This window comes from Bacillus aerolatus (assembly GCF_009183655.1).
Taxonomy (GTDB): domain Bacteria; phylum Bacillota; class Bacilli; order Bacillales; family Domibacillaceae; genus Pseudobacillus; species Pseudobacillus aerolatus.
Map to the genome: position 1 here is coordinate 173,014 of NZ_WEIO01000005.1, position 57,671 is coordinate 230,684.

Below are 57,671 nucleotides of genomic sequence, written 5' to 3' on the forward strand. Positions count from 1 at the left end.
ATTCAGAAAAAACACGCTTTTTATTCACGATTTAGACAGAATTCTTTTTCCCGCTTCACTCCTTTCTTTCGACAAAAACAGATGAAAAACCTTTCTTGATCTTGCAGTTTTGCAAGTTAACTTGCAAAACTGCAATTCACTTTAGCGGAGTGGGGGACTGACCCCCACCGCTTTAAAGCGGTGAAGATCAGTCCCCCTTTTTCATCGTTTATCATTTTTTATTTTTGTAGTGCGTAAAGCCGGAGCAGTTGTTCGGTTGTTTGCCGGGCTTGACGGGCGGCCGTGTTCGGGTGCATTGCTTGTTTTATTGTTAGGCAGTCGGTCTGGATGGAGAAGATCCCGTCAAAATATGGGTGAAGAGCTTCAATGTCTTCGCCGAGCCGGCCGGCGATGGCGACAACTGGTTTACGATGCTGCTTCGCGAGTTTCGCTACGCCGACCGGCACCTTCCCGAGCAAGCTTTGTCCGTCGAGGCTTCCTTCTCCGGTGATAACTAAATCTGCCCACTCAATGTCTGTTTCCAAGCCTGTTAACTGAATGACCGTATCAATTCCAGAAACGATTTCGCCGCCGAGCGCAGCTGCAATGGCACCACCGAGGCCGCCAGCCGCTCCGCTTCCTTTCACCTTCTGCACGTCCACGCCGTACACTCTCTGAAACAAGCAGGCCGCTTTTTGCAGCGCCTGATCGAGCAGTACCACTTCTTCTTCGGCCGCTCCTTTTTGCGGCGCGAACACAAACGCTGCTCCATCGCTGCCGTAAAATGGATTCATCACGTCGCTCGCGGCAAGAAAGCGCGTCTCGCGGATAGCCGGATAGATCTCTTCATCCGAAAAAGAAGCAATTTCAAGCAGCGGGTTGCCGGCACAATTTATTTCATTTCTGCAATTGTCGAACAGTTTCCAGCCGAGCGCCTGCAGCATGCCAAATCCGCCGTCATTTGTGGCACTGCCGCCAAGCGATATAATAATCTGGCGAAAACCTTCATCGAGCGCCGCTTTCACTTGTTCACCAAGCCCGAATGTATTGGTTGTCATCGGCGAACGCTCCTCATCCGATAACAATGTCAGCCCGCTGCTTTCAGCGCATTCAATCAAAGCGGCCGGTTCTCCTTCATACTCCATGGCGAGATAGGAAGCTGTCATTTGGCGCATGAGCGGGTCATGAACAGTTAACGGCCGGAGCGTGCCGTTTAAAGCGGCTATTGTCCCTTCGCCGCCGTCCGCCATCGGTACTACTTTTACTTGTGCATCCGGCACCGCCTTTTTTATCCCTTCAGCCATCGCTTGTCCTACTTTTTCCGCTGAAAGCGATCCTTTAAATGAATCAGGTGCAATTAAAATATTCACACTCATCCCTCTTTTGTCATTTTCTTTATTTTACTTGATTAGGCTCGTATTTTCCCGATTGCGGCTAGTAACCGAAAAAACGCTTGAGGACTTTCCTCAAGCGTTCACTAAAGTGCTCGTTAGTACATCTATAGCTTAATCCTCTTTACATGAAAAAGACCAATTAAATCCAAAGAGATCCTTTTCAACACTTGGATTTCCATTCATGTCGTAACAAGCATTTGTTGCTTCCACAATTGTTAAGTGACTCGTTACTGAAGTATAACCAATGATTAAGAATAATACGGATACAACCGCAGCCACAATGGATGCATACGCTTTAGCGTTATACTTCATTGCTTCTTGCCCCCTACTCTTAAACTTTAACTATTAATAGGCGAATTAATTTCTGCAATCCAGCGGCGCTTTTTTTGTTACTTTCCTCTAATGGCGCTTGTGACGAGGGCGAATGCGGTAATGATGTGCATAAACATGCCGACGAACGGAATCCAGCCGATAACGGATGTGATGATGCCGAGTATGCTGCCGGTGAGACTTCTTCCGGCACTTAATGCAAGCAATAAGGTGATAATGTGCATGACGGCCATAAAACCGAGCGGCGCCCATAAATTGCCAACGATAATTGAAGCACCGATAATCGGCACGCCGAGTACGGCTTCCATGCCTCCGGTAATCCATTTCATTGCAGTGACCATTATGATTCTCTCCTTTTTATTATCCGTTTCTTATAGAGGTTGTTCAAAAATTATAGGAAGACCAGCTGGCAAATGTCTCGGTTTTTTATCTTCCTTTTTGAACACTCACTTATACTCTCTTTTACGGAGTAAGAGAGAAAAAAGTTTCAATTTCTTATTACTTTCTCCTGAAAGGCCGACCCAAATGACGGATGGAATGGCCATAAATGTAAGCAAAGCTACACCGGTCCAACCTGCCGATTCCCATAGAAAAGCAGTCAATGTCGTACCTGCGGCGGCGCCAAGATAATAACTGAATAAGTACAGGCTGGAGGCGCCGCCTTTATGGTGAGTCGCTCGTTCGTTCACAATAGCGGTCATAAGCGAATGGGAAACGAAAAAGCCGAGACAATTGAGCGCCAGTCCCAAAATGATAAGTCCGCCGGAGTGAGAAATCGTCAGCAGCGAACCGCTAGTGAAAAAGAAAGCGCCAGCCATCAGCATATTTGTTTTTGAAAAACGTTCTGACAGCTTTCCGGCGATGACGGAACCGGCCACACCGGCAGAATAAGCAAAGTAAAGAAAAGAAATGGTTTTTAGCGACCATTCAAACGGCTCGCCGTGCAAATAAAAAGGCAAGTACGTCCAAAGCCCGGTGAATGCTCCCTGCATCATAATGCCCGATAAAAACAGCGGGATAAGCATGGTGTTCTTTGTGTGATGAGCCATTCCTCTAATATCTTCCATAAAGGGACGTTTACTCGGTTTAAAGAAGCGGGAAGACGGTATCCACCATAAATAAAGAAGAAACAGCACAACGTCAGCAGCAATAAGGGCATAAAGAGCAGCTTCATAACTGGCGGCATCTGCGACATAGCCGAAGCTGGCGCGGCCGAACATGCCCCCCATGCTGTTAGAAGCAATGTAGAGCATAATGCCGAGCCCGATGCTTTTTACAGCTACTTCTTCTGAAACATAAGCAATAGCGGCAGCCGGGATACCAGCCAAGAAAAATCCCTGAATGATCCTCAAGAAGAGCAGCGCCTCAAACGAAGGCAAAAAAGGCATCACAATAAGCGGCAAAATGGAAAAAGCAAGGCCAATATCCATGATTCTCCGCCGGCCAAAACGGTCCGATAAAAAACCAAAAACGAGCAAGCCGGCCATTAAAGCGATAATCGTAAGCGACATCGATAAGCTGGCTTCAGCAGAGGAAATCTCGAACTTTTTTACAAACAGCGGCATGACGGGCTGTGTAAAATACATATTAGCAAACGTAATGAGCGAGGCGCAGACGAGCGCTCCCATCATTCGCCAAAATTCTTTATCTTTCGTTGTATACTTTCTCACCTGCGGCTGGTCATTCATTAGCAAAGCTCCTTTATTAAGTGAAAGCATTTGTACGTTTATGTATAAATGTACCTCTTTTGCCGTATGAACTCAATGACAATGCCAGTTTCTTCCGATATAATAGTAGCTTGTGAAAATAAAAATTGTGAGGTTTTCAGCTATGTATAAAGCGCAAACGTGGTTATCGCTTAACTTCTTCGCTTTTTTCTTTACGTGGGGCGTGTTTCTGCCGTACTGGACTGCCTGGCTCATATCGAGCAAAGGCTTGACAGTCGAATCTGCCAGCACCATTATTGCGGCCGGTTTGTTTATTCGTTCTTTTTCAACTTTCTTTGTCTTTCCCGCGCTGAGTACAAAGTTTCCAATCGGCACACTCGTAAAAGCTTTCACTGTACTGAGTACGCTGTCGCTTTATTTGTTTATTCCTTTTGATTCGTTTCGCGCCATGATGATTGCTATGGCCTTATTCAGTTTCATCTATCCGCTCATGCTGCCGCTGACAGAAAGCATCGGGGCGATTATGATGCAAAGTGAACGCATTCATTATGGAAAAAGCCGCTCATGGGGTTCAATTGGCTATGCGATTGCCTTGCTCATCGTCGGGGCTGTAACTGCTTATTTCGGGGAAAATTCTATTATATATGTTATGATTTTTGGCTGTTTGCTCATGTTGGCGGCCGCTTTTTATTACACACCTGCTTCCTTAAAAACAAAAGCAAATGACCATTCTGTTCCTTTCCGCTCGCTTTTTCAATCAAAGCGCTTCGTGACAGCGATGATCATTTGCATAGTCATACAAGGAGCGCATGCTTCTTATTATAGTTACGGTTTTATTTACTTGCAGGATTTAGGCGTGAACAATACGTGGAGCGGCGTCATTTTAAACATTGCCGTCGTTTCAGAAATTCTTTTTTTTGCTATCGCTGACCGACTGCTCAAGCGAACGAGAATTTCATCTATGTTTTTCGCTTCCGCTGTCGCATCCATTATCCGCTGGACACTTTTATTTTTGTTCCCGAGCGTGACAGTCTATGCAGCCACTCAAATTTTGCACTCCATGACGTTCGCTCTTGCCCATTTTGCATTTATCCGGCTTCTTTATGAAGAGTTCGACAGCCGTGAAATTCCAGCGGCTCAAGGTATATATGCTTCTCTCGGCATGGGGCTGAGCACATCCCTGCTCACTGTCGCCGGCGGCTATTTATATAAAGAAGAACCAGGCCTCGCTTTTTTAGGAATGGCGCTCGTTCTTATTCCAGCCGTTTTGTTAAGTATATATATGAAGAAAAAATTTGAAGCCAATCCGCTATAAATAAATAAGTTATTCAACTATTCACCCTTTTAATTGCACTTTTTTCACTTATACTAAAGAGATACATACGCCAAAGGAGATGACAAACATGAAAATTGTTAAAGCGGAACTTTTCGGCATTCATTTGCCGCTGAAAACACCGTTCATTATTTCTTATGCTACGTTTCATCATATGCCGTCTGTCATTGTTAAATTGGAAACAGATAACGGCCTCATCGGCTGGGGAGAAGCAGTGCCGGATGAGCATGTAACAGGCGAAAGCTTTTTCGGCTGTATCGAAATATTGCGGCACATACTTTTACCAACAGTTCTGGGGGAATACCCCTTTCAAATTGAAAAGATCCATCATAAAATGAATGAAGCGATTATTGCCAATCCAGCGGCAAAAGCAGCGATTGATATCGCCTGCTACGACTTGATGGGCAAAGCGTCCGGACTGCCAGTGTACGATTTAATCGGCGGAAAAAGCCATGCCGAGCTGACTTATCCGAAAGTGCTGAGCATTGAAGAACCGGCAGTAATGGCGGAAAAAGCCCGAGCAGCCATCGCTTCCGGTTTCCACTCGCTGAAGCTGAAAGTCGGCACCGATACTCAAATGGACGTGAAACGAATTCAAGCAGTTCGGGAGGCGGTCGGTTTTAATGTACCGATTCGGGTCGATGTCAACCAGGGCTGGCAAACATACGCCGCGGCTATTGGAGCAATGAAACAGCTCGAGCCGCTTCAGCTTGCTTGGATTGAACAGCCGATCCGCATTGGTGATATCGATGGACTGGCCAAAATTAAACAGCAATGTACGGTCCCGCTCATGGCGGATGAATCCATTCAGCACGGCGAACATTTAATCGAAATGGTAAAAAAAGAAGCTGTCGATAAAATTAATATTAAGCTAATGAAATGCGGTGGTATCTTCCCGGCAATTTCTATCGCCAAAGCGGCGGAATATGCCGGCATCGACTGTCAGATCGGCTCAATGGTCGAGTCTTCCATCGGTTCAGCAGCCGGCTATCATGCCGCCATTTCCCGCAAAAATATTACGAGCACAGAATTGACCGGGCCGCTGTTGTTCAGCAAAGATATTGGCGATTTAACGTATGACGTGCCTTTTGTCCACCTTAATGACAAGCCGGGACTCGGCCTTACGATAAATGAATCGGCGTTAAAAGAATTAACCGTCGCACAAGTGTCAGTAAAATAAGAAAGGAGGATGAACCGTGAAAACAACAGATAGCCGGCTAATAGACATTTTCAATCATTTGCATACCCACCCAGAAATCAGCTGGAAAGAAACTGAAACAACTGCTTATATTGCCGGGCTGCTGAAAAAAGAAGGATTGTTCGTAACTACCTTTGACGACTGCACGGGCCTGATCGCCGAAATCGGCAGCGGCAAACCGGTCATTGCCATCCGCGCGGATATTGATGCCCTCTGGCAGGAAGTGGATGGCACGTTTCAAGCAAATCATTCATGCGGACATGATGCTCATATGTCCATCGTCATTGGCGCCATTCTGCAATTGAAAGATCAAATACAAGATGGTACAGTCCGGTTTATTTTCCAACCGGCAGAAGAAACCGGCAGCGGCGCATTGAAAATGGTGGAAAAAGGTGTTGTCGATGATGCCGACTATTTATTCGGCATTCACTTGCGTCCTGTAGAAGAGCTGCCATTCGGAAAAATGACACCTGCGGTTCATCACGGAGCGGTTGCTTTTTTAACCGGGAAAATCATCGGCGATGACGCTCACGGCGCCCGCCCTCATCAAGGAACGAATGCGATTGATATCATTGCTGCGTTAAATGAACAGCTAAAACTGATTCACTTTTCTCCATTTGAACCGTACTCGGTGAAAATGACGCACGTAGAAGCCGGCGGACAAAGTTTGAATATTATTCCCGGATCGGCAAAGTTCGGTCTCGATGTCCGCGCTCAAAAAAATTCCGTCTTATTGGATATGCAAAAGATCATCGAAGAAAAAATCAATGGGCTCAGCCGCTTATTCAATGTCACGATTGAGATGGATTGGCTTGACTTTACTCCGGGAGCGGAAGTCAATGCTGAAGCGGAAGAACTGCTGCGCCAAGGCATTCTCGAATACGGCGGCAAAGACATGCTTGCCGGACCGCTTATCACATCAGGCAGTGACGATTTTCACTTTTACACAATTAAACGACCGAACTTAAAAGCTTCCATGATGGGCATCGGCGCGGATTTAAAACCGGGTCTGCACCATCCGAAAATGACCTTTGATCCGCGCGCCATTCAAATCGGCGCCGATGTGCTTACCCGTTCCGTCTTAAATGCATTAAAAAAATAAAAAACGCCTCTTACTAAAAAGCTTCTCTATGCTTTTTAGTAAGAGGCATTTATATTTCGGCGGGCTTTGTCCAGCGCTTTGGCGACTTTGTTCACGACTTCCAAGCTTTGTCCACCAATTCAGACGCTTTCTTCACGATTTATTGAACATGTAAAAAAGCTGTCCAAAAGTCAGTAAGTTACTGACTTTTAGAACAGCTCTTTTTTTGTTCATTAGTTTAAAATTGTCACGTTCACTGTGCGGCGTCCCCAGTCGAGAGCCTGGTCCTTCGTTGGTACGTGCAGGTCAATTTTGTTTCCTTTAATTGCTCCGCCTGTATCACCAGCAACGGCTGTTCCATACCCTTCTACGTATACTTTAGAACCTAAAGGAATAACGTTAGGGTCGACAGCGATTACTTTCGCATTGCGGTCATTATTTAAGTTAATACCTGTTGCCGTAATGCCTGAGCAGCCGGCACATTGTGCTGTGTAGGCAGTAGCGGACACAGAAATCGTTTTACCTTGCGGCGCTTGCTGTGCTGGTGCAGGATTGTTCGATGCTGCTTTAGCAGGGGCAGCCGCCGGTTTTGCAGCAGATACGCCTTTTACTTGTCCTGAAAGAGCAAGCTTGTCGCCAGCGTAGATTCTGTCAGAAGACAAACCGTTAATAGCTTTTAATGATTGGACAGAAAGACCGTTTTTAGAAGCGATTTTAAATAATGTATCTCCAGGTTGAATAGTATATGTACCATTTCCTTTGGATGCTGCAGAAGCATTTGTAGTTGTGCCGCCATTCACTTCTATTTTTTGATTAGGGAAAATTAAATCAGATGAAAGGTTGTTCCATCCTTTAAGTTGTTGAACAGTCGTATTATTTTTTTGAGAGATGCTCCAAAGCGTATCTCCACTTTGTATTGTATATGTTTGTGCGGATGCAGCAGTTCCGAAAAGGCCTCCGCCGATCACCGTAGTAGCTGCAAGTGCGATAATTTGTTTTTTCATGATAGAAAAACCTCCTGTGTTCTGACACGCGGTAACTTCCCAGTTTAGTATTCCAATTAAAAGGGAAAATAAGAAACAACCGCCTGCAAGAAGCATTTTTAAAAAATTGAGTGTCCAGTGGCACTATTGAATAGAAACAAAGAAACTATATATAAACAGCTGCGGTCAATCGCTCGATTACCTGCTGACGAAATTTATTGTATCATGCCTCGGCGTGTAATGTTTTTAAGAAGCCGTTACGCTTTTGCGCCTTTATATAACGATCTTGTTACAAAAAGATGTATTTTATATACTTGTAATCTAAATGAAATAAATAAGACAATTCCCGCATGTTAAGAGAAAAAAAAGAAACCCGCCGCAGCGGATTTCTTTTTTTCTTTCAGTCTATTTATTTCAAAATCTGTACTTTTACTGTACGTACACCCCAGCGGTATGCCTGCTGTTTGTTTGGTACGTGAACGTCAATTTTATTTCCTTTAATAGCGCCGCCTTTATCTCCGGCAATCGCTTCGCCGTATCCTTCAACGTATACTTTCGTTCCGAGCGGAATCACTTTCGGATCTACGGCAATCACTTTTGCATTTGGATTTTTCTTTAAGTTAATGCCAGTTGCCGTAATGCCTGAACAGCCTTTACATGAAGCAGTATAAGCAGTTGATTTAACAGTAAGTACTTTTGCAGCTTTGACTGCAACAGGCTTGCTTGCTGCAGGCTTAGCTGGCTGTGCAGCAGCAGTTGTATTTTGAAAGACCAGCTTTTGGCCGACTCTGATGTTGTCTGATTTTAAATTGTTCCATTGTTTTAATTGGTTTACAGTCGTCTTATACTCTCGTGCAATGCTCCATAATGTATCTCCTCGTTGTACTGTGTGACTCGCTGATGCTGCCTCCACGGCAGAAGTGCTGAATAGTACGCAAGCAACAACTAAAGACATAATAGCTTTTCTCACGGATTAGAGACCCCCTTCATTTGTAACACGAGACCTATTCTACCATGCAAATATAACGGCATCATTACACCAAGATGTTTGTTTCTTTACACAAATATTTCACGTGTTGTAATATTCAGACAAAAAAACCTCTACTAAAATCCGTCATAAACCCTTAAAGAACAAGGGTTTGTCGTTATTTGTTTGAAGAAAAAAAGGGAGACTCCTTCCATATGTAATGCCTGTGCTGCTCTTTTGCCATATAAATCTTTCATTTTTATACATTAATAAAGGCAATTTTTGCTTTAAAAGATACTCACTTTTTATCAAATTCTGTTAGATTATAATGGTATGGAAAGATAGAGTTGTATATAATAAGGAAAGATGTCAATTCACATTATTTTATTGGAGGATTTTAAATGATTTATCAAGTGCAGCTAGTCAAGGGGCTGTTTCGTCCAGACGATCGCTTTTATCAGCTGGACCACGCAGAGGAAATCAGGGGCTTGTGGAGCCGCATCTCTTTATTAATTATAGTAAGTACAGCCTTATACTTTTTAAGCGGCCTGTTAGGAATTCAATCTGAATCAGTTTCTGCCTATTTGGCTGATGTCGGCAATACAGAGTTTGAAGGGCAAAAGATGCTGTTTGCGATCGGAAGCGCGACCTGGGGCCTTCTTTATCCGTTACTCATTTTGTTTCTTCCGGCTCTTTTATTTTGGACATTTTTAGAAGTAGACTTTCGAAAACTGCTCGTGCTGCAATCGTTTGTTTTCGTTATTTATTTAATTGAAGTTTGCTTATTAATTCTTTTAAATGTAACGCTCGCTATCCCGAGAGACTCTTCCCCATTTTCCCTTGGTGTTCTTGCTCAATACGTAACAGAAAATGAACTCATCACTAGTTTTTTTAGTTTTATTACCCTATTCCATATTTGGGCGATGACCCTGCAATATAAATTTTTAAAACGGAGCTCAGAAAAAAGCCCGCGCTTTGTTCTTCTGCTCATTTTAGCCATTACAATTGCTCTTTGGCTATTTTCTGCTTTATTTACATCCATTCACGTTGACCGCTTATTTTAACAGAGAAGGAGGTGGCGAAAATAAATGAAACGAGTAAAGAAAAAGGTGTGGCTGACAGCAGGTGCGCTGCTTATTGCCGGAAACCTTTATTTAACTTTTAAAGAAGATAGTAAAACCGATCGATCTCAATGGATAACAGAGTGGAAGCCGTCAGCGAAAGATGATGTCGTGGAAACGTTCCAAACGACCGGCGTCATTACCCCGGCAGATGAAAAGCCTATTTATTTCGATAAAGATGAGGGAACATTCTTAAGGTTTCTAGTGGAAAAAGGACAGGAAATTGGTGCGGGCACGCCACTGTTTGAGTACTCTTCTGCCAACCTCGAACGGGAAGTAGAAAGATTGCAAGCAGAAAAAACACAAATAGAAAAGCAAATCCAGCTCGTTGATGGACAAATTTCCAAATTAAATTCAATCCTGTCAAAGATTGAAAAAGAAGAAAAAGAAGCGAATGATGATGACAATGACAGTAAAGATACTAAAAAGGAAACGAGCAGCGCAGCGAAAGTAACCGTGGAAAATGAAATCATTGACCAGGAAACAGAAAAGCTGAAGCTCGAAGAAGAAATCCGCAAATATGATACATTAATTTCTCAGGCTGAATCCAAGAAAAACAACTTAATCGTTAAAAGTGAAACAGAGGGAATTGTGAAAGAGCTCAATACGAAGCTGAGCAACCCGATCATGACGATCCGCTCACCAGAAGCTGCCGTGCAAGGTGTATTTAATGAACAGCAGCTGAATAAGGTAACAGATGGCTTAACCATATACGCTTCCGTTGATCCACTGCCAGTGACATTCAAAGGAGAAATTTCAAGCGTTGAAAAATTCCCGGAACAAGAACCTTCCGTGAAAAGAAAGAGCTTGTATCCGTTTATTGCTCAGCTCGATAAAAACAACATGGAAGATGCGGCCGATCAGCTGCTGCCAGGCATGAAAGCCAATGTCACGGTTGTAACGCGAGAAGCGCTGCAAGCGGTGACCATCCCCGCTTCTACTTTGATGAAGTCCGGTAAAAAATCGTATGTTTTCGTATTAAACACGAAAGGACAAATTGAAAAAAGAGCGGTGAAGAAAGGCCTTCTCGTTGACGGCATCCAAGAAATTAAAAGCGGTTTAAAAGCCGGCGAAAAAGTCGTGGCTGAACCAGCGAAGCTAATCATTCATCAAGGAGAATTTGTGTCTCCTGCTGACTATAAAGCTGTCACAAAAAAACAGCTGCAGCAAATGACAAAGAAAGAACGGGCAAAATTTATTTTAATGGGCCTATTATCCTAACACAAGAAAATCCCGGAGCCGCCTCCGGGATTTTCTTTATTTTATGTTCAGTTTGTACGCTTCTGCTGAAGCGCGGCCTTCCGTTTCGCTAATTTCGATAAAGTATTTGCCTTTTTTCAAATGGATAACCGCCAGTTCTTCGTCGCCGCTGCCATAATGGTCAAAGCTTTGAACGAGTGCCCCTTTCGCATTGTAAATCTCGATTTTGCCATCGAGGCCACTTTCCATTTCAAGTGTCAGTGAGAGTTGTTTGTCTTTCGTGACGTTTAAAGCAAAGTGATCGACATCACCAAAAGGAACGCCGGCATTCATGTAGCCTCTTGCTCCAAGCTGCCCGTCTATTTTTTTCAAGCTGATCGGCTTTTGGGGCACATGGTTAACGACTTTGCCATCGCCGTCTTTTAACGAATCTTTCATATCAGATACTTTTACTTCGTACGGCTGAAGGCTCGGTTTCAGTGAAAGAAACGGGCTGACGGCCAGGAAGTAGCCGGTCTCTTCTTTCGCCACGAAAGAAAGATTCACTTTCGTTTCAAATGACAGCTCCAGTAAATTCGGTCCAAACGGAATCGCTTTTACTATTTCGTCCTCATCCAACACTTTATCGCCGTTCGTGTCTTCAATGAGCGAGCCGCTAAAAATCGCCGGCTGGCGCAGGTCAAATGGAATCGCTGCTTTATCAGCTGCCGTCATTTTTCCTTGGTTGATGCTTAAACGGTGAATCGTCTCTTTTCCGGTATGTTTAAAATAATAAAAATCAGTATCTCCCGGATAAATAAAATAGTTTTTATAAGCGGTTCCCTGCTTAATCAGCATGGCTTTTTCAGGATTGTTCTCATCTTGATCCGCTTCCGCAGGTGTATTAGCCGCCTTTTTCGAACTAATCGTATATGGGTCTGCCGAAATGTTGTACATTTCATTCGTTAAACTTAGGACGTACGTTTCTCCTTTTTTCAACGCCACACTCATCGTGTTGTTTTGTGTACCGCCAAGCAGACTCATGATCAGGCTGAGCAAGTCATCCCCGCCGCCTGATATCGGGTTCAGCGTTCCGGTTTCTTTATCGTATTCAGATATGACAGCGACAGGAAGCTGGCTTGATCCTTTTTTAATGTCAAAGTCATAAATGCCATTTTCAGCCGGGACAAAAGAGTAATAATCTTCATCACCTTCCAGCTGGAAAAAGCCGGATGCTTCTTTCCCGAGCGCATACGGAATCGCATTAGCCAAAATGGCTTTCGTCATTTCATCTTCCATCTCTTCTGCCGGATCTTCATCCAGCGTGCTGTCGATCGAGTCTGCTGCTTTCGCTTCTGCATATTCTTCAAGAGTCATGTCGCCATTTTCAAGCGTTTCTTCTAAATCTTCTTTGAATGGCAAACCATCTTCGTCTTCAGGAAGCTGTTTTTCTTCCACTTTTAACTCATACGGATTAGCGGATGCCGTATAAGCATCGAACTCGAACGCTCCCGGGTTCATCATGAGCAGATCAAGGATTGAGCCGATGCTGCCTGTGCCGCCAAACGATTCATTTGTTACCGCCAAACGGTACTTCACACCAGGCACAGCTTTAAAAGAAAGTGATTCGCCTTTACTGATTCCATGATCGTCCGCTTCAGCAATTTCTTCTTCTCCCTCTATTCCTTCTTCTTCAAATGGGAGAGATAACTTTAAAGCGGAGTTCACACCAGGCAAGGCAGAGAGCGAAACCGAAAGCACTTTCGCTTCATCGACAGTGATTGTGAAATAATCATAATCAGCCGCTCCCTGTTCTTCTGGAAATAAAGTGAAATCTTTTTTCACGTAAGGTAATGACTTAACTTCTATAGGCGTTTCAGGATCGGCTTTCAGCGCGCTGAATTTTTCAGCTGTAAATGTGTAGCCCGACAAGCCGGACGCATTGTAGCTGCCGTTCATATCTTTAACTCCGACAATGAGCGTTCCTTTTTCTTCCGCAGTAAATAAGTATCCTTCCTTTTCTCCGGCGCGGCCTTTGTTATGTTCGATGAGGAAGCCTTCTTCTGCTTCCGCTCCTTCAGGGATAAAATAAAAATCCATCCCATAATCATAATCGCTGCTCGCTTCCAAAGCGGTTTGCACATGCTCATTTTCATTTAACGCCACTTTGTACCAGTGCGTTTCACGAGGCGTTTTCAGCTGCCCTTTCAATACGTTTTTCCCTGCTTGCAGTGCCTTTGCTGATTTAATGAGCGTCTTGCCTGTTAAAACAGGCTGTTTCGGCAGCTTTTTCACATCGTACGAAAGGGCCGCGAGCGGATTAACGAGACCGTTGGCGTAAGCCGTGTCGTAGCCTTTTGCTCCGAGGTCAGTCGCCGTTTTTTCTAAAATGTTTTCAATGTCATACGAAGTTAATCCTGGGTGCTTCGACTTTAACAAGGAAACCACACCGGCCACCATCGGGGAAGCCATCGATGTTCCTGTTAACGAAGCGAAGCTTGACCCTTTCCCATTTTCATAAGCCGTGCTGTAAATATCTTCTCCCGGGGCGACAACATCAACAGACGGGCCAAAGTTAGAGCTGTCGGACAGCTTTTTCTGGCGGTCGATGTTGCCGACGCTAATGACGCCAGGGTAAGCGGCCGGGTAAGAATACATATCGGACGATTCATTTCCAGCGGCTGCAACAACAATTGCTCCGCTGTCAATCGCCTGACGGACGGCTTCTTCCACAAGCGGCGAAGAAGCATAACCGCCGAGGCTTAGGTTAATGACATCCGCCCCTTTAGATACAGCATATAAAATGCCTTCAGCGATCGTAAAATCATTCGCGGTCATTTTTCCATTAAACACATCAACCGGCAAAATTTTGGCATTCGGGTTGACGCCGTGGCCGCCAATGCCGTTATTCGCTTTTGAAGCAATGATGCCTGCGACATGTGTGCCATGAAGGTCACGGACGGGATTTTTTGCTGGATCTGCCGCATTGTAAGGTGGCAGCAGCTGGTCTTTTAAGTCTGGATGCTTGAAATCGACACCGCCATCAACGACCGCGACGGTCACTTTATGCTTGCCGGAAAGTTTTAGCGCTTTGTCGATGTTCAGCATCGGCAAATGGTGCATTTTTGCTTTTTTCGGGTCTCCCTGCACCGCGGCAAACTGCTTGTACTTCACGCTCGGTGTAATGGAAGACACTCCTTTTTGATTCCGATAGACGCGCAGCACATCGCTCACTTTTTTGGACTTCGGCACATGGACAACGTCATATCCTAATTTCGGCAACGACCGAACAAGCGTCGTTCCTGCTTTTTTATGGACACTTTTCGTGAGCGGCTTGCTGTATTTAATAACAAGGGTGTTCGAATCAACAAGTTCGTTTATTTCTTTTGCCGCTTTATATGCTTCTATATTTTTCACATTGGCTGCGGCGGTCACAGGAGCCTGTTCTGCTGCCTGCTTAAAAATTTTCACTTCTTCATTATGTACGCCAGCTCCTGTTGCTGTCGGAAAAATCATGACAGCGGACAGGCCGATGGCGAGCGCTTTTTTCCAGCTTTTCATTTTATGATATCCCCCTGCGATTTTTGTCTACTTATTTTTATAATAACGTAAAAAAAAGAAAAATAGTTTCCCTTTTTACATATTTTTAGGAATAAGTGTAATTTTTTTCTAACCTCGTGTAAAAAAAGCTGCAGCCACTGTTTATGCGGCTGCAGCTTTTTGATCTTTTAAATAATACGAGTCATTACGACGCCTGTAATTTGGCTAATTTTTTCGTTCAGGCCGGGAATCACGTCACCGTTTACTTTATTGTCAATATCGATCATCGTGTAAGCAAAGTCGCCTCTGCTTCTGTTCACCATGTCTGCGATGTTCAAGCTGTAATCTGACAAGGCGGAAGTAATTTGCCCGACCATGTTCGGGATGTTTTGGTGATAAACAGTAACACGGCGCTTTCCTGTATAAGGAAGAGAAGCGTTTGGCATGTTCACTGAGTTTTTAATGTTTCCTGTTTCTAGATAATCTTTTACTTGGCGGGCGGCCATGATCGCACAGTTTTCTTCTGATTCTTTCGTAGAAGCGCCAAGATGCGGAATCGGAACCGCATTTTTCATTTTCAATACATTTTCGTTCGGGAAGTCCGTAATATATTTGCCGACTTTTCCGCTTTCAAGCGCAGCTGCCATGTCTCGTTCGTTAACGAGTTCGCCGCGGGAGAAGTTCAAAATGTGGACGCCTTCTTTCATAATGTCGAACGTAGTTTCATTGAACATTCCTTCTGTTTTATCTGTTAATGGCACGTGAACCGTAATATAATCAGATTTTGCATATAGTTGTTCAATCGTCATTGCACGCTGAACATTACGGGACAAGTTCCAAGCAGTATCGACTGAAATGAATGGATCAAAACCGATAACGTCCATATCCAAATCAAGCGCATCGTTGGCAACAAGCGCTCCGACTGCACCGAGCCCGATGACGCCGAGTGTTTTTCCTTTAATTTCTTTTCCGACAAATTGCTTCTTGCCTGCTTCCACAAGCTTCGGAATTTGGTCTCCCTGTCCTTCAAGCCCTTTCGTCCAAGTGACACCGGCAAATAAGTTGCGGGAAGAAGCCATTAAAGAAGTTAAAACAAGTTCTTTTACCGCATTGGCATTTGCTCCTGGTGTGTTAAAAACGACAATGCCGCGCTCTGTATACGCGCTGACTGGGATATTATTGACTCCTGCGCCGGCCCGGGCAACAGCTTTTACATTTTTGTCGATTTCCATGTCATGCATATTATAGCTGCGCAAGACGATACCATCGGGACTTTCACTGTCATTATCAATCGTGAAATTTTCTTTATTGAACACATTCAAGCCGCAATCGGCAATATTATTTAACGTTTTAATTGTAAACAATTGCTCGTTCTCCCCTTTTTTATGCATGATTTTCTTCGAATTGTTTCATAAAATCGATGAGGGCTTCTACACCTTCAACTGGCATCGCATTATATATGCTGGCGCGCATGCCTCCGACTGACCGATGGCCTTTTAACGTTTCTAAGCCCGCTGCCTTTGCTTCTTTTACAAATGCTGCATCGAGCTCTTCAGACGGTGACACGAAAGGTATGTTCATGATGGAACGGCTGTCTTTTCTGACTGGAGATTGGAACATCGCTGATTTCTCAAGGAAATCATACAGCATGCCCGCTTTCTTGCGATTGATTTTCTCCATTTCCTTCAAGCCGCCAAGCTCTTGCAGCCATTCAAACACGAGCTTCGCCATATAAATTCCGTATGTCGGCGGCGTGTTGTACAAGGAGCCGCTCTCACTGTGCGTCTTGTAGTCCAGCATCACCGGGCAGTTTTCCGATGCACGGCCAATTAAATCTTCACGGATAATGACGACTGTGAGTCCTGCTGGGCCGATATTCTTCTGTGCGCCGGCGTAAATTAAGCCGAACTTCGACACATCTACTTCTTCCGATAAAATATTGGAAGACATGTCCGCAACAATCGGCACGCCGCCTGTGTCAGGAACACTTGTAAAAGCTGTTCCTTCTATAGTATTGTTCGTTGTAATATGTACGTAATCTGCTTCCGGATCAATCATACTGCTGTTCACTTCAGGAATATAGCTGAAGTTTTCATCTTCTGACGAAGCGATAACACGGATCTGACCATATTTTTTCGCTTCTTTAATCGCCTTTTTCGACCAGGAGCCTGTATTCACATAGTCCGCTTTTTTGCTGTTTGCAAGCAAGTTTAGCGGCACCATCGCAAATTGCTGGGACGCCCCTCCTTGAATAAACAAAACTTTATAATTGTCCGGAATGTTCATCAAGTCTCTCAGAAGCTGTTCAGCTCCGGTAATAATTTCTGTAAACAAACCCGAACGATGGCTTAATTCCATAACGGACATGCCGGAGTCCGCATAATTGACTAATTCTTTCTGGGCTTTTTCCAATACGGGCAGCGGCAGCATAGAAGGTCCTGCCGAAAAATTATACACTCTCTCCACGTGAACTCCCTCATTCGTTTTTTATTTTGAAATCTGAAAATTAATACTTTAATAATATCCATGAATTATAAATTATTCCGAATCACTTATCAAGAGGACTTCAGGCAACTTTCTCTCACTTTTTTTGTTGGTACCGCTTTCATTCCCTACTTAATAGCGATTGTCAATTTACGAACATTTTTTGTTTTTTTTTATCATTCGTTCGCTTTCTTCGCTGTTTAATTTTTCAGCCGAATTTTAAAATTCTTGCAAATTATTATTTTCTTCATAACTTTTTACTTTCGTTTTCAATTAACATTTTCCCCTTACTAAAACCTACAATCCCAGTTATAGCTTCATATAAACGTAGTCAGATTCTTTTTAATTTTACAACATTTATATTGTTTGTGACAGATTTTTAACATCTTGCTATAATAAAAAAGCTTCAACTAGAATTTTTAACAATACGCCCCTTTTTCGTTTTTGTTTTTATCAATTGTCAAGCTTACCGTAACTAGTCGTATGTTTTTCGCCACATTTGAAAGCGGTTGCATTTTATCCGCAGGCTGGTGGAGTTTTTTTCATTTAGCTGCTCTTCCCAATTTTTTGATGAAAAAGGACGACCATCTCATAAGGAGGATCTATTATGTTAGAAGTTTTGCAGAAAATCAACGGCGTACTTTGGGGGACACCAAGTCTTATTCTTCTTGCTGGTACTGGTTTTTTTCTTACTTTTCTATTAAAAGGGTTACAGTTTCATCGGCTTATCTACGCGTTTAAACTCGCATTCACGAAAGAAGATGAAAACGATGCGCAGGCAGAAGGTGATGTTAGTAACTTTAAAGCTTTAATGACAGCGCTCGCAGCAACAATTGGAAACGGTAACATTGCCGGTGTCGCCACAGCTATTACACTCGGCGGGCCGGGCGCTATTTTCTGGATGTGGATCGTCGGCTTGCTCGGCATGGCAACGAAATATGCAGAAGCGCTGCTTGCGATGAAATACCGTGTAAAAAATGCCAACGGCGAATATTCCGGCGGGCCGATGTACTATATTGAACGTGGCCTTGGCCGCAAATGGAAATGGCTCGCTGTCGCTTTTGCTTTATTTGGGGCCTTTGCTGCACTCGGTATCGGGAACAGCGTGCAATCCAATACGATTGCTGATGTGATGAGAGGTTTCCATATTGATGGCTGGGTAACTGGAATCGTTCTCGTTATTTTGACAGCACTAATTATCTTTGGGGGGTTACAAAGAATCAGCACAGTAGCCGGATTCTTCGTGCCGATCATGGCGGTTCTTTACATTGGCGGTTCTTTGCTCATTATCGGAATTAATCATGATCAGATCATTCCATCTTTCCAATTGATTTTCCATTACGCATTTAACCCTATTTCGGCAGTAGGCGGGTTTGCCGGCGTCGTTGTAGCTGAAGCTGTCCGCAACGGGGTATCCCGCGGAATCTTCTCAAACGAAGCGGGCCTCGGTACAGCCGCTCTAATTGCTGGAAACGCCCGTGCTGACCACCCAGTGAAACAAGCACTCGTTGCGATGACAGGTACATTTATCGTTACAATCATCGTTTGTACAATGACTGGTCTCGTTCTATTAATGACTGGCTTCTGGGATCCGACCGGCGGCACAATTTCAGGTGTAGCCCACGATGCGACACTTGAAGGCGGAGCTTTGACGACAGCAGCTTTCGGATCCGTCCTCGGTACATTCGGTGAGTGGATCGTTTCTTTATCCGTTATTTTCTTCGGATTCTCCACAATCGTCGGCTGGTACATGTACGGGGAAAAATGTTTCGAGTACATTGCAGGCTTGAAATACATTAACGCGTATCGTATCGTTTACGTATCTGCTACGGGCATCGGCGCCGTCGCCAGCCTGACAACAGTCTGGGCATTTGCCGACATGGCCAACGCCTTAATGATGATTCCGAACTTAATCGGTATCCTGCTTCTATACAAAGTTATCAAAAACGAAACAGACGACTTTTTCAAAAGCAAAGCGTTTAAACAGCCTACGAAGAAAGTAAGCTAATAGTAGGAAGCTGCCGGGAGATGATCTCCGGCAGCTTTTTTTGTAAGTATGTTTGCTGCAGAGGTAGCAGTTGTGCACACAATATCAAGCTTTACGCACGGGACGGCGAGATTTGTACCCCCTTTTGTCGACTCTGAATCGACTTTCACTTTCTGATCCGAGTTAAGCGGTTTGTGCACCAAGTGGAGGAGATTGTACACGGACTTTCGGGATTTGCGCACGGACTTTTGTCGTTTCTGCACCTGTACATTAACACTTCCACAGCCAATAGCCTCCCTACAGACAATTCAGTATTGTAAATTAGTAGATACGTACAGTATGATAGTAATAAAATATTACTATTTTACTATTCCGGAGGTGGTCCTTATGTATTGCCCGCATTGTGGAACAGACATGGGAGAACGCGCACGCTTTTGTCCCGGTTGCGGATCGAAGAAAAAGAAAAGCTCTTTCATAAAGCTTTTATTTATGCTTTGCACAATTAGCATTATCGCTTTTGCCGGCGCCATCGTTTATATGTCTCATGGATCAGGCAAGTCACAAAAAACCGAAACGGCTGTTGCTCCGGTGAATGTGATCAAAGAAGAACAACCCAAAACACCGCAGCAAGCCGTTGTTCTTCCGAAAAACATCTCGAAAAAAGAGCAAAAAGCAGTAACAGAGATTATTGAAGAAACCCAGAAAAAAGTGTACACCATTTTTACCGACACCGGACAAGGATCCGGCTTTCTCGTCAATAAAAAAGGCGACGTCGTCACGAATGCTCACGTAGTAGAAGGAGCTTCTTCTTTAACGGTAAAAGACAAAAATGGCAATACACACAATGGAAAAATTATCGGCTACTCTAATACAATTGATGTAGCAGTCGTGCGCGTACCTAAATTAGCCGGCCAGTCGCCGCTTGCACTCGAAAAAAGCAGCAAGGCAAAAGTTGGTGAAGAAGTCATCGCTCTCGGCAGCCCGCTTTCGCTCGAAAACACCGCCACACTTGGCCACATCACCGGAGTCGACCGCAGCTTCTATATAGGAGACTTTACGTATGAAGGCATTTATCAAACGTCTGCCGCCATCGCCCCCGGCAGCAGCGGCGGTCCGCTCGTCTCGAAAGCAACCGGAAAAGTGCTCGCCATCAATTCGGCCAAACGAATGGACCAAGACGGGATCGGCTTTAGCATTCCGATAAAAGATGTGAACAGCATGATTCAAGGCTGGATTCAACATCCGCTGACAGAAGACGAAATCAACTCCCTGTTTTACAATGAAAACGGCGAATTCTTTTACGAGGAATTCTGGGAAGAAGATGCCTACTTTGACGGCGGAGAGTACAGCGAAGAAGAAGAATATGAGTATGAATACGATGATCTTCCTGAAGAGTCGTATGAAGATGAAGAAGTTCCTGAAGAATCGTACGAATATGAAGAAACTCCTGAAGAAGTATATGAAGATGAAGATGGCTCCAAAAAAGAAAGCGATGATAATTATGATGAATACGATGAAAATGAAACAGCCGAGCCGCCTTCTACAGATGAAACGACTCCGGATACAAGCGCAGAAGAAAACAACATGCAGCCGCCTGCCTCTGACGAACCTATCGACGAGATCATAGATATGAACGGGGACGGCATCGTCGATATAAATGATCTGACAGAAGATATTAATGGCGACGGTGTACTCGATGAAAATGATTTAATTGCAGCCGGAGTTATAACGGAAAACGAACTCTAATGATTCATTTTTAAAAAAGCTGCCTTTCAAGGTCGTCTATCCCCTTGAAAGCAGCTTTTTTCTTGTGTCCTTTGTTCATTTTTGCCCGCATTGATGGTTTATAGTCTTTCCGCATTTGGAGTATAATAATGGTAACTGTTGTGGAAATCTTTGCTTTCAGCTCTATGATTCGGCGTTTGTTTTTTAAAATACATTTAAATTTTTGTAGAATTTTGTCGGTTGTTTACTGTATAATAGCTACAATTTGTGTTTAATAAAGGGGAGTATATATGCGTACTTATCAAGTTGATGAACGGCCGCCGGTTCTGGCACTTTTGCCGCTTAGTTTGCAGCACTTGTTTGCGATGTTCGGTTCGACGGTGCTCGTGCCGATTTTATTCGGAGTGAATCCGGCGACGGTTTTGTTAATGAACGGAATTGGCACACTGATCTATATTGTTTTATGTAAAGGACAAATACCTGCTTATCTCGGGTCAAGTTTCGCATTTTTATCACCTGTCTTTGCCGTCATGGCGACGAAAAGCTACAACGCGGCACTCGGCGGCTTTATTGCGGTCGGGATTGTTTTCATTTTAGTGGCGCTGATCATCCGAGTGGCTGGGACGAAGTGGATTGATGTCGTATTCCCGCCGGCAGCGATGGGAGCCATCGTTGCAGTTATCGGGCTTGAGCTTGTACCGGTCGCTGCCGGCATGGCGGGATTAATTCCATCAGCTGATGCCGATCCAAAAACATGGGCACCTAATATAGATACGATTACTGTATCTTTATTAACACTGGCGATCACGATTATCGGCAATGTCTTGTTTCGCGGATTTTTGAAAATCATTCCCATTTTAATCGGGATCGTTTCAGGGTATATTATTGCGGCGTTTTACGGACTCGTTAATTTGCAGCCGGTAAAAGAAGCTAAGTGGTTCGCCCTTCCAGACTTTTACCGCCCGGAATTCGACTGGGCAAGCATCGCGATCATTTTGCCGGCAGCACTCGTCGTCATCGCCGAACATATCGGCCACCTTGTCGTTACGCAAAATATCGTCGAACGTGACTTAATGAAAAAGCCCGGACTCGGAGTTTCATTGTTCGGCAACGGCATCTCAACGGTCATTTCCGGATTCGTCGGTTCAACACCAAATACGACGTATGGAGAAAACATCGGTGTACTTGCTTTAACAAAAGTGTATTCCACTTGGGTTATCGGCGGAGCGGCTGTCATGGCCGTCTTCCTCTCTTTCTTTGGTAAACTGGCCGCTTTAATTTCAACCATACCGACAGCTGTCATGGGCGGCATTTCCTTGCTGCTATTCGGCGTCATCGCCGTATCCGGTCTGCGTATGCTCGTTGAAACAAAAGTGGATTACTCAAAAGCCACAAATATGATCCTGACCACCGTCGTCCTAGTCATCGGCCTGAGCGGAACTACACTGAAGTTTGGAAACTTCGAACTAAAAGGAATGGCGCTCGCCACCATCATCGCCATCCTGCTCAGCTTATTCTTTACGATTATTGACAAACTGAAACTATCTAATGACTATGAGTAGAAAAGCGGAGCCGACTGCTTTGGGACGACAAGCATATGACAGGCTGACGAAATGGCGCTTTTCAGCCATGCAGTCGGACTGGCATATGACCTCGAGTCCCAAGGAGGCGCAGCTGGACATGAAAAGCGGAAGGCTCTCATTCAGCGCGATAGCGGATTTATAGCTCTCGACAAGGAGTTGCTCTTTGACTCCGACAGAGAGAGCGAAATCAGCGTACGCGCTAGCGCCTGCAGCTGGACATAAAAAAGCGGAAAAACAGCCCTCGGGCTGTTTTTTTATGCGCTCAGCCAAGTAATACGCTTTTCTGGCCAGCAACGAGTTTCCCAGCTAAAAAATAAGCTCTTTCACGTGATGAAATCTACTCCCTCTTTAATTTGCTCATTAGTTTACTCACTCTCACTTGGTAAGCGATCCAAGTAGCGGCTGCCGGGGCGAGTAATGCGAGCAGTCCAACACGGAGCCAGTAAAAAACATTTGCGGTTATTGCGCTGCTGTCTTGAAAGATGAAAGAATCGGCGGCAAAAGCTAGGGTTGTAAGAACGAATAGAAATAAAGCAACTTGAGCGGTTACGCGTTTCGCCCGCTTATATTCTTCAACGACGGTTGAGCGGTCCGTATAAATGGGCTTTGTTCCAGGTGCTGCTGAAAAAATGTGCATGCCGCTTTCTGAACAGACAGGCTGCCAGCCGCCGGCTTTGAATATGTCATAATAATCTTCCAGTTCCTCTTTCGGAACATGCTGATAATCGAGACTATATATTAAATGGCGCGGGTTGCTTTTCCGGAGCTTATATCCTAAAGGAGCGAACGATTGTAAAACCCATCCTTTTTCTTCCATCTTGCTTAGTTTTTTCATGTCTTTCTCTTCCCCAAAGGCCAAGCCATCCGATGCCATATACCGTTTATCTTTCTTTTTTTTCACTTTTCTCCTTCTCCTTTAAAAGTTGAAATGCATGCTTTCCATGCTCAACGATCCGGCTTCTTCTCTCGATTTCACTGCGGAGAATGCTTTCCCCTTTTTCCGTCGCTTTGTACGTTTTTCTCCTGTCATCGCCTGACTCAAGCAAAGCAACCAAATTGGCTTTCTCTAATTTTTTTACTAACGTGTAAAGTGTCGCCGGTCCTACAGTAAATTCCCCATCTGAAATTTCTTCTACATATTGCATGATGGCATATCCATGCCGGGCTTCAAGGACAGATAAAAGAATGTAGTAAGCTGGGTCGGTTAATTGGTCCATATCCTTATTTTTCAACAGCTGTATCTCCTCTACTATATCCATTAACGATATATCTATCACGGATATAATAATATTTTCCAAAAAGGATGTCAAGAGCGTTACCGGCAATTTTGACTGCTAATACTCAAAGTCAGATTAAATATGACTGAGCCCGTTTTATAAAAGCAAAAAACTGCCGGGAACTTTCCGGCAGCCTGCAAAGTTTCTTATTCTTTTACTTGATGGGTCCAACCTTCTTCTTGATATACCTTTTTCTCTTTCATTAGTTTGCCGAGCGCGCGTTTGAAAGCGCCTTTGCTCATGGCGAAGCGTTTTTCAATTTCTTCCGGAAAACTTTTGTCGCTGTACGGCATTGATCCGCCTCTTTGCAGCAAATAATCATATACTTTTCCGGCGTCGTCCTGCTGTGCTTCCTGCTTGCGGCCAAGCAAAGAGACGTTCACGGATCCATCTTCTTTCACGTCGATAATCCGCCCGTCCACTTTTTGGCCAAGACGCGGTTCAACTTTCCGCTGGGAATCGTGGATGAATCCGCGGTAGCCTTCTGCCGTGATAATAAACGTACCAGCTTTCGTCGCACGATACACAATACCCGTAATATCTTTGTTAAAATCTTTTTTTGACGCTTTCGTGAACTGCTCTTCCATGACGTCTTCTGTCGCCGGTTTGGCAAATAATCGCTCTTTCCGGTCGAGCTTTAACGTGCAATACAGACGGTCGCCGACAATCGGACGCACAGAATACATAAATGGCAAGTCGTCTTCAGACACGAGCACATCTTTCGTGAGGCCTATGGAAACGAACACGCCCAGTTTTTCCTCTACACCAACGACTTCAACCCAGCCGTATGTGTCTTGTGTAATGAGCGGCATCGTCATCGTTGCTGCCAGGCGCCCTTGGTGGTCTTGAAATAAAAATACTTCCACCGGCTCGTCCGGATCAAATTCTTCTTTTATCTCGGAGTGGTGCAGCAGGACCGTTTCTTCTCCATCTGTTAAAAACCAGCCAAATGGCGCTTCATTCTTCACATCGAGTGTAACGATTGTGCCAGCTTGTAAATTATACATATATGATAAATCCTTCTTTCGTTTGTATTTACTAACAATTTTCCCGATTCGGCTTTAATTATAACAGGCTTTTTAAACTTGAGCGCTTCCGTTTCTTTTCTTTCTGCAAAAAACTTCATTCCGAAGAATGAAGTTTTTCATTATTATTGGATGTTTCTCAGTTCAAATACCCGTTTTGGTGTTTTGCCATTGTTATCAACTGTTAAAATAAGCCCGACATTTGGCGCAAAATAGTAATAAAAGTTTTCTGAGTCTTTAATTTCAATCACATGCTTAAACGTGCCTGCCGGCGTTTTTACCGTTTTGTTCACGGATAGCACTCGGTGATGAATGCCGTATATATCATCCCTCCAATAGCTTCCTGTTTTTAACGGCAGTTTAATGTTTAAAAAGATAAAATCTGAATTGGCCACGCCTAAGCGCATCCAGTTTTTATTTTCAGTATAAGCATAGCCGTTGGCCCCGTTCACTTTCCAGACTTCCCAACCATACGAAGCACCGCTGTATTCCCAGTTTTCCAAGTCATTCTCGGCATCATAATACGTATACTTATGTTTTTTATTTAATTTCAATCCATAGTACACTGTTCGAAATTCTTTGTTGAGCTCATATTGCACATCTTTCGGAACAGCCGTAAATTTTGCATAGGAATTTTTCTTGATGAACGTTTTCTTATAAAGGTGATAATAACCTTCTGTCACCGCAAATACACTCGCCGTCTGTCCTTTTTTTAACGTCTTTACTTTTACAATTTTCCCCTTGGACCGTGTAAACAAAGGTGTATCTTTTAAAATAGTCACTTTGCCGATCGTTCCCTTCTTTAGCTCCACACCGTCCCAAATAACAGCAGCTTCTGCCTTTGCTGCTGGGAAGGAAACTGCTGCAGACAAAACAAGAATGGCCGTAAAAAAGAAAATAGCAAACTTTTTAACTTGATTGTTCATTATAATTCTCCCTTTTTAGTAAAATATACCTTTTACTATACCATTAAAAAATGATTATTCTTCTTTGTTTATAAATTTTAAAGCAGGGTAAAATAAACATACAATACACGTACTTAAAAAGGTGGTATATGAATGGGAAAAAGAAGGGGCCTGTCTTCATTGATCAAATTGGCTGTCAAATATGGACCAATTATCTACCCGGTCGTCAAAAAAATGCTGGATAAGCGGAAAACAGCTAAAACCATGCCTACCCAAAGATAAAAGCACGCAAAAGGGACTAGCCCAAAAGCAAAGAACCAGATACTTACGGGATAGTCCCTTTTTTATGTTAACATGCGGATATCCTTCTCATGCGCTGAAACGTATGGCAGTTCGCTCTACGTTTTCGTTTAATTTCAGCCAATTTATGTTATAATAAAGAGGAATGTGATTTCACTGGCTTCTACCCGCTTTTTTCAAGCATAGTGCCTCTCTGTTACATACAGCAAAGAAAGATTAGCGTTTCTATCTGGCCATTGTTGGGTAAATCGGATTAGACGAACTTTTAAGAACGGAGATGAAGAAAGATGAACGCAAAAAAATTATTAACGTACGGATTAGTCGTAGCCATTATGCTGCCAAAAATCAAAGAAAGACTCGAGACACAGCAACTGCGTAAATCCTACCAAAACGCACACCGCGTGCGCATGAACCACAACAGTATCCTGGAGAAAATCTCCGGCTAAAAAAACGAAACAAACAAACCAAAAACTCGAAACGCGCCCCGTGCCTTTCGAGTTTTTTTGTGCCTTTACATAAAAGGAATTACTTTAATGAATTAACGCTGTGCTCGAGCGGGGGTCAGTCCCCCATTACTTTAAAGTGTTAAACTGCCCACACTAAATAGTTGTTAATATTTTCTTATGCCAGTGTTATAATGGGAAAGAATGGGGGAGTGAAGATGGCGGTACAAAATGTGATGGAGGATATTGTAAGGGGGATTGTTACGGACCAGTTAGATCATTTACATCTTTCTTGTAAGTGCGAGCGGTGTCAGGAAGATATTTTAGCTCTTTCGCTGAACAATGTACCTCCGAGATACGTTGTTAACGACAGCCGGCGCCCCTTAGTGAAAGCGATGTATATGGTGAACACACAAGATCATGCCAATATAGTTGCTGCCGTTGCTCAGGCTGCAACAAGAGTCTCTGCAAATAAACGCTGTGCAAACATAGAATAAATACATGACCGATGACGGAAAACGAAACCCTTTCTCTTCAGCTAAATAATTTCCAACAAAAAATCCGCCCCATTTCGGACGGATTTTTTATTTAACAGAATGCTTTATCACTTTAAAGTGATGGGGGACTGACCCCCACTGCTTTAAAGTGATAAAGCACCATAACTTATACTCCTAATACGGCGGTTGTGCTGAAGAATTCTTTGTAGAGTGCTTTTAGAACGTTGTTTGTGTCGTCTTCGTGGATGCCGAAGACTAAACTGACTTCAGATGAGCCCTGGTTGATCATTTCGATGTTGGCGCCTGCCTGTGAAATAGCTGTTGTCGCTCTTGCTGTCAAGCCTTTCGTGTTGTGCATGCCTTCACCTACGAGTACGATCATGGCAAAGTGATGTTCGATGTGGACATCATCTACTTTCAATTCTTCGCGGCATTTATGAATGATGCGCTCTTCTTTTTCAGGTGTCAGCTGATGGCTGCGCACGATGACTGATAAATCATCGATTCCTGATGGTGTATGTTCATAAGAAATATCTTCTTCTTCCAAAATTTGCAGCAAGCGGCGGCCAAAACCAAGTTCACGGTTCATTAAATATTTGCTGACGTAAATCGTGGAGAAACCGCCATCCGCTGCAATGCCAATCACCGGGCTTTTCGTATATTCACGTTCCGCTACGATCATCGTACCTTCTGCAGACGGATTGTTTGTATTTTTTATGCACACCGGCACAGAATGCTGAAACGCCGGCATAAGGGCTTCGTCGTGAAAAACAGAAAATCCGGCATAAGAAAGTTCACGCATTTCACGGTAAGTCATCCGCTTAATTTCCACCGGCTGATCCACTACTCTCGGATTAGCAGCGAATACTGAGTCCACATCGGTAAAATTCTCATATAGCTCTGCTCCGATGGCAGCCGCTAAAATAGATCCTGTAATGTCTGAGCCTCCGCGAGCAAACGTCATCATCACTCCGTCTTTTGAATAGCCGAAAAACCCCGGAAATACGACAACGCCTTTACGGTCGCGCAAATTTCTTAAATTCTCATACGCTTCAGGCAAAGCGCGGGCTCGTCCAGGTTCATCACTGACAATTAAACCGGCTTCTTTTGGATTTACATACTCAGCCTCCAGCCCAATGCTTGAAAAATAAGCGGCGATCAGCTTCGCATTATTATCTTCTCCGCTCGCCTTTAATTGATCCACAAATAAATCGCGGTTTTCTTTACTTTGTCCTATCCGATCGCGTAGATCCTGTTCGATTACCTGAACGATCTCATCGCCAAGCCCAAGGCCGGCAGCTATATCTGCATACCGCTCCACTACCGCCTGCAGCTCTTTTTCCGCGTCGTTGCCGGAAAGAGATGCGTTCGCCAGACTGATTAGTAAATCGGTCACTTTAATATCGTCATCAAAACGTTTTCCCGGGGCGGAAACAACAACGATTTTTCGTGCGGCATCTTCTTTAATAATCGCAGCAACCTTTTTAATCTGTGCTGCGCTCGCTACTGAAGTCCCCCCAAATTTACTTACTTTCATTCCCACTCCACTCCTTGATCATAGTTAGATTTTCATGATGGAAAAAGTTTTATTTGAAAGATTATACCACTGTCTTACGCAAAAAAGAAGAAATAATCTGATATTTGCTAAAGTATTAAAAAATACCCGGCGTTTTCCGGGTATTTTCTCCAATCTTAAGACGATGAACGGTCTGCTGAAGCTCAGCTGCTAATTCACTTAACCATTCAATGGCTTTCGTGTTGTCAATTGTCGATCAAACTGTTGACCTGACCTTCCATCCTCTTCGGTTCCGTTTATTTCCCTAAGATCGGGGAATACCTATTATACGAACGCTCTTGCAACTGCAAGAGACCTTTCGCTCATTAGATTTTTATTCATTTACCAATAAAGAAAAGGAGAGTGCACACAATGAAAAACAATAAGTCTAAAGGCGGCAAAGCCGCAATGACCGCCCTGGCCCTTGGAGCAGCCTTTCTCCTCAGAAACGAAAAATCCCGCAACAAAATCATGGGCCAACTCAAATCAATGGCAAAATAACAAACTCTTTATCACGTTAACGCAGCGGGGGACTGACCCCCGCTGCGTTAATTGATTAAAGCAAAATTAAATAGAGCTGCTTAATTGCAAGCCGTTTTCTCATATTCTACACCGCTTTAACACATTAAAGTCACCTGTGGCCCGCTTTCTTTTCATCACTTTTTATTGAAACAAGTTGATGCTTGTGATGATGATTGGCATGGCAAACACGTCGATGAGAAAAGCGCCGACGATCGGTACAATAAGGTAAGCTTTTGTGGATGGGCCGAACTTTTGTGTAATAGCCGCCATATTAGCCATTGCGTTTGGCGTGGCACCGAGTCCATGGCCGGTAAAGCCGCCGACCATAACAGCCGCATCATAATCTTTGCCGAGCAGACGAAACAAGACAAATGTGCCAAACAAAACGATAAATACGACTTGAGCCGCTACAATAATCAAGATTGGCAGAGCTAAATCAGCTATTTCCCATAACTTGATACTCATCAGCGCCATTGATAAGAAAATACCGAGTGTGACATCGCCGATTAAATTAATGCTTTTCATATCGATCATATTTTTATTTGTTTGATCAATAATGTTTCGAACAATAACGGCGACAAACATCGCACCGACGTAACCCGGTAAGACAAAACCAGTTTGAGCAGAAAATAGTTCTCCTAAATACGTGCCTAAAGCCATACACAAAGTAATTAATAAAATTTGAACAATAAATGTATGAGAATTAACATCCACCGCTGTTTTCTCTTCAACAGCAGGTCCTGTTCCATCTTCTTGCTCTGAAGGTGTCAAATTATGCTTGGTAATCAAACGTTTGACTGTCGGACCTCCAACTAGTCCGCCGGCAACTAAACCAAATGTGGCAGCGGCCAAACCGATGGAAAGAGCTGAATTGACGCCCAGATCCTCAACCGTTCCGCCAAACGCTGTGGCAGCTCCATGCCCGCCTTCCATTGAAACAGCGCCTGCCATGATGCCAAGTAATGGATCAATTCCTAAAACAGTAGCAAGTGAAATGCCAATTGCATTTTGCATAAGAGCTAAAAACCCGCAAGCAAGCCAGTAAATAACAAGTAACTTTCCGCCAAGCTTAATTAACTTGAAGCTGGCACCGAGGCCGACAGTCGTGAAAAAAGTCACCATGAACAAACTTTGTAAAGACGTATCTAAAGTAACTTCCACTAACCCGGTTCCTTTTAAAATGGTCACAACAATAGCAAACAGCAGCCCTCCAACTACCGGTGCAGGAATGCAAAACTTTCGTAATACATTTACTCTGTCTACTAACAAACCACCAATTACGAGCAGGGCGACTGCTAAAAATATCGTCGTGATTTGGTTTGCTTCAATGTTCATCCTTTTTCCTCCCCTAATAACTTCAGAATGCCCTCGTTCAATAAATTGGCGGCAAGCATAACCGTGCGATTGCCTTCATCCAATTCAGGATTCACTTCAGAAAGATCGAACGAGATCGTTTTCTCTTGTGCTGCAATATATTTGATTAGGGTACGCACTACTCGCGGATCCAATCCAAATGGAGAAGGTGCGCTTACTCCCGGTGCGTGAGCCGCACTGATCGAGTCCATGCACAAAGTCAGCATCAAGTAGTCGCAGCCAGCGGCAAACTCGTCAATGGCCGATAAAACTTCAGACGAAACTTTATTTACTAGCTCCTCTTCCAAAACATAGCGGCAGCCGTAGCTTTCAGCTGTTTCAAAAAGAGCTTTCGTGTTGCCGAACTCCTGTATACCTAAAGCAAAATATTGACAATTTTTGTCTTCATCTAAAATTTGCCTGAACATTGTTCCTGATGACGGTTCCTGATCGTAAGGCCGCATATCAAAATGAGCATCAATATTAATAATACCGAGGGAAGCGTCCGGCCCAATCGCTTCTCTTACACCAAGGTAATGGCCATATAATGTTTCATGGCCGCCTCCTAGAATGACGGGGGTGGATTGTTCTTCCAACACTTTAGTAATATAATGTCCAAGTTCTTTCTGAGCTTTCTCCAGCTGGCTGCCTTCACAGACAACTGTTCCGCCATCGACAATAGTTTGATCACTTCCGCCATGCCACGAGAGTTTTGCCAGTGCTTGACGGATGGCCGCAGGTGCTTTTGCCGCTCCTGTTCTGCCTTTATTTCTTCTGACGCCTTCCTCACATTCAAAGCCAATTAGCACTGCTTTCTTACCTGCTTGAACTTGACTTTCCTCTTCACTCATATCCCACATTTGTATCATTTGATGGTATCGAAAGCTGGATTTTTCGCTTGTGCTATCAATGCGTCCTGTCCATACCTCTTTTTTTGGAAAATTGTACATTATTTTTCCTTCCTTTCCGAAAGTTTCGACAAAATTATTATTTTATAAAATTATATAGCGCTTTATTTATAAATTCTAATATAATTATTCTATAAACTTATAACTTAAAATTATAAATGTAAGGAGAAGATCATATGGACTTAAGGCAAATGCGCTACTTTACTACAGTCGTTCAGCAAAAAAACTTCTCAAAAGCGGCACAATTGTTGCATGTTTCCCAGCCTTCATTAAGCAATGCGATTAGCAAGCTGGAGAAAGAAGTCGGTTTTCCCCTGCTTGAAAGAAACACACGAAGCTTACATTTAACAGATTCAGGGAAAATAATGTATGAGCGTGCACTTGAATTGCTTAATAAATTTGACCATTTAACGAAAGAAATGAAGGAAGTCAAACAAACAGGAAGCGGGCATTTGTCTCTCGGCTTAATTGAATCTGCCAAGCATTGGATGCCGAAAGTCATTCATCATTTTAAAGGCGATTTTCCAAATATTAAAATTCAACTGCTGGAACTTCTCGGCGTCGAACAAGTCCAGCAATCATTGTTAAATTATGAAACACATGCTGCCATCACGAATCAGATGGTCACTCACCGTGATCTGCTTGCTTACCCTATTTATAACGAACGGCTCGTTCTGCTCGTTCACTTTCAAAATGAATTGTCACAAAGACCAACTATTACTATGAAGGATTTAGAACGAGAACCTTTTATTATCAGCACTTCCGGCTTTCAAACGAGGAAGGACATCTTACATGCGTTTGACAAGGAACAGGCTTCTCCAAATATAATGTATGAAATCGAGCGATTCGAAACTGCCTGCAGTTTAGTAGAGGAAGGGCTGGGCGTTACTATCATCCCCGAAAACTATATTAAATATTCAACCTTCCCGTCCATCCGCCCGCGGTACATCCAATCCGAAGCTCTGCAGCGTACCGTCTACCTTGCCCACTCCAAAAACCGATACCTCCCCCCCTTCATCCACAGCTTCCTCAACCACACTACAAACTTCCTCAAAAGCGAAAACTCGTAAGAGACAACTCGCATAGGAACTGACTTTCGTATTGATACGTAGTTAGTTCTACACTGCATTAAAGCATTAACGTGACGGGGGTCAGTCCCCCGTTGCATTAACGCATTAAAGTATTGTATTTAGGTGTTTGCTTCATTGTGTGGGATTAGTTTGTAGGGTTTTCTTGGTGGGTAGTATTAGGGATGCAAAAGAATGTCGGGAAGATCATGGGGTGATTCGACGAATTGGCGGTAAGCTTTCTTTTCGGGATTTGGAAAATAGGATAAGGTTTTATCGAGGTTTACATGGGGATTGAACTGATCAAAAATAAAAGCTCCGTAACTGCTCCACGGATAATCTTGCGCTTGGATAACGATGTCCGCTTCTAACGGGTTAAGATGAATGTACTTGCTCACTTTCAAAAAGTAATAAATGGAATTAATTTGCTGACAGCCGTATCTTCCCTGGAATACGTGGCCAACCAGTTCGTGGCGCTTGTTAAAATAAATGGCGTAGCGCGAGTTTAGCATTTTCATAATATCTTTTGTGGAGTGGTCAATTGTTTCCACTTGAAGATGGATGTGGTTTGTCATCAAGCAGTAGGCGTGCAGGTGGAAAGGAAAATAAAAACGAGTTTCTTCAAGTAATTGTAAGTACTTCCTACGGTCAGCATCATCATAAAACAAGGCAGCCCGCCTATTCCCGCGGCACGTAATATGATAAGCCGCGCCCGGTACCCATACCCTTAATTTTCTTGCCAAATACTATGCACCTCTCTCCATATAAAATAACTTTCCTAGACAACCATTCCACACCTTCCTCCTTTTCTCCTGTTAAAAAGCAAAATCTTTTCGTTTGTGCCCTTTAACGCTTTAAAGTGCCAGGGGTCAGTCCCCCTACGCTTTAAAGTGATGAAGCTCCCTCTAAACCCCGGCACAAAAAAAAGAAGCCCTTTCCAGGTAGGAAAAGGCTTCTTTTTTATCATCACTGCTTCGTATCAATAATTCGTTTTTCTGATTCCGGTGTTATACCCGGATGTGCCTGGATGTAATCTCTGAACATTTCCCAATCGACGAAGCCCGGTTCGCTAACGCGGCCTTCTTCGTACGCTTTGCCGAACATATCATATCCGTCTCCCCCTTTAGCCGTAAACGTGTTCGTCGCTACAATATATGAATCGCTATCTGCGAGCGGTGCATACTCGCCGCCTTTTTTCACTTCAATCGACTGAACGCGCGCTCCCGCCGGCTTGCTGCTATCATACGTAAACTTCAGACCGGACACTTGTAAAAAACCACCCGATTGTCCCGGCGCTTCTTTCACGCTGTGCTCAAGCGCGGCTTTAATTTCCGCTCCTGTCAAATTCATCAGTGCCAGTGAGTTGCCAAACGGCATAACTGTCAGTACTTCATCAAGCGTGATTTTCCCTTCATTGATCGACGCGCGGATACCACCGCCATTTTGCAGGGCAATCACTGCCTCTTTATTGATCGTTTTTGCTTTTTCCAGCATCCCGTCTGTAATCAGGTTGCCAAGATTCGTTTCTTTCGTCCGCACATCTGCGCGCTCTCCATTCAAAGCTACATCACTTTCACCAACAACTGTATTTCTTTTTTCATCGACGGCCGGCTTATACTTTTCTGCTAAAATTTTCGCCGCTTCTGGGTCATCCTTCAACACATACGCTCCGCCCTCATCTTTGGCATCAATTTCAATCAGTTTGCCTGCGTGTCCAATCACTTTGCCGTTTTCATCAAATGTAACGTCAAGCGTGCCTAAAAATTTATTGTACTCGTTCGCTTGAACGATGACTGTCGGATCTGTGCCTGTCGTTTCTAATACCGGCTCCTTCAGCTGGTCATGGGAATGGCCGCCGACAATAATATCAATGCCTTCCACTTCTTGCGCCAGTGTCATATCATTGTCTCCGCCGCCATCTTTAAAGCCGATATGCGTCAAAGCAATAATTTTATCTACTCCTTGTTCTTCAAACGCAGCGACCGCTTTTTCCGATTCTTCCAGATAATCTTCAAACGCCACTCCTTCTCCCGGACTGGAAATATCCGTCGTTTCAGCCGTCGTTAAGCCGAAAATGCCGACTTTTTCTCCGTCCACTTCTTTAATAATGCCATTGTATACCGTGCCATCTTGCGGAGATGCTGACATTTCATTTTTAAACAATCCTTTCACATTCTCATCGCTCGAAAAATTCACGTTGGCGCTCACGAAAGGAAATTTCGCGTTTTCAATAAAATCAGCCAACGGCTTCGTACCTAAATCGAATTCATGATTGCCGAATGTCATCGCATCGTAGCCAGCTAGATTCATAAACTCTAAGTCAGCCTGTCCTAGGTATTCATTAAAATAAAGTGTGCCTGAAAAGACATCGCCGGCGTCCAAAAGCAGCGCGTCCGGTTTCACTTTTCTTACTTCTTTAATCGCTGTCACTTTTCTCGCAGCATTTTCAACATGTGCATGCGTATCATTTGTATGCATCACTGTCAGATTAAATTCTTTCTCCGTGCTTGTAGACAACCGATGCAAAAATAGCGCCCATTCTCCACGTGTTAAATTGTCGTCCGCACCGAAATGACTGCTTGCTTTTCCTTCTGTAATTCCATGGTTAACAAGGGCGGCCACATACCGTGCCCATTTTTCACTCACATCGGAAAAGCTTGTTTCTGGCACTGATTCAACCATTGGAAGTTCATAAGCAAGCGCGATCAGCCGGGCTGTTTCATTTCGGGTAATCGCATCATGCGCTCCGAACGTCCCCGCTTTTTTTCCAGCAACAATGTTTTTCTCTGCAAGTGCGTTTACTGCCCACTGGCCGCGCTTCGGCACATCAGTAAAGCCGGCATCTTTATATGTACCTTTCGGGTCGAATCCTAAGGCAAGCGCCATTTGGATCACCGCATCTACACGAGAAATCGATTTGGCTGTACCAAACTGGTTGGCAGTCAGACCTTTCGTAATGCCATTCTCTGTTAAATAAGACACCGCTTCTGCATATCGTGCAGATACGTCAGTAAACGCCGCCTCTTCAGCTAAAACTCCAGCAGGACTAACTGCCGGCACAGTGATCGCAGCCGCTGCAGTTAACGCCATTAATTTATGATGAGACGCCTTCTTTTTCCCCAAATGAAACTCCCCCTTTTATGTAAAAAAGACCTATAATAAAAGATTAGTAGTTTCTTGAAAAAAAGCAATTCATTTTACAAAAAACTTAGAATACTTTAAAAGAAGTTTAATAGAAAAGAACTAAAGTATGTACTTTAAACATTGGACATTTATCTAAACTGACTAGTCAATACAGTTTTCCGCCGATTAAAGCTGTTGTACGACCATAACACGTCAGCTGTTTCAGCTAGTGTACGGACTGTCTGGCAAATACGGCAAAAAAGCCTGCAGAGATTCTCTACAGGCTTACTTACTCATTTAATAGATTGAATCATTCGAATGTGATCGGTGTTTTTCACAATGGAAGCTGCCTTGTCAGGGTCCACTTCTGCCTGCTCGATGTTTGTAAGTTTGTATGAAATGACCCGCCCGGCTGCTTCGTTTATTCGCTCAATCGGAATTTCGCCGCTTTTAACGGCTTTGATTAGAGCATTGTAAACTTCGAGCTGATGCTCATATTCGTGGCAGACGAGCAGCAAGTCAGCACCAGCCTGGACTGCTTCTTTGCCCATGTCTTCGTATGAATAGTATTTATTAACTGCACCCATTTCCAGATCGTCAGTAACGACGAGACCATCATAGCCAAGCTTTTCCCGAAGCAATTGTTCCATAATAATCGGCGATAAACTTGCCGGCTTGTCCTTATCATAGGCAGGGTACTTCACGTGAGTTACCATGACGAAAAATTGACCGTTGTCCTTTTCTTGAATCATTTTGGCGAATGGATACAGGTCAGAGTTTTCCAATTCAAGCTGGTCCGCTTCAACAGATGATGTTTCCACATGCGGATCGACATTACTCCGGCCATGGCCCGGAAAGTGTTTCACGGCTCCGGTCACACTAGAATCATTCAGCCCCTGGATGACCTTAGCGCCGTACTCATATGTTTTTTTCGGGTCTTTCCCGAAGGATCGGGTATCTGTTTCCGATAAATCCAGTACCGGTGAAAAATTAATGTGAATACCCATGGAATCAAGCTCTTTGCCGTTTAATTTAGCCACGTTGTACACTTCTTCGGCACTTGCCATCTGCCCCAGCTGCTGCTGGGAAGGAATCGGCGATACGTTTTCCCGCATGCGTAAAATATCGCCGCCTTCCTGGTCAACCGCCATCATGAGCGGCACGTCAAAAGGAGACGCTTCGGCCAGCTCTTGCAAGGAATTGGACAGCTTCGCTACTTGACTTGCTGAAGACATATTGCGGTCAAAATAAATGACGCCGCCGATTCGTTTATTTTGAATCAAATCTTTAATTTCTGTGCTCGCTTCTGTTCCGTGGAAGCCGACCATGATGATCTGACCAATTTTTTCTTCTGGCGTCATGGCTGCTATTATTTTTTCTGTTTTTACTTTTATGTCTGTTTCCTGCTCAATAGCTTCCATAACAGCCGGCTCTGGCGCTGTCGTTTCTTTCGTAGGCATCTCTTTTTTAGGCAGTTCTTTTACAGGTGCCGCCGTTTCTTTTGACTCACCTGGTTCATCATTGTCCATATTTAACTGGACAGTAAGGACAATGATAAAAAGCAACACCACGCCCAGTGAAAATAATTGATAGGTTTTCTTCATTATTGTGTCACAGCTTTCGTTTTCGTAATTTTAGGTGCATCCAGTTTCCAGTAATATCCTTCTTTAACAAGGTTCCATTTTCCGTTCCATGTTTGTACAAGTTCCTTTCCGTTACCTTGATCATCACGGGAAATCATTTCAAAAGAAGCGACTGCCTTATTTCCGTTTATTTCTTCTACTGTAACATACGAAACGGCGCTTTCAATGTTATTGCCGAATCCTTCTGACCATTTGGTGTAGCCGACTTTTGACTTACGGCTGGAACTGAACGAATCGTAAGCGCTCGATAAACTTCCAATCGTGATATTCGCATAATGGTCGTAAATGACGTTTTCAATGCTTGTTTCATCTTTGGTGCGATTCGCTTCCTTTTCAGCTAATGCTGCTTCTGCCCGTTCTTCCGCTTCACGAATCGCCGAATCATCAAGCAGCAAATCTATTCCGTAATGTACTTCATCTTCTGTAATAACAACCGTTTCACTTTTTAACAGCTGGCCTTTTTCTTTCACTTCCGCATGAACTTTTAATGAACCATCCACCGGAACCGGACCAATTTCAGCCAACGCTGTTACTGTTTTATTCGTGCTTTTCCCGTTAATAAAAACGATAGCCTCATCATAATTGGAAGACAATTGCACAGTAGATCCTCTCAAATCAAATTCCATTTCAATTTTATGATTGTTTTCTTCTTGCGGATCAATTTCTCTTTTATCTTCAACCGTTGCATATTCTCCTTTACTAGAAGCTTCTAATTCATGAGGTATAGGCAAATACGGTCCGAACGTCTTCGCTTCGTCTTCTTGCAATTTACCTTCATCGCGGCCATCAATTTTCAACGCAGCACCTTTCCGGTTAGCTGACACTTTAAAATAAACCGGCTGAAAATCGAGCCCGTACTTCGGAACCATTCCCCATGCCTTTCCTGCTTCTACAATCGATAAGAGTCCCGCTTCTTTCTTACTGAACAGCTCGTCGTTTTCAATCTTTTTCGCTTCCATTCTTAAATTTTCTTTCGTCTCTGCTAAAGCGGACGGATCTTCTTGATAAAATTTGAGCAGCTGCGCCGCGGCTTCTTCATCGACTTCCATTTCATCCTGCCCGCTGTTCAGCAGCTTAGCCATTTGTTTCGCATTATTTTTATCTACTGCTTTTTCAAATTCCTTGACAACCTTTAACGGCTTATTCATACTCTCCGCTATTTTCCATCCGGCCACTGTCACAACAATGAGCAGTAAAGCGACGGCTATCCATCCTTTTTTACGCCTGCTGACCGGTTCTTTATGTACTGGAGAGATTTTTTCTTCTTCAATTGACGGCTGTACAGTATGGCCACAGCTCGTACAAAAAGACTGGCCCGCTTTTAGCTCTTCTCCACAGTTTTTACAATATATCACAGTTTCTCCCTCTTCCATTCCATTTTATCTGCCAAACGACACCGTCGTTGACAACATTATACAAAAAAAATTATGAAAATATCACTATTATTTTATCATTATGGTAAATTTGTAGGTATATAGTTTAAAGGAGTGAATATTGTGAGTGATTTACAAACAAAAATTGGCGGCGGATTGAATAAACTTCAAGACAGTCTGCAGACAGGCAAACAAAAAATTCAAAGCGCCCAGGAAATTAGCCAATATAAACGGTTAATTCAAGAGACGTACCTTGAAAGAAACGAAATTCTTTTACAGCTCGGTGAAGAGGTGTACAAAAAGCTGCGCAGCCAAGAAATTCATTCGGATGAGTGGGCACAAAAAGCAGCTTCTCTTAGTGCTCTTGATCATAAAATCTATCAGGCCCAGCAGGCAATTGCGGCTGCTAATGCCCAGTCTGCGATTTCCCGCACTTGTCCAAACTGCCAAAACCCCATTACTGCTGATGATAAATTTTGCGGCAGCTGTGGCACAAAAGTTGAAATCCCTTCAACAGAAACAGACGTTGAAACAAAGACTTGCGCGCATTGTGAAGAACAAATCCCGGCTTCTGCTTTATTCTGCATTTGCTGTGGAGTAAAAACAGTGTGAGACCGATGAAAGGAGCACAGACCAATGTATTGTAAATTATGCGGAGCCGCCAACCCGGAAGGTAGCAACTATTGTCATCAGGACGGCACATCTCTTGCCAACTCTGCTTCTTTAAACCAGCTTCAATTGCTGAAAAGAGAAACGAGCTTTTGCCCATCATGCGGAGAAGGAACACTGGGCAGTGAAAATTATTGCGGAGCTTGCGGGCACACATTATTGACACATGCTAAAAAAGAATCAGCTGCGGCGATTGAATCAGTCATCGTCCCGGTTAAAAATTATTCGTTTTCATTTTCTTCATTTTTTACGAAAGAAACATTCAAAAAAGCACTGCTTCCGGCTACGCTCGCTTTTCTGCTGATGCTCGCGCTAAGCTTCCTCGTCTCTTCATCTATGAATCAATATTATGATTCTTTATTCGCTCAGATGTTTGATACGACACCGAAGGAATTAGCGGAGGAAATCGCAGAGGAAACAGGAGCCAATGTAAAAGCGCCCGGCCACCTTTTTGGGTTTACCGACGTAGCAATGATTTCCCACTTAGTCTCGCCGACTTACACGATGGATGCTAGAGGAGTACTTAACTATGACGAAGGCAGCTTTGCTGGTAAATTAAAAATAGATGCCTCTTCGCTCATCTTTTTGCTGTTTCCATTGATCACCTTGTTTCTTGCAGGCACCTTGCACCGGCGCCAGACGAAAGACGAGTCTTTTTCTCTTTTATTAGCGGGCGCAATCAGTATTGGTATTGTTTACGGACTTTTATTATCCATTCTATCTTTCTTCAGCGGTTTTTCTTATGATTTGAAAGTCAATGAAGGAGGAGAAAGCTTCAAGGCTGCCATCGATACGTCTTATTTCTTCCTTGCTGCTTTCTTGAAAGGAGCATTACTCGGTGCCTTTGTTAGCTTGCTCGGCATGCTTTTCAGTTTAGACAACCGCCATGTAACGAAACATCTGGAAAGATTTATGCCTTACGGCGAAGCTGTGCATCAAGGTTTTTCTGCTTTCGTTCGCGGCTTTGCCCTTTTAGCTGTCATTTTTACTGTGATCGTCGGCACTAAATTGAACGAATGGAAAGAAAGCTTTATCGACTTTTCTACTTTGTTCGATCTTCCACTATCCAGTGAGCTGCTTGAAAAAACATGGTCGTTTGCCGCTTCCATTGGCGCACAGCTGGCAGCTATTGTTTACAGTATGCTTCATTTTACACCGCTGACTTTCAAGATGAACGTGGATGAATTTGCATCAAATGTAGAAATGCGCTATTCCATCTTCGGAGGATTCCAAGACAGCTTTGGAGGGATGACGCAAAATCTCGATATTTTCCTCGATATGAATAATATCGCCTTATATTTAAAGCTGGCGATTCTCATTCCAGCTGGTTTCCTTTTATGGGCAGGCTATTCACTTGCTAAATCAAATCAGGCCGGTTGGCAAACGTTTGTCATATTTGGCCTCGTTTATAGTTTGTTCACTGCGATTCTTGCTGCGGCAAGTGGGGTATTCTTGAACGGTGAGTTTATGTCAGAAGGCTTCGACAACGACCGGCAAACGATGGACTACTCGATCTCTGTGAGCGCGATTCGCGTACTTATCTCCAGCTTCCTAATGGCTGTCATTCTCTCTTTCGCCGGAAGTTGGTTGTATAAATTTTTCTTACAAAAAAGCAGAAGCTGAAGAATGAAGAAAAAGGCTGTCAATTGGCAGCCTTTTTCTTTCTGTGTCAGAATGATACTTTCGAGAATCTCATGAAACAATCGTCCCTAGGATTTTGCACAGGGGTATTTTAGCACCCTCTCCTATGCTGATCGTATTTACTTATTTAAAAAAGAGTCTTTTATCCTTTTTATCTAGCTGAATTTTTTATTTTAAGATAAAGACCTAGTGTTATCCGCTCATTTTATAAAAGTATATAGAATAATTTTTACTGCATTGCTAAAATATGTATGTTGGTAAAAAACGAGAAAATTATAACAAATGGGGTGTATGGAGTGAAAAAAGCAGCAAAAATTTTGTTTGCCTCTTTATTAGCATTAGTTCTTTTGACGCCTGCCGTTAGCACGGCGTCCGCGGCTGGAGAGGCAACAACGCAAGGCACAACAGCTGTTAAGAGCAGCTCAAAAGCAGCAAGTGCAGTACAAGCGGCTTCATTCAGCGATGTGCCAAAAAGCTTCTGGGCGAAAGATGAAATTGACTACCTCGTTCAAAACGGCATCATTTCCGGCTATAAAAATGGCAAATTTGGCATAAATGATGCGATCAAGCGCGATCACGCTGCTATTATTCTAGCAAGAGCTTTAGGTGTCGAGAAAGAATCTGCACCAAATCCCGGCTTCCGTGACGTACCCGTTACGCATCCAGCTTACAAAGAAATTGCTGTTTTAACGAAATATGGTGTGTTTAGTAAAGCGAATTATTTTAACCCGAACGGCAAATTAAAGCGTTCGCATATGGCGAAAATTATTACTGAAGGCTTCCGATTTAACTATTCATATCTTGTTTCTTTTAAAGATATAAAAAGCAGTGACCCGTTCTATAAATATGTGGCAACACTCGGCAGCGCCGGCATTGCGGGCGGCAGCAATGGCTACTTCATGCCGAACAAAATCCTTAACCGGACAGAGTTTTCCGTCTTCGTTGCCCGAGCCCTTGAGACGCGCTTCCGCACAGGTGTTCAAGTCGACATCCAAAGTGCGCAATTCCAATCTGACGGCCGCTTGAAAATGAATTTAATGATGTATAACAACACCCGCCAAGCAGCGTTTAACATTAAAGGTAAATACACTTTGCACACGAACGACGGCACGATCATCGCCCAAACAAAATCAGCTCGAGAATACAAAAACATCACCGTCGGTCCAAACCAGAAAAAAGCCGTCGTCCTCTTTTTCTCAGCAAGCGAAATTAAAAACAAAGTCAGCCAGCAGCTACTAAACAATGCCTACTTCGGCTACGAACACTCGTGGAACTATTACGAATAAACATACAACACGATCTCAATAAAAGCGTGATTTCGCTTTTATTGAGATCGTGCTTTTTTATTTATCGCTTTATAGTGCCAGGGGCCATCCCTTTACCTCATTAACGCAGCGGGGGACTGACCCCCGCTGCGTTAATGCGGTAAAGGATCAAATCCGCTCGGTGTTGATTAGTCCTCCTAGAAGGAGCACGACGGCGGTGAGGTAGAACCAAAGGGTGAGGACGATGATTCCGGCAAGCTGGCCGTAAATACGCGTGTAATTGGCGCCGCCGGCGTATTCACCAAAAATTACGGACATTGCTTGCCAGCTGACGGCTGCGAATATGGCTCCTGGAATGACGGATTGCACCGTTTGCTTTCCATTCGGCAAGATTTTATAAAACAAGATAAAAAAGCCGAATAAAAACAACGTTCCGAGCCCCCACTTAATGACTGTCCACATCGTTAAAAAAGGAGCGGCTGTTTCAATGGATCCAATCAATTCTGTTGAAATTAACAAATGCAGCAGCCGCTCGGCTAGTGGAATAAGCAAGGAAAGCGGCACAAGGAACATAAAAATGAGCGTGACCCCCAAGTCCCTTACAACCCCTTGAAAAAATGAGAAAGGCCGCTGGATCCGATAGGCTTCATTTAGAGAACGGACAAGCGATTGAATAGCCATAGAAGACAGCCAAAACGTAGAGAAAAAACTGATCGAGGCTAATTGTCCCTTTCCTTTTTCAAGAACAACTTCTACATTCTCATGAATTAAATCATACGTATTTGCAGGTGCATATGGCTCTATGACACTTAAAATGTCCCCTTCTTTAACAGAAAAAAAGCTCACTAAAGAAAGCATAAAAATGAGAAAAGGAACAACGGACAACAACAAGTAATAAGCTGTCTGCGCTGCTTGGTCAAAAAAACGTTCAGCAAAAAAACGGCCGCCCACCCGCTTCACCAACCTTATAAACCGCATATTTACACCACCTTCACTTCCGCTTTTCCATCATCATAAACAACTGCCCTGTTTTTAAAAAACCTCATTTCTTTACTATCATTTACCACAAGAAGGCAGCCCAAACCCCGTTCACCGTATAAAAAAACTCATCGGGTCCAGTCCTCCACCTAAGAATAGTAATAAAAATCTAAAAACATTCATTCCAACCAAAAAAGCCCTGCAGAAAAAGTCTGCAGGGCTTTACCGCTTTAGTGCACCGGGGGACTGACCCCCGCCGCGTTACCAAGTTAAAGCGTTATAACTTTCCATTTGTTTTTTAGTCATCAACAGTGTCGCTGTGAACCATGAGCATCGCCATGATGGCAGCAACGTAGATGGAGACGGCTGGAGCAGTAAAGACGTGTCCTGCTGTCGCTCCAATGCCGACAGCCAATACGAAGCCGACGCCATACATGACGTAAGGGATCGTAAAGGTTTCTTTAATATGAATAGCAAAGTATACGATAAAGCGAATGGCGTAATAAAGCAGCGGTGCCATTAAGTACAGGAAGCCAAAGATGCCAAGCGAGAAAAAGATATCGTAAAAATCCATTTCGATCATTTTCGGTTCTTTTCCTGGTTCAGGCATATCGTAGTTGCCGGCAAATCCCGTCCCAAAAATCTTCTGAAGAATCGGTGCCTCTGCAAAGTCTTGTTTGAAATCAGCTAAATACTTTTCGCGGCTGCTGAAAACAAGATTTTGGAACTGTTCCTGCGTCACTTTCGGCTCTTCTGGTTCCGTCTCGGGTACTTCTTCTTCCACCACTTCTTGTTCCGGATCGGGCTTTTCTTTGCTGCTGAGATCAATCCCAAGTATACCAAGGTGGGCATACATATTATTAAAGACCGGTGTAAATGGAGTGGAGAGAGCTAACGCAGCAAGGAGGAATAATGCAACGAGCATGTTCGTCCGTGTCTTTGCCGTCCGTTCTTTCGTCAAGTAAATAATCAAAAGGGATATGCATGCGGCAGCCAGTACGATCACAATTCCGCCGTAGCCCACTTTCGTGCCGAGAAACAGCATGGAAATGGATAAAAGAACAAACGGTACCCAATAATAGCTCGTTTTGAACGACTCTGTCTTTTCAATGGCATAAAGAGCCGTTAACGGTAAAATGATGGCCATAATCGCACCGATTTCATTACCTGCAAAGAACCAGCCGGTAAAACCAATTTTTGTGTGGGAATAATTGGATAAACTTGTCCCCGTTAAGAAGGACACGATAAATACTGCACTAATAATAAGCGATGAATATAAAAAGTAAGAGGTTGTTTTCTCCACAAATGGCGTACGGTTTTTTTTCAGCTGCAAATACAGCATGTTAAATCCTAAAAACAAAATTGGAAAATAAATCACTTTATTATAAAACTTTAATTCTTTAAACAAAAAATAAGGATCTTTCAAATTCATATTTACGGCAATATTTATGCCGATCACAACCGCCAGACCAATTAAGTAAAATACATATTTCCTGGCGAGACGGCTGGAGAAAGCCAGTTTCAATAATAACAACAAAATCGCCGCCATATAGAGCACACGGACGATGACACCAACTGTAATATTTACGTTAAAAATCATGAGCGATGCCGTGGTCATTACATCAATAACCGGCTGCAAAACCAAAAATACGAGCAGCAGCAAAAGTGTCTTCTGATTCAACATGTTGATCTGTTCCTCTTCTCTTTCAGTTTCCTTTTATCATAATCGGCATGGCGCAGGGCTGCCATACTCAATAGTTTTTTCTTTAATTTCATTGCAACAAATCTCTTACGACTAAGCTTATGTATCAAATGCACCTTTTCCATTATATCACAAAAAGAAGACCGCTTTTTTATAAATATCGCCTTTTAGTAAATTACCGCCATTGTATTCTACCATCTTTTCCTCTCCTATACTATCTATTTTACATTACAAGTTTTTACGGTTTTAAAACACCGGTTGGAACAGCACTTTGACACTTTAACGTGACGGGAGACAGTCCCCCAGCGCTTTAAAGCACTGAAGGTCAGTCCAAAAACTTGGGCCGTGTTATAATGGAGTTTGCTTTGTAATAGCAGGGGGTTCATTTGTATGTATATCCGTCGCAAGGTCTGGGGTTTACTAGGACTAGAAAGGAAGTTACGATGAAAAAAACTCAACCACTTATTCAATTCGAGCACGTTTCTAAGGAAGCGATGCCCCATTATTATGATTTTGCTGTATCTGTTCATAGAATAAAAGAATTGCTAACAAAAGAAACGGGCCTTTCTTTTCACATGTATTTAATGAAGGAAGACGTCGAGGAAGTATGGGAAACAGTCGAACAAATCGCTGTTCGCGATGCTGATGACGTCCAGCTGCTGGCGAATGTCTTCGATTGCTTAGAAACCCGGGCCATCAGCTTTTCATCTATCACAGGAGAAAATAAGTTTATCATTCGCCCGTCGATGAACAATTCCATTTTTTACTTTCCAGCTTTTGAAGTCGCGCTCGCTAAGCTTCCCATTTATCAAAGCCATGAAGATTACGAAGAAGATTTCATTTTTGCCAACAATGATGAAAGCCTTCTTGCGTTTATGGACTTTATTTACTCCCGTCAAAAAGAGTACATGAAAGGCTACGTCAATATTTTCAGCGATACGGAAGATGGTGTCGAACGCATTCAAGAAAAAATCACTCATCAAGTGTCCCGCGAAGATGTGCTGCTGGAAGAAGGCGTCAAAACGGAAATCTTCCGCTCCATTGATGAATTTTTTCTTCACAGCGGCAGCTTCTTTAAAAAATACGACATTCCGTACAAGCGTGGCATTTTGCTTTATGGCGCACCCGGAAACGGAAAAACGACGCTCGTGAAATCGATTGCCGGCAGCACATCTGCACCGGTCGTTTATTGGCAAATTACCGAGTACACAACGAGTTACTCAATTAAAGAAGTATTTACGACGATTTTGAAAATGGCACCGATGATTCTCGTCATCGAAGACATTGATTCCATGCCGGAAGAAGCGCGCTCTGTTTTCTTAAACACACTGGACGGTGCCGTTTCTAAAGAAGGCATCTTCTTGATCGGCACAACAAACTATCCGGAAAAAATTGATCCCGCCTTAATCAACCGTGCGGGACGCTTTGACCGTGCTTATGAAATTAAACTGCCTGATGCGGATGCCAGACGCCGGTATTTGCAAAAGAGAAACATCCACCAGTTTATGTCTGAAGAACAAGCAGAGCGGCTCTTCCAAAAAACAGACGGTCTCTCCATCGCCCAGCTCAATGAATTGTACATGTCCATCGCCCTTCAATGGCATTACGAAAATCAAGTCGACATCGACAAAGTCATCAAAGATCTGCAAACAAACAACAAAAAAACGTGGCGGCAAGACTGGAACACCGCTCCCCAGCAGCCGACCATGGGATTCGGGCAATAAACAGCGCTTTAGCGCATTAATACACCGGGGGTCAGTCCCCCATCGCTTTAAAGCGATGGGGGACTGACCTCTGGCACGTTAAATGAACAAAAAGCTCACAAATCATCACCGCTCGTTAAAGGAGAGATCGATGAGCTTATGAGCTTCTTGTTTATTACACGTCTTATAAAATTGCCATTACTTGTTTGACGGAAGCAACGGATTTTTCAAGTGCTGTTTTTTCTTCAGCTGTAAGCGGCAGTTCGATAATGCTTTCGATGCCGTTGCCGCCGAGAATGGTTGGCACACCGAGGTAAAGATCATGATAGCCGTATTCTCCTTCTAGGTAAGCAATGGACGGGAGAATTCTTTTCTTGTCCCGGATAATCGCTTCAGCCATTTCAACGAGCGATGCTGCTGGGGCATAATAAGCACTGCCATTGCCGAGAAGGTTGACAATTTCGCCGCCGCCTTTTCTTGTCCGCTCGACGATCGCTTCGAGGCGGTCGCTTGGGATAATTTTCTCAAGCGGAATCCCGCCAGCATATGAGTAGCGAACGAGCGGCACCATGTCATCGCCATGGCCACCCAGGACAAAGCCTGAAATGTCTTCCACGGACACATTTAACTCTTCTGCGACGAACGTATTAAATCTGGCCGTATCTAAAACACCTGACTGGCCGATTACTCTGTTTTTCGGAAAGCCGGTCGTTTGAAAACATACATACGTCATGGCATCCACCGGATTGCTTAACACAAGAATAAAACTTTCCGGTGCATACTGAGCTACTTTTTGTGAGATCGACCGCATAATTTTCGCGTTTGTCGTAACGAGATCATCCCGGCTCATCCCCGGCTTTCTGGCGATACCGGCCGTAATAATAACCATATCGGCGCCTTGAATGTCCTGGTAGTCGGACGTCCCCTTAATGCGCGCGTTAAATTTCTGCACAGGACCTGCTTCCAGCAAATCAAGCGCTTTTCCTTTTGTCGGATTGCTTTGCTCTGGCACATCCACGAGCACAATGTCGCCTAAATCTTTTTGAGCCAGCATTAAAGCGGTTGTCGCACCAGTATAACCTGCGCCAATGACCGCCACTTTCGGACGCTTAAATGCCATGGAACTGCTCCTTTCTTACTGATGAGTGTCAGTTGATTATTGCTCTTCTCCTTGTGAAGGAGGCTGATCTGCTTTTTTTCTTGAACGGTTAGAAGTCTGGACTGGCTTTGCCGGAGGTTCTTCTTTTATAGGCGCATGTACAATTTTCTTCGGACGCTCTACTAATTGATACGTATCTTCATCAATTCGCGGAATCACATGAAAAGAAACTAGTTCTCCTACGCGTGCCGCCGCTTCTTTTCCAGCTTCTACTGCTGCTTGAACGGCTCCTACATCGCCTTCTACTAATATCGTGACGAGTGCACCGTCGATTTTTTCCTGGTTCACTAGTTCCACGTTCGCTGCTTTTAACATCGCATCGGCCGCTTCAATAGAACCAATCAGTCCCCGCGTTTCAATCATCCCAATTGCTCTTGGCATCCGTTCCACTCCTTTCTATTCCTGGACGATTTCAGTTGAATCGACAATTCCGATAATGACGGCATCGATCGGCAGAGGATTGTCCGGCATAATGAATCGGGCTGATCCTCCTTCTGTGATGATCACCTCGTCTCCTATTCCTGCTCCAATCCGGTCGGCAGCAATAATCGGCGAATGAATCGACGAACCGTTAGGATGAATCGGCTGAACAAAAAGAAGTTTTAATCCAGTTAGCCCATCTTCTTTTCTCGTTGCCCAGACGTTTCCAATTACCTTACCCATTTGCATGTCATCACCGCCCTACTTGTCGATTACTTCTATTTTTTTACTTAAATCACGTGCTGTATCTTTCGCCAACGGCGTTACGATTGTTGATTTCCGCACTTGAATAACCGATTCTGCGCTTTGCTGCACATCGTGCTGAGTCAATAGCTTGCCTTCAAACACCGTGCTTGCGTGCTTCACTTCCTGAACCATAACAGGAGAAGGAGAAGGCGCTGCCTGCCCGGCAATAATTAATTCCCCTATTTGCCCAGTCCGGATAAATCCAGCATTGGCTTCATCGGTGTCGATGTGCATTTCCAGCCGGTAAGAAGGCGATACCCGAATGAGAACCCGGCCAAATGTGATCGGCCGTTCGGTTCCAGTCGTCACTTGAACATACTGGCCGTCCTTCACTTGAAAACGATCTGCATCGTCAGGCGACATATGAATGTGTGCCTGGGCGATAATTAAGCCCTCCGTTAAATAGACGCTGCCTTTTGGTCCGATAATCGTTACCGGGGACGACCCTTTGATGTCACCTGACTGACGAATCGGGGGTTTGACTCCTAATTTGAACGCATCCGTCTGACTAACTTCCACTTGCGTAAGATTCCGGGAAGGTCCGAGCACTCGTACCCGCTCAATCGTGCCTCTCGGGCCTGATAAAATAACCGTTTCTTCGGCAGCAAATTGATTGGGCTGCGATAAGTCATTTTTTTTCTTTAATGCGTATGACTCGCCGAACAGAACAGCCAGATGTTGTTCAGATAGATGAACATGACGCCCTGATACAGCTATCGGAATTTGATTCGGCTGCAGCGTTGGCTGTTTTTGGCCTAGCTGCTGAAGCACCTCTTCCACAATGGATTGAATCGACTGTGGATCCATAAGCGTTCACCTCTCTTTTTACAGTCAAATGCTTATTCTGTGATTTCCGGCATCTTTGGAAGGATCGCTTCCAATTCGTTGTGCGGACGTGGGATAACGTGAACGGATTTCAGTTCGCCTACACGCTGAGCCGCTGCTGCTCCAGCATCAGTTGCTGCTTTAACTGCGCCTACATCACCGCGGACCAATACTGTTACAATTCCGCCGCCGACATGTACTTTACCGACTAAATGAACGCTTGCTGCTTTCACCATTGCGTCTGCTGCTTCAATTGATGCCACTAGTCCTTTTGTTTCGATCATACCTAATGCTGTCATTTCTCTTGCCATTTTAAATTCCTCCTAATTTTTATTTGCTGTATTGTTCAATCACTTTACTAACAAGTTGAGATACTTCTTTCACGTCCACTTGAGCGCTTTTGCCCATAGCGGCAATAACACTCCGGACAATTTCATCTGTCTCCTTATTTTCCACTAATGGAGAGGATGGAACTTGGATCGATCCTTTTCTCGGGATATCCACTTCTTTAATTCCGTACGCCATCCGTTTAATATTCAACAAATGACGGGCAGTGATGTTATCGGATGTGATATTACCGCCAAATGTGCCACAGCCAAGCGTCAGCGATGGTGCAAGTCCTGTCGTGCCGCCGACGGCTCCAACAGACGAAAGCGTGTTGACTAAAATTCTGGACACTGGCATATCGAGAGCAAATTCCCTTGCCACTCGGTCGTCTTCTGTATGAATCGATAAGCTGTGGCCGCGTCCACCAAGATCAAGCAGACGGCTGCATAGCTGTTTCGCATGCCTTTCGTCTTCTGCTGTATAAAGAGCGAAAATCGGTGACAGTTTCTCTAAGGAAAAAGGAACGTCTTTGCCAATTTCCGTTTCTTCAGCAACGAAGATCCGAATAGAATCATCAATCGTCAAACCAGCTAATCCAGCAATAAAGGCCGGGCTTCTTCCAACAATCTTTGGATTCACTTTTCCCGGTACCGGTGAAATCACTTTCTCCATACGCGCTTTTTCTTCTTGATTCAGCAAGTAAGCGCCATTGGCCTGCAATTCACGCCGCACTGCCGATGAAATCTGTTTATCCACGATAATCGCTTGTTCTGTCGCACAAATCGTTCCGTAATCAAACGATTTGCTGTCGACGATCATTGAGACCGCTTTTTCGACTTTTGCTGTTTTTTCAATATAAACCGGCACATTTCCCGGTCCAACGCCGTACGCTGGTTTACCGGAACTGTAAGCAGCTTTCACGAGTCCCCCGCCGCCAGTTGCCAAAATCACATTCACATCTTTATGTGTCATCAGCGACTGAGTCGCTTCCATCGATGCGTATGACAGACAGCCGATTAACCCTTCCGGCGCACCTGCCGCAGTCGCTGCCTGTTCACATACTTTCAACGCTTCCATCGTGCATTTCACTGCGTAAGGATGAGGGCTGACGACAATCGCATTGCGCGTTTTTAAAGAAATCAATGTTTTAAAAAAAGCAGTAGATGTCGGATTCGTCGTTGGAATAATCGCTGCTACAACGCCGAATGGAGCAGCAATTTCCACGAGCTTCTTTTCGCGGTCTTCGTTAATGATACCGACCGTCTTTTCATTTTTAATTGATTCATAGACAGCCCGGGAGCCGACCTCATTTTTAATTTTTTTATGTTCAGCCACACCCATGCCTGTTTCTTCTACAGCCATGACGGCGAGTTCATAAGACTTCTCATAAGCCGCTTCAGCCACAGCTTTGACAATTTGATCCACTTGTTCTTGTGAAAAAGACATGTAGCGCTGCTGGGCTTCTTTTGCTTTTCCGACCACTTGCCGCATCTCTTGAAGAGCAAGCAAATCGCGGTCAACTAATAAAGACATGTCATCACACTCCTTTTATAAAATGAACAAAAGCATTTAATAACGAATCGGGTCATTCGCAAGTTCAGTAATTGCATCCCGGAAAGCATCAGCCGCTGCCTGGCAGGCGGACTGGCTGCCTGTGAGCAGTCCGCCGCCGTAGTTCGTTTCTGATGGCGGGGCGAATAGCTCGCACATCTCCACATCGGCTGCTTTTAATGCAGCGTCAAGTCCGTAAATCGCTTCTAGAGGCGGAGCGATTAAATACGCCAGCGCCTCTCCTTCTGCAATTCCTGCCACAGAAGATAAGTAACTGCCTGTTCTCGAAACGACATGAGCAAATAAGAGATGGCTTTCCTCTTCGTTTAACGCTTCAAAGAAAGCGCCGGAATCAACCGTTGCCTGAATCGCTTCGAGGCCGCTTCTCACCTGCTCCGGCGTCGGGCCGGCAATGACGCCGATAAATTCTCCTGACAGCGGGCCGGATGAATAGTTTGCTCCTGCATAAAATGACTTGGCGTACACCACATCGACATCTGCGTATTTCGTAGCTTCATCAAGCGCTGTGTATCCAATGTCATCGCTTGTCGCGGTGAACAACCCGATGCTGCGGTGACTGCTGGCAAGTTTAAACTTTTTGGCCAGGCCTTGGTCGACGTTAGGGATTACCCGGATCGATAAAATTTCGGCTTTTACACGAGGTAATAGCATTGCTTCGCTTCCACCTCCTTAATTTTCTTTCTTTACAAGAGACACACCACTTGCTTCGTACTTTAAAATTTTTTGAACGACTGTTCCGAGATAAGCGCCTGCTTCTACCGGTGGAATGCCGCCTTTATGAATGTTGGAAACGACCATTCGCTCCGCTTCAAGTACGCCTTTATGCGGCTTATAACATAAATAAGCACTGAGCGACTCGGCGCTTACGAGTCCCGGCCTTTCCCCGATCAGCATAACGACCACGTCCGGCGTCAGCAAATCACCGATTTCATCCATTAAAGCGACGCGGCCTTTGTCTACATAAAATGTCGTTCCCGTTTGAATACCGAGATTATTGAGTGACTGTTGCAGCGACAAATAGACATCTTCAATATTCGTTTCAATCGCTTTTGCACTTAGTCCGTTGGAAATAACAATTTGCACAGCCGGAGAAGACTGGCACCGCTGTTTAATTATCGCTTTCGCTTCGTCAGACAGCTGGCGGCCGCGATCCGGACGGCGAATGTATTCTTCTTTATCTTTTACTTTCGTCTGAACAGAAAATAAATCAAGGCTCTCTAATACAGCTGGAGACACTTCACCGTACACAGCGTCAACAGCGGCCGCATGATCAAAGCGGAATTTCAGCCACGTATCCGTTTTCGGCCGGCTGCCTGCGCGGCCGACTGCTATGCGCGAAGGGGTCTTTTTCCGAAGCTCCTCTAACTGCTGTTCCTTTTTTTCCTGCTCCGGCGAGGAAAACTCTCCCTTCTGGGAAAGCGGCTTAACCGTCTGCTTGCCGTTTGCTTCTTGCATTTGAAGCGGCTTAAATCGCACTTGTCCTTCCGGTTGTCCGGCAGCAGCTTCAAGCGGCAAATTTTTCGGCTGCTTGCTCCATAAGTCTACTTCCGGTTCTGATTGCGTCTTTTCCTGACTTAGTTTTTCTACAACGAGCTTCGTGATTGAAGCAATTAATTCTTCCTTCATGCTTTCGCCTCCTATCTCGAAAATATCGTCGGATCTCCAGCCCGCTCACTTAGCCGGCCGTTTTCCCAGATGCCCATTTTTTCAAGCCAGGCAGCAAACTCAGGAGAAGGAGACTTGCCAAGTGTCTGCCGCAGCGTGGCGATATCGTGATAGCTCATTGATTGATAGTTCAACATGCAGTCATCTCCCATAGGAGTCGCGATAATAAAGTTCACGCCCGCCGCTGTCAGCAGCACGCCGAGATCTTCAATATCATTTTGATCAGCCCTAATGTGGTTCGTATAGCAAATATCCACACCCATCGGCAGTCCGTGCATTTTTCCCATGAAATGATCTTCAAGCCCTGCCCGAATGACTTGTTTGCTGTTGTATAAATACTCTGGACCGATAAAGCCGACGACTGTATTCACGATATATGGATTGTAGTGTCTCGCAAATCCGTAGTTTCTTGCCTCAAGCGTCATCTGGTCAATGCCGTAATGAGCTTCTGCCGACAGTTCCGACCCTTGTCCAGTTTCAAAGTAAAGACGCTCAGGCCCTGCACTTGTTCCAAACTTTTTCGCCAAATCCGCCGCTTCCTGCAGCAGCGGGGCTGAAATACCAAAGGAACGGTTTGCTTTTTCCGTGCCGGCGATGCTTTGGAAAATCATATCCGCCGGTGCGCCTTTTTCAATGGCTTTCATTTGTGTCGTTACGTGCGCAAGCACACAGTTTTGAGTTGGAATCTTCCACTCTTCGATAAACTCGTGGCTTGCTTCTAACAGCCGTTTCACACTTTCAACGGAATCATCAACCGGATTAATACCGACAACCGCATCGCCAATTCCGTAAGACAAGCCTTCTTTCAACGAAGCAATCATGCCTTCTACGTTATCTGTCGGATGATTTGGCTGCAATCTCGAAGCAAGCGTCCCCCGCTGTCCGATCGTAATGTTACATGTTGATAAAATTTCGATTTTACTCGCAGCATGCACGAGATCAAGGTTTGACATCAGTTTAGTTGCCGCAGCAATCATTTCGCTTGTCAATCCCTGGCTGATACGCTTTAGCTCTCTGTCGCCCGTTTTGTTGTCCAACATATATTCACGCAGTTCCGCTACTGACCAGTTTTTCATCTGCTCGTAAATCGGTTCATTCAAATCATTTTCGATAATGAAGGACACTTCATCTTGATCTGCTTCGATCAGCGGGTTATTGCGAATATCTGCTAATGTAATATCGCTTAAGACGGCTTTCGCGGCAATCCGTTCCTGCACAGTTTCCGCTGCCACTCCCGCGAGCCGGTCTCCCGACTTTTCTTCGTTTGCTTTTGCAAACAAATCTTTTAAATCTTTAAATTGGAAGGTTTCGCCCCCAATAGTCGTTTTAAGGTTCAACGCTGCCTGCCTCCTTGCTTATGAATGAAAAGTCAAAGTTTTAATGACTACAGGCACGACGCCTGATTGGAGCATTTGTCCAATATCCATGTAATCTCCGTGCTCGACTTCTATTTGATCGACGCATAAAATGCTTTGGGCGGGCTTTAACGCCTGCAGTGTCTGGCCGAGCACTTTTGCATGATCGCTTTGCAGCACGATAATGAGCGGCTGCGAAGAATCCGGCTTCAGTTCCTGGCATGCGAGCAGTGCACCGGCAATTGATTGAATGTCTTTAAACTTCAGATACGGCATATCCGTCAAATACCAGACGAAGTTTTGTCCTTCTTTGCCTGGATCATACATAGCCACAGCTGCTTCTGTGCTGCCCTGCAATTTCCTTAAACCGACAGCTACATCTTGTTCAAACGACACTTCAAAGACGGGCAGATTTTTTTGAGGCAGCTCGCTGCTTTCTACTTGAATCGTCGCGCCGCTAATATTTGTCGTTTGTGTGCCTGCGCCAAGCACAGTCGCTCGTACCGTTTCATCCGGCCTTCTCCATTCATACCACTGCAAACCTGCTGCCTGCTGGATTGACCGAGCGAGTATCACGCCAATGTCATCATACATAGCGGGGGACGCAGCCGGATCTTCAAACTGATACATGCACTCTGATACGCCGCCTGATACAACAATGACTTCAATGTCCGCATCCCATTGCGGCTCATGCCCTAAAATCAGCACTTGGTCTCGTGGGCTTGTCTGCTTCCTTAACACTTTGACGATTAATTCCGCCATCCAGCTGGTCACTTTTTGAATGTCCGGATGATCGCTGCTATCGCCCGTTTGCAGCGTCCACCCTTCCTGATTAATCAATTTTTGGACAGGGGAAGAAATGCTTTTCACTTTCCCTGCTTCAAATTCAATCAGCCGTCCGCCAATATGAAGGGTGCATGTGCCGGCTAACCGGCTTGATTCATACACAGCGATATTGGCCGTTCCCCCGCCAATATCAATATTCGCTGTTACCTTTCCCGTCTTTTTGGCGTACTCGTAAGCGCCAGATCCTTTTGCAGCAATAATGCCTTCTAAATCTGGACCGGCAGTGGCGACTAAAAACTCTCCCGCTGCATCAGACAAATGATGAACCATTTCTGCTGCATTTTGCTTCGTCGCCGTTTCGCCGGTAATGATGACGGCGCCCGTTTTGATTTGACCCGGCTCGATTCCCGCTTTCGCGTATTCATTTTTCACGATTTGGTCGACCGCTTTTAAGTCAATGACTGTCGGTGAAACGAGGGGCGTCCGGTAAATGGGGCTTCGGTAAAGGATTTCTTTATCGGTAATTTCTATTCTTGGCACATGCGTGTCACCGGCCATATTCATTAATGAAAACTGACTGATGACCAATTTTGTTGTGCTCGTGCCGATGTCAATGCCGGCACTCAGCAGTGTTTCCACGCGGGAAAATGAGCTCTTCACGCTATTGCACCACCTTTAAAAAACAAAAAGCGCCCCTGGAAATTCTGAAACAGAATTTTACAGAGGCGCCTTTGCCTGATTACTATTCTTTTTACGATAGATTAAATATAACTAAAAAGACACTCATTGTAAAGGTTTTCACTCGAAAACTAAATCTCCAGCGTTATGGGCGGATGCATATTCTTTCATTTCCTCTAAAGAAGAACAAGCAGCAAGATCCCGGAGCGTTTGAATGCCTTTGCCGGTAATGGATGAAGTCACTACAATTGGTCCATCAGCTACGGCTTGCTTTAATTTGCGGACTGCTTCTTCGATATTGGCAGAAGGGGCGTCTGCTTTTGTCACAACACCGACTGCAAGCTTCGGAATGCCGCCGCTGAACCCCGGCGGGAAAATCATTTTATCCCTTGTCGCATCTTGAATGAAAAAGACGTGCGTCACTTCTAAAGCGGTAGCCATAATATTTTTATAAAACAAAGGATTTTCGGTGTATTCGCCGGGCGTATCCACCACCCAGTCCCGGTACACGAGCGCCTGGGTTTTCACTGCTTCCACCGGTTTGTCCAGCAGTGCATTCGTCAACGTTGATTTTCCCGCCCTGATCGAACCGATCAACATCGCTCTGTTGGCCATCATTTTTCTCTCCCTATGATTTCGTTATCCGCGAAGCGGTGTAGCCAAGCTGCTCAGCTAAAAAGCGGTTAATTTCCAGCATCGCCATTTCTACCTCCGACACGCTGCCGACAATGACTAAGCTTCCGGTAAACCGGTCAAGAAAACCGATTGATACATTCGCTGCTTTTGTTGCCAAGTCTCCGGCAATAATGACCGTCTCACTCGGCGTCAATGTTAAAATTCCGAGAGCACCCGCTTCCTGAATACCGAGCTTGGCAAACAAATCCGGGTCCGGATTAGCAATCAAGTGGCTGAGCGTCACTTGCTTGCCGGGCACAAACTCTTGAATAAAGCGTTGTTTTTCTTCACTCATAACTGTTCCTCCTACTGAGCTGTTTCTTTTACTTTAACACTTTCTTCTGTATTTGCCGTTTCTTCTTCCATATACTCACCAGGACGTATCGTTCCATTGGCACGGTCTTCCTCTTCCAATCGGAGCGCAGTCGGTACAGACAACCAGTACGCGAGCCCAATCGCAATGACACCAGCAGAAAGTTTTCCGAGGATAACCGGCAAAATTAAATTCGGCTGAAAGTTAGCAGTGAAAGATAAGTGATCCCCTAATAAAAACGCTGCACATACAGCAAAGGAAATGTTAATAACCTTATCTTTCGGTCTCATATAGCGAACGAGCTGAAACATCGCTAAAATGTTCGCCACTGTCGCCAGCAGCCCGGCACTTCCAGTTGAGCTGAGCCCGAGTTTCCTGCCGCCTGCTTCAAGTGGTTTCGAAGCATATTTACGGAGCAAGTACACCATTGGAAAAGCTCCGGCGAGCATAATTCCAATGTAGCCTGCTGTTTCAAGTGCACGGAATTGATCTTCCTTATCCGCCATAATTGGATCAAAGCCCCAGGCGCCGAACAAGTTAGAAAACAGGCCGGTGAAAATTTCTACAATCGAGAAAACGAGTACTAGTTTAATTCCGGCATCCATTACACGGCCGAACAACATAAATCCGCTAATCATCATTTTCGGAAAGAACTTCAGCCCGGCTGCAATGGCTACAACGAAAATAAGCAACGGCAGCAAGTTCAGCATAATTTTGCCGTACGACAAAGCAAATTCATATGTGGAAGCGCTGGTCGTATCGATTACTTCACGCACCTTCGTGTTAAATAAAAGCGTCAACACACTCGCAATAAATGCCCCAATTGGAATGGTCAATACTCCGGACATCACCCCAAGCGCCATATATTTATGATCACGCTTATCCAGCATCGCAAGTCCCATCGGAATCGAAAACACAATCGTGGCGCCGGCCATGTAGCCGACAATCATCGCCATTACCCAGCCTTCGTACGTTTCCTTCAGCGCATTAGCCAGCTGATAGCCCCCCATATCAGACGCTAAAATCGCTGTAGCCGCAATGGCTGGATCAGCACCGATTGTGTTAAATAACGGGCCGATGACTGTATTAA

General features: G+C 44.3%; 50 protein-coding genes and 2 pseudogenes (1 of these 52 running past the window's edge). 17 read left to right on the plus strand and 35 right to left on the minus strand.

Features of this window, described 5'->3' with window-relative positions:
- Positions 1-218 precede the first annotated feature (218 nt).
- The 4 genes from F9802_RS10490 to F9802_RS10505 all read right to left on the minus strand — a co-directional run bounded on the left by F9802_RS10490 (position 219) and on the right by F9802_RS10505 (position 3,391).
- Positions 219-1,349 carry a glycerate kinase family protein gene (locus tag F9802_RS10490; RefSeq protein ID WP_191991863.1) on the minus strand — a complete coding sequence of 377 codons (1,131 nt, stop codon included), beginning with the start codon at positions 1,347-1,349 and terminating at the stop codon, positions 219-221.
- A gap of 135 nt (positions 1,350-1,484) precedes the next feature.
- Positions 1,485-1,685, minus strand: coding sequence for a hypothetical protein (locus F9802_RS10495; RefSeq protein WP_152151683.1), 201 nt, complete (start codon positions 1,683-1,685; stop codon positions 1,485-1,487).
- Between the two features lie 77 nt (positions 1,686-1,762).
- Positions 1,763-2,044, minus strand: coding sequence for a hypothetical protein (locus tag F9802_RS10500; protein ID WP_152151685.1), 282 nt, complete (start codon positions 2,042-2,044; stop codon positions 1,763-1,765).
- A 105-nt stretch (positions 2,045-2,149) separates the two neighbouring features.
- Entirely contained in the window at positions 2,150-3,391 is a 1,242-nt protein-coding gene (locus F9802_RS10505; RefSeq protein WP_152151687.1) for an MFS transporter, read from the minus strand.
- A gap of 142 nt (positions 3,392-3,533) precedes the next feature.
- Between F9802_RS10505 and F9802_RS10510 the strand changes: the two genes are divergently transcribed.
- From F9802_RS10510 to F9802_RS10520, 3 genes are all read left to right on the plus strand, one after another.
- The gene (locus tag F9802_RS10510; protein ID WP_152151689.1) at positions 3,534-4,685 is read left to right on the plus strand and encodes an MFS transporter; all 1,152 of its coding nucleotides are present in this window, start codon (positions 3,534-3,536) and stop codon (positions 4,683-4,685) included.
- Between the two features lie 88 nt (positions 4,686-4,773).
- A complete protein-coding gene (locus tag F9802_RS10515; protein ID WP_152151691.1) occupies positions 4,774-5,883 on the plus strand; it encodes a mandelate racemase/muconate lactonizing enzyme family protein in 1,110 nt (369 codons plus the stop codon).
- 16 nt (positions 5,884-5,899) lie between these two features.
- On the plus strand, positions 5,900-7,003 hold the full coding sequence (locus F9802_RS10520; protein WP_152151693.1) for a M20 peptidase aminoacylase family protein: 1,104 nt from the start codon (positions 5,900-5,902) through the stop codon (positions 7,001-7,003).
- Positions 7,004-7,215: 212 nt separating this feature from the next.
- On the opposite strand, the gene F9802_RS10525 is transcribed toward F9802_RS10520, so the two are convergent.
- Together F9802_RS10525 and F9802_RS20250 are read right to left on the minus strand one after the other, a co-directional pair.
- Positions 7,216-7,986 (minus strand): 3D domain-containing protein, encoded by a 771-nt coding sequence (locus F9802_RS10525; protein ID WP_152151695.1) that lies wholly within the window; start codon positions 7,984-7,986, stop codon positions 7,216-7,218.
- 388 nt (positions 7,987-8,374) lie between these two features.
- Positions 8,375-8,662: pseudogene (locus F9802_RS20250) on the minus strand (3D domain-containing protein); the annotation flags it as partial.
- A gap of 671 nt (positions 8,663-9,333) precedes the next feature.
- Here F9802_RS20250 and F9802_RS10535 point away from each other — a divergent pair.
- Both F9802_RS10535 and F9802_RS10540 read left to right on the plus strand, forming a co-directional pair.
- Positions 9,334-9,996, plus strand: coding sequence for a hypothetical protein (locus F9802_RS10535; protein WP_152151699.1), 663 nt, complete (start codon positions 9,334-9,336; stop codon positions 9,994-9,996).
- A gap of 24 nt (positions 9,997-10,020) precedes the next feature.
- The gene (locus F9802_RS10540) at positions 10,021-11,274 is read left to right on the plus strand and encodes an efflux RND transporter periplasmic adaptor subunit (protein ID WP_152151701.1); all 1,254 of its coding nucleotides are present in this window, start codon (positions 10,021-10,023) and stop codon (positions 11,272-11,274) included.
- A gap of 36 nt (positions 11,275-11,310) precedes the next feature.
- Here F9802_RS10540 and F9802_RS10545 read toward each other — a convergent pair whose 3' ends face one another.
- From F9802_RS10545 to serC, 3 genes are all read right to left on the minus strand, one after another.
- Entirely contained in the window at positions 11,311-14,793 is a 3,483-nt protein-coding gene (locus F9802_RS10545; protein WP_152151703.1) for a S8 family peptidase, read from the minus strand.
- 167 nt (positions 14,794-14,960) lie between these two features.
- Positions 14,961-16,163, minus strand: a complete 1,203-nt coding sequence (locus F9802_RS10550; protein ID WP_152151705.1) for a phosphoglycerate dehydrogenase — start codon at positions 16,161-16,163, stop codon at positions 14,961-14,963.
- Complete coding sequence (gene serC / locus F9802_RS10555; RefSeq protein WP_152151707.1) at positions 16,156-17,238, minus strand: 3-phosphoserine/phosphohydroxythreonine transaminase; 1,083 nt, start codon at positions 17,236-17,238, stop codon at positions 16,156-16,158. Before serC ends, F9802_RS10550 begins: the two co-directional genes overlap by 8 nt.
- A gap of 625 nt (positions 17,239-17,863) precedes the next feature.
- On the opposite strand from serC, the gene F9802_RS10560 reads away from it, so the two are divergent.
- The 3 genes from F9802_RS10560 (at position 17,864) to uraA (ending at position 22,530) form a co-directional block, all read left to right on the plus strand.
- A complete protein-coding gene (locus F9802_RS10560; RefSeq protein WP_152151709.1) occupies positions 17,864-19,264 on the plus strand; it encodes an alanine/glycine:cation symporter family protein in 1,401 nt (466 codons plus the stop codon).
- Positions 19,265-19,630: 366 nt separating this feature from the next.
- Positions 19,631-20,989: a trypsin-like peptidase domain-containing protein gene (locus F9802_RS10565; protein WP_225435297.1), complete on the plus strand. Its 1,359-nt coding sequence runs from the start codon at positions 19,631-19,633 to the stop codon at positions 20,987-20,989.
- A gap of 269 nt (positions 20,990-21,258) precedes the next feature.
- Positions 21,259-22,530, plus strand: coding sequence for a uracil permease (gene uraA / locus F9802_RS10570; protein ID WP_152151713.1), 1,272 nt, complete (start codon positions 21,259-21,261; stop codon positions 22,528-22,530).
- Positions 22,531-22,888: 358 nt separating this feature from the next.
- Here the strand turns inward: uraA and F9802_RS10575 are convergent, their stop codons facing one another.
- From F9802_RS10575 to F9802_RS10590, 4 genes are all read right to left on the minus strand, one after another.
- Positions 22,889-23,452, minus strand: a complete 564-nt coding sequence (locus F9802_RS10575) for a DUF2812 domain-containing protein (protein ID WP_225435299.1) — start codon at positions 23,450-23,452, stop codon at positions 22,889-22,891.
- The gene (locus F9802_RS10580; RefSeq protein ID WP_225435301.1) at positions 23,433-23,783 is read right to left on the minus strand and encodes a PadR family transcriptional regulator; all 351 of its coding nucleotides are present in this window, start codon (positions 23,781-23,783) and stop codon (positions 23,433-23,435) included. Before F9802_RS10580 ends, F9802_RS10575 begins: the two co-directional genes overlap by 20 nt.
- Positions 23,784-23,974: 191 nt before the next feature.
- Positions 23,975-24,835 carry a CvfB family protein gene (locus tag F9802_RS10585; protein WP_152151716.1) on the minus strand — a complete coding sequence of 287 codons (861 nt, stop codon included), beginning with the start codon at positions 24,833-24,835 and terminating at the stop codon, positions 23,975-23,977.
- Between the two features lie 143 nt (positions 24,836-24,978).
- Positions 24,979-25,779, minus strand: coding sequence for a hypothetical protein (locus F9802_RS10590; RefSeq protein WP_152151717.1), 801 nt, complete (start codon positions 25,777-25,779; stop codon positions 24,979-24,981).
- A 132-nt stretch (positions 25,780-25,911) separates the two neighbouring features.
- On the opposite strand from F9802_RS10590, the gene F9802_RS20080 reads away from it, so the two are divergent.
- The 3 genes from F9802_RS20080 (at position 25,912) to F9802_RS10595 (ending at position 26,998) form a co-directional block, all read left to right on the plus strand.
- Positions 25,912-26,040, plus strand: coding sequence for a hypothetical protein (locus F9802_RS20080; protein ID WP_263862299.1), 129 nt, complete (start codon positions 25,912-25,914; stop codon positions 26,038-26,040).
- 305 nt (positions 26,041-26,345) lie between these two features.
- Positions 26,346-26,504, plus strand: coding sequence for a hypothetical protein (locus F9802_RS19655; RefSeq protein ID WP_191991865.1), 159 nt, complete (start codon positions 26,346-26,348; stop codon positions 26,502-26,504).
- 215 nt (positions 26,505-26,719) lie between these two features.
- A complete protein-coding gene (locus tag F9802_RS10595; protein ID WP_191991867.1) occupies positions 26,720-26,998 on the plus strand; it encodes a late competence development ComFB family protein in 279 nt (92 codons plus the stop codon).
- Between the two features lie 166 nt (positions 26,999-27,164).
- Here the strand turns inward: F9802_RS10595 and F9802_RS10600 are convergent, their stop codons facing one another.
- The gene (locus tag F9802_RS10600; protein WP_152151719.1) at positions 27,165-28,535 is read right to left on the minus strand and encodes an aspartate kinase; all 1,371 of its coding nucleotides are present in this window, start codon (positions 28,533-28,535) and stop codon (positions 27,165-27,167) included.
- Between the two features lie 390 nt (positions 28,536-28,925).
- On the opposite strand from F9802_RS10600, the gene F9802_RS20085 reads away from it, so the two are divergent.
- Complete coding sequence (locus F9802_RS20085; protein WP_263862300.1) at positions 28,926-29,054, plus strand: hypothetical protein; 129 nt, start codon at positions 28,926-28,928, stop codon at positions 29,052-29,054.
- Between the two features lie 162 nt (positions 29,055-29,216).
- Here F9802_RS20085 and gltS read toward each other — a convergent pair whose 3' ends face one another.
- Entirely contained in the window at positions 29,217-30,410 is a 1,194-nt protein-coding gene (gene gltS / locus F9802_RS10605; protein ID WP_152151720.1) for a sodium/glutamate symporter, read from the minus strand.
- Positions 30,407-31,378: a formimidoylglutamase gene (gene hutG / locus F9802_RS10610; RefSeq protein ID WP_152151721.1), complete on the minus strand. Its 972-nt coding sequence runs from the start codon at positions 31,376-31,378 to the stop codon at positions 30,407-30,409. The genes gltS and hutG overlap by 4 nt, the downstream gene beginning before the upstream one ends.
- A gap of 134 nt (positions 31,379-31,512) precedes the next feature.
- On the opposite strand from hutG, the gene F9802_RS10615 reads away from it, so the two are divergent.
- Positions 31,513-32,406 (plus strand): LysR family transcriptional regulator, encoded by an 894-nt coding sequence (locus tag F9802_RS10615; protein ID WP_152151722.1) that lies wholly within the window; start codon positions 31,513-31,515, stop codon positions 32,404-32,406.
- A gap of 176 nt (positions 32,407-32,582) precedes the next feature.
- Here the strand turns inward: F9802_RS10615 and F9802_RS10620 are convergent, their stop codons facing one another.
- The 4 genes from F9802_RS10620 to F9802_RS10635 form a co-directional block, all read right to left on the minus strand.
- Entirely contained in the window at positions 32,583-33,146 is a 564-nt protein-coding gene (locus F9802_RS10620) for a transposase (protein ID WP_152151723.1), read from the minus strand.
- Between the two features lie 223 nt (positions 33,147-33,369).
- Positions 33,370-35,493: a 5'-nucleotidase C-terminal domain-containing protein gene (locus F9802_RS10625; protein WP_152151898.1), complete on the minus strand. Its 2,124-nt coding sequence runs from the start codon at positions 35,491-35,493 to the stop codon at positions 33,370-33,372.
- A 326-nt stretch (positions 35,494-35,819) separates the two neighbouring features.
- A complete protein-coding gene (nagZ, locus tag F9802_RS10630; RefSeq protein ID WP_152151724.1) occupies positions 35,820-37,130 on the minus strand; it encodes a beta-N-acetylhexosaminidase in 1,311 nt (436 codons plus the stop codon).
- Positions 37,130-38,524, minus strand: a complete 1,395-nt coding sequence (locus tag F9802_RS10635) for a zinc ribbon domain-containing protein (RefSeq protein WP_191991869.1) — start codon at positions 38,522-38,524, stop codon at positions 37,130-37,132. Before F9802_RS10635 ends, nagZ begins: the two co-directional genes overlap by 1 nt.
- A gap of 141 nt (positions 38,525-38,665) precedes the next feature.
- On the opposite strand from F9802_RS10635, the gene F9802_RS10640 reads away from it, so the two are divergent.
- The 3 genes from F9802_RS10640 to F9802_RS10650 all read left to right on the plus strand — a co-directional run bounded on the left by F9802_RS10640 (position 38,666) and on the right by F9802_RS10650 (position 42,138).
- Entirely contained in the window at positions 38,666-39,154 is a 489-nt protein-coding gene (locus tag F9802_RS10640) for a zinc ribbon domain-containing protein (RefSeq protein WP_191991871.1), read from the plus strand.
- A gap of 24 nt (positions 39,155-39,178) precedes the next feature.
- Entirely contained in the window at positions 39,179-40,834 is a 1,656-nt protein-coding gene (locus F9802_RS10645) for a zinc ribbon domain-containing protein (protein WP_152151728.1), read from the plus strand.
- Between the two features lie 314 nt (positions 40,835-41,148).
- On the plus strand, positions 41,149-42,138 hold the full coding sequence (locus F9802_RS10650; protein WP_191991873.1) for an S-layer homology domain-containing protein: 990 nt from the start codon (positions 41,149-41,151) through the stop codon (positions 42,136-42,138).
- A 147-nt stretch (positions 42,139-42,285) separates the two neighbouring features.
- Here F9802_RS10650 and F9802_RS10655 read toward each other — a convergent pair whose 3' ends face one another.
- A complete protein-coding gene (locus F9802_RS10655; RefSeq protein WP_152151732.1) occupies positions 42,286-43,095 on the minus strand; it encodes a YihY/virulence factor BrkB family protein in 810 nt (269 codons plus the stop codon).
- Between the two features lie 298 nt (positions 43,096-43,393).
- The gene (locus F9802_RS10660) at positions 43,394-44,779 is read right to left on the minus strand and encodes an O-antigen ligase family protein (RefSeq protein WP_152151733.1); all 1,386 of its coding nucleotides are present in this window, start codon (positions 44,777-44,779) and stop codon (positions 43,394-43,396) included.
- 461 nt (positions 44,780-45,240) lie between these two features.
- Here F9802_RS10660 and F9802_RS10665 point away from each other — a divergent pair, with 461 nt between their 5' ends.
- On the plus strand, positions 45,241-46,521 hold the full coding sequence (locus F9802_RS10665; protein WP_152151735.1) for an AAA family ATPase: 1,281 nt from the start codon (positions 45,241-45,243) through the stop codon (positions 46,519-46,521).
- Positions 46,522-46,684: 163 nt separating this feature from the next.
- Here F9802_RS10665 and mdh read toward each other — a convergent pair whose 3' ends face one another.
- The 13 genes and pseudogenes from mdh to eutH all read right to left on the minus strand — a co-directional run.
- On the minus strand, positions 46,685-47,620 hold the full coding sequence (gene mdh / locus F9802_RS10670; RefSeq protein ID WP_152151737.1) for a malate dehydrogenase: 936 nt from the start codon (positions 47,618-47,620) through the stop codon (positions 46,685-46,687).
- Between the two features lie 36 nt (positions 47,621-47,656).
- Positions 47,657-48,040, minus strand: coding sequence for a BMC domain-containing protein (locus F9802_RS10675; RefSeq protein WP_152151739.1), 384 nt, complete (start codon positions 48,038-48,040; stop codon positions 47,657-47,659).
- Positions 48,041-48,055: 15 nt separating this feature from the next.
- Positions 48,056-48,328, minus strand: coding sequence for a EutN/CcmL family microcompartment protein (locus tag F9802_RS10680; protein ID WP_152151740.1), 273 nt, complete (start codon positions 48,326-48,328; stop codon positions 48,056-48,058).
- A gap of 210 nt (positions 48,329-48,538) precedes the next feature.
- Positions 48,539-49,192 (minus strand): annotated as a pseudogene (pduL, locus tag F9802_RS10685) (phosphate propanoyltransferase); the annotation flags it as partial.
- Positions 49,193-49,224: 32 nt separating this feature from the next.
- The gene (gene eutM, locus F9802_RS10690) at positions 49,225-49,521 is read right to left on the minus strand and encodes an ethanolamine utilization microcompartment protein EutM (protein ID WP_152151745.1); all 297 of its coding nucleotides are present in this window, start codon (positions 49,519-49,521) and stop codon (positions 49,225-49,227) included.
- 19 nt (positions 49,522-49,540) lie between these two features.
- Positions 49,541-51,070, minus strand: a complete 1,530-nt coding sequence (locus F9802_RS10695) for an aldehyde dehydrogenase family protein (protein WP_152151747.1) — start codon at positions 51,068-51,070, stop codon at positions 49,541-49,543.
- Positions 51,071-51,106: 36 nt separating this feature from the next.
- Positions 51,107-51,760 (minus strand): ethanolamine utilization microcompartment protein EutL, encoded by a 654-nt coding sequence (gene eutL / locus F9802_RS10700; RefSeq protein ID WP_152151750.1) that lies wholly within the window; start codon positions 51,758-51,760, stop codon positions 51,107-51,109.
- Positions 51,761-51,778: 18 nt separating this feature from the next.
- Positions 51,779-52,735, minus strand: coding sequence for an ethanolamine ammonia-lyase subunit EutC (gene eutC, locus F9802_RS10705; protein ID WP_152151752.1), 957 nt, complete (start codon positions 52,733-52,735; stop codon positions 51,779-51,781).
- A gap of 11 nt (positions 52,736-52,746) precedes the next feature.
- Positions 52,747-54,111 (minus strand): ethanolamine ammonia-lyase subunit EutB, encoded by a 1,365-nt coding sequence (locus F9802_RS10710; protein WP_152151753.1) that lies wholly within the window; start codon positions 54,109-54,111, stop codon positions 52,747-52,749.
- A gap of 18 nt (positions 54,112-54,129) precedes the next feature.
- Positions 54,130-55,575 carry an ethanolamine ammonia-lyase reactivating factor EutA gene (locus F9802_RS10715; RefSeq protein WP_152151755.1) on the minus strand — a complete coding sequence of 482 codons (1,446 nt, stop codon included), beginning with the start codon at positions 55,573-55,575 and terminating at the stop codon, positions 54,130-54,132.
- Between the two features lie 138 nt (positions 55,576-55,713).
- Positions 55,714-56,208, minus strand: coding sequence for a EutP/PduV family microcompartment system protein (locus F9802_RS10720; protein WP_152151900.1), 495 nt, complete (start codon positions 56,206-56,208; stop codon positions 55,714-55,716).
- Between the two features lie 13 nt (positions 56,209-56,221).
- On the minus strand, positions 56,222-56,563 hold the full coding sequence (eutS, locus tag F9802_RS10725) for an ethanolamine utilization microcompartment protein EutS (protein ID WP_152151757.1): 342 nt from the start codon (positions 56,561-56,563) through the stop codon (positions 56,222-56,224).
- An 11-nt stretch (positions 56,564-56,574) separates the two neighbouring features.
- Positions 56,575-57,671: the 3' portion of an ethanolamine utilization protein EutH gene (eutH, locus tag F9802_RS10730; RefSeq protein ID WP_152151759.1), read on the minus strand. Its footprint extends 187 nt past the window's final position; the window shows 1,097 of its 1,284 coding nt (coding positions 188-1,284); the start codon falls outside the window, past its right edge; the stop codon is at positions 56,575-56,577.

What these genes read in the sequence shown, in the direction of transcription:
- F9802_RS10680 (WP_152151740.1), bottom strand. Translation starts at nt 48,328, where the DNA reads ATGCAAATGGGTAAGGTAATTGGAAACGTCTGGGCAACGAGAAAAGAA.
- F9802_RS20080 (WP_263862299.1), top strand. Translation starts at nt 25,912, where the DNA reads ATGGGAAAAAGAAGGGGCCTGTCTTCATTGATCAAATTGGCTGTCAAA.
- eutC (WP_152151752.1), bottom strand. Translation starts at nt 52,735, where the DNA reads ATGAAGGAAGAATTAATTGCTTCAATCACGAAGCTCGTTGTAGAAAAA.
- F9802_RS10545 (WP_152151703.1), bottom strand. Translation starts at nt 14,793, where the DNA reads ATGAAAAGCTGGAAAAAAGCGCTCGCCATCGGCCTGTCCGCTGTCATG.
- eutM (WP_152151745.1), bottom strand. Translation starts at nt 49,521, where the DNA reads ATGGCAAGAGAAATGACAGCATTAGGTATGATCGAAACAAAAGGACTA.
- F9802_RS10560 (WP_152151709.1), top strand. Translation starts at nt 17,864, where the DNA reads ATGTTAGAAGTTTTGCAGAAAATCAACGGCGTACTTTGGGGGACACCA.
- F9802_RS10720 (WP_152151900.1), bottom strand. Translation starts at nt 56,208, where the DNA reads ATGGCCAACAGAGCGATGTTGATCGGTTCGATCAGGGCGGGAAAATCA.
- F9802_RS10655 (WP_152151732.1), bottom strand. Translation starts at nt 43,095, where the DNA reads ATGCGGTTTATAAGGTTGGTGAAGCGGGTGGGCGGCCGTTTTTTTGCT.
- F9802_RS10600 (WP_152151719.1), bottom strand. Translation starts at nt 28,535, where the DNA reads ATGAAAGTAAGTAAATTTGGGGGGACTTCAGTAGCGAGCGCAGCACAG.
- F9802_RS10585 (WP_152151716.1), bottom strand. Translation starts at nt 24,835, where the DNA reads ATGTATAATTTACAAGCTGGCACAATCGTTACACTCGATGTGAAGAAT.
- F9802_RS10660 (WP_152151733.1), bottom strand. Translation starts at nt 44,779, where the DNA reads ATGTTGAATCAGAAGACACTTTTGCTGCTGCTCGTATTTTTGGTTTTG.
- F9802_RS10615 (WP_152151722.1), top strand. Translation starts at nt 31,513, where the DNA reads ATGGACTTAAGGCAAATGCGCTACTTTACTACAGTCGTTCAGCAAAAA.
- F9802_RS10550 (WP_152151705.1), bottom strand. Translation starts at nt 16,163, where the DNA reads ATGCATAAAAAAGGGGAGAACGAGCAATTGTTTACAATTAAAACGTTA.
- nagZ (WP_152151724.1), bottom strand. Translation starts at nt 37,130, where the DNA reads ATGAAGAAAACCTATCAATTATTTTCACTGGGCGTGGTGTTGCTTTTT.
- eutS (WP_152151757.1), bottom strand. Translation starts at nt 56,563, where the DNA reads ATGAGTGAAGAAAAACAACGCTTTATTCAAGAGTTTGTGCCCGGCAAG.
- F9802_RS10495 (WP_152151683.1), bottom strand. Translation starts at nt 1,685, where the DNA reads ATGAAGTATAACGCTAAAGCGTATGCATCCATTGTGGCTGCGGTTGTA.
- F9802_RS10535 (WP_152151699.1), top strand. Translation starts at nt 9,334, where the DNA reads ATGATTTATCAAGTGCAGCTAGTCAAGGGGCTGTTTCGTCCAGACGAT.
- uraA (WP_152151713.1), top strand. Translation starts at nt 21,259, where the DNA reads ATGCGTACTTATCAAGTTGATGAACGGCCGCCGGTTCTGGCACTTTTG.
- gltS (WP_152151720.1), bottom strand. Translation starts at nt 30,410, where the DNA reads ATGAACATTGAAGCAAACCAAATCACGACGATATTTTTAGCAGTCGCC.
- F9802_RS10590 (WP_152151717.1), bottom strand. Translation starts at nt 25,779, where the DNA reads ATGAACAATCAAGTTAAAAAGTTTGCTATTTTCTTTTTTACGGCCATT.
- eutL (WP_152151750.1), bottom strand. Translation starts at nt 51,760, where the DNA reads ATGCTATTACCTCGTGTAAAAGCCGAAATTTTATCGATCCGGGTAATC.
- F9802_RS10515 (WP_152151691.1), top strand. Translation starts at nt 4,774, where the DNA reads ATGAAAATTGTTAAAGCGGAACTTTTCGGCATTCATTTGCCGCTGAAA.
- hutG (WP_152151721.1), bottom strand. Translation starts at nt 31,378, where the DNA reads ATGTACAATTTTCCAAAAAAAGAGGTATGGACAGGACGCATTGATAGC.
- F9802_RS10500 (WP_152151685.1), bottom strand. Translation starts at nt 2,044, where the DNA reads ATGGTCACTGCAATGAAATGGATTACCGGAGGCATGGAAGCCGTACTC.
- F9802_RS10505 (WP_152151687.1), bottom strand. Translation starts at nt 3,391, where the DNA reads ATGAATGACCAGCCGCAGGTGAGAAAGTATACAACGAAAGATAAAGAA.
- F9802_RS20085 (WP_263862300.1), top strand. Translation starts at nt 28,926, where the DNA reads ATGAAAAACAATAAGTCTAAAGGCGGCAAAGCCGCAATGACCGCCCTG.
- F9802_RS10695 (WP_152151747.1), bottom strand. Translation starts at nt 51,070, where the DNA reads ATGTCTTTATTAGTTGACCGCGATTTGCTTGCTCTTCAAGAGATGCGG.
- F9802_RS10565 (WP_225435297.1), top strand. Translation starts at nt 19,631, where the DNA reads ATGTATTGCCCGCATTGTGGAACAGACATGGGAGAACGCGCACGCTTT.
- mdh (WP_152151737.1), bottom strand. Translation starts at nt 47,620, where the DNA reads ATGGCATTTAAGCGTCCGAAAGTGGCGGTCATTGGCGCAGGTTATACT.
- F9802_RS10540 (WP_152151701.1), top strand. Translation starts at nt 10,021, where the DNA reads ATGAAACGAGTAAAGAAAAAGGTGTGGCTGACAGCAGGTGCGCTGCTT.
- F9802_RS10510 (WP_152151689.1), top strand. Translation starts at nt 3,534, where the DNA reads ATGTATAAAGCGCAAACGTGGTTATCGCTTAACTTCTTCGCTTTTTTC.
- F9802_RS10665 (WP_152151735.1), top strand. Translation starts at nt 45,241, where the DNA reads ATGAAAAAAACTCAACCACTTATTCAATTCGAGCACGTTTCTAAGGAA.
- F9802_RS19655 (WP_191991865.1), top strand. Translation starts at nt 26,346, where the DNA reads ATGAACGCAAAAAAATTATTAACGTACGGATTAGTCGTAGCCATTATG.
- F9802_RS10625 (WP_152151898.1), bottom strand. Translation starts at nt 35,493, where the DNA reads ATGGCGTTAACTGCAGCGGCTGCGATCACTGTGCCGGCAGTTAGTCCT.
- F9802_RS10595 (WP_191991867.1), top strand. Translation starts at nt 26,720, where the DNA reads ATGGCGGTACAAAATGTGATGGAGGATATTGTAAGGGGGATTGTTACG.
- F9802_RS10675 (WP_152151739.1), bottom strand. Translation starts at nt 48,040, where the DNA reads ATGCCAAGAGCAATTGGGATGATTGAAACGCGGGGACTGATTGGTTCT.
- F9802_RS10645 (WP_152151728.1), top strand. Translation starts at nt 39,179, where the DNA reads ATGTATTGTAAATTATGCGGAGCCGCCAACCCGGAAGGTAGCAACTAT.
- F9802_RS10525 (WP_152151695.1), bottom strand. Translation starts at nt 7,986, where the DNA reads ATGAAAAAACAAATTATCGCACTTGCAGCTACTACGGTGATCGGCGGA.